The 54170-nt window shown below is 72.9% G+C and carries 61 protein-coding genes (2 of these 61 running past the window's edge); 31 read left to right on the plus strand and 30 right to left on the minus strand.

Annotated elements, in window-relative coordinates; genetic code table 11:
* On the minus strand, positions 1-1082 hold the 5' portion of the coding sequence (locus tag QOL15_RS16210) for an NAD(P)/FAD-dependent oxidoreductase (RefSeq protein ID WP_071245964.1). Its footprint begins 364 nt before the window's first position; only the first 1082 of its 1446 coding nucleotides appear in the window; it begins with the start codon at positions 1080-1082; its stop codon lies off the left edge, out of view.
* Positions 1083-1118: 36 nt separating this feature from the next.
* Positions 1119-1805, minus strand: a complete 687-nt coding sequence (locus QOL15_RS16215) for a hypothetical protein (protein ID WP_071245962.1) — start codon at positions 1803-1805, stop codon at positions 1119-1121.
* Between the two features lie 94 nt (positions 1806-1899).
* Between QOL15_RS16215 and QOL15_RS16220 the strand changes: the two genes are divergently transcribed.
* Positions 1900-2523 (plus strand): TetR/AcrR family transcriptional regulator, encoded by a 624-nt coding sequence (locus tag QOL15_RS16220; RefSeq protein ID WP_065962550.1) that lies wholly within the window; start codon positions 1900-1902, stop codon positions 2521-2523.
* A gap of 216 nt (positions 2524-2739) precedes the next feature.
* On the opposite strand, the gene QOL15_RS16225 is transcribed toward QOL15_RS16220, so the two are convergent.
* From QOL15_RS16225 to QOL15_RS16260, 8 genes are all read right to left on the minus strand, one after another.
* Positions 2740-3813 (minus strand): glycine betaine ABC transporter substrate-binding protein, encoded by a 1074-nt coding sequence (locus QOL15_RS16225; protein ID WP_083393866.1) that lies wholly within the window; start codon positions 3811-3813, stop codon positions 2740-2742.
* A complete protein-coding gene (locus QOL15_RS16230; RefSeq protein WP_065962549.1) occupies positions 3810-4571 on the minus strand; it encodes an ABC transporter permease in 762 nt (253 codons plus the stop codon). Before QOL15_RS16230 ends, QOL15_RS16225 begins: the two co-directional genes overlap by 4 nt.
* The gene (locus QOL15_RS16235; protein ID WP_071245960.1) at positions 4568-5875 is read right to left on the minus strand and encodes an ABC transporter ATP-binding protein; all 1308 of its coding nucleotides are present in this window, start codon (positions 5873-5875) and stop codon (positions 4568-4570) included. The genes QOL15_RS16230 and QOL15_RS16235 overlap by 4 nt, the downstream gene beginning before the upstream one ends.
* Positions 5862-6509, minus strand: a complete 648-nt coding sequence (locus QOL15_RS16240; RefSeq protein WP_065962543.1) for an ABC transporter permease — start codon at positions 6507-6509, stop codon at positions 5862-5864. The genes QOL15_RS16235 and QOL15_RS16240 overlap by 14 nt, the downstream gene beginning before the upstream one ends.
* A 208-nt stretch (positions 6510-6717) precedes the next feature.
* A complete protein-coding gene (locus tag QOL15_RS16245) occupies positions 6718-7410 on the minus strand; it encodes a DinB family protein (RefSeq protein ID WP_139197329.1) in 693 nt (230 codons plus the stop codon).
* Entirely contained in the window at positions 7407-8039 is a 633-nt protein-coding gene (locus tag QOL15_RS16250) for a hypothetical protein (RefSeq protein WP_065962539.1), read from the minus strand. Before QOL15_RS16250 ends, QOL15_RS16245 begins: the two co-directional genes overlap by 4 nt.
* A gap of 89 nt (positions 8040-8128) precedes the next feature.
* Positions 8129-9007 carry an aminoglycoside phosphotransferase family protein gene (locus tag QOL15_RS16255; RefSeq protein ID WP_071245957.1) on the minus strand — a complete coding sequence of 293 codons (879 nt, stop codon included), beginning with the start codon at positions 9005-9007 and terminating at the stop codon, positions 8129-8131.
* Positions 9008-9077: 70 nt separating this feature from the next.
* Entirely contained in the window at positions 9078-9878 is an 801-nt protein-coding gene (locus QOL15_RS16260) for a ScbR family autoregulator-binding transcription factor (RefSeq protein WP_065962536.1), read from the minus strand.
* Between the two features lie 80 nt (positions 9879-9958).
* Between QOL15_RS16260 and QOL15_RS16265 the strand changes: the two genes are divergently transcribed.
* A complete protein-coding gene (locus tag QOL15_RS16265) occupies positions 9959-10402 on the plus strand; it encodes a hypothetical protein (RefSeq protein WP_071245955.1) in 444 nt (147 codons plus the stop codon).
* A gap of 22 nt (positions 10403-10424) precedes the next feature.
* On the opposite strand, the gene QOL15_RS16270 is transcribed toward QOL15_RS16265, so the two are convergent.
* Both QOL15_RS16270 and QOL15_RS16275 read right to left on the minus strand, forming a co-directional pair.
* Positions 10425-11588, minus strand: coding sequence for a PP2C family protein-serine/threonine phosphatase (locus QOL15_RS16270; protein WP_071245953.1), 1164 nt, complete (start codon positions 11586-11588; stop codon positions 10425-10427).
* A gap of 9 nt (positions 11589-11597) precedes the next feature.
* Positions 11598-12362 (minus strand): ThuA domain-containing protein, encoded by a 765-nt coding sequence (locus tag QOL15_RS16275; protein ID WP_175473798.1) that lies wholly within the window; start codon positions 12360-12362, stop codon positions 11598-11600.
* A gap of 146 nt (positions 12363-12508) precedes the next feature.
* On the opposite strand from QOL15_RS16275, the gene QOL15_RS16280 reads away from it, so the two are divergent.
* On the plus strand, positions 12509-12964 hold the full coding sequence (locus QOL15_RS16280) for a DUF3817 domain-containing protein (protein ID WP_071245951.1): 456 nt from the start codon (positions 12509-12511) through the stop codon (positions 12962-12964).
* Between the two features lie 72 nt (positions 12965-13036).
* Here the strand turns inward: QOL15_RS16280 and QOL15_RS16285 are convergent, their stop codons facing one another.
* Together QOL15_RS16285 and QOL15_RS16290 are read right to left on the minus strand one after the other, a co-directional pair.
* The gene (locus QOL15_RS16285; RefSeq protein ID WP_071245949.1) at positions 13037-15247 is read right to left on the minus strand and encodes an NADP-dependent isocitrate dehydrogenase; all 2211 of its coding nucleotides are present in this window, start codon (positions 15245-15247) and stop codon (positions 13037-13039) included.
* Positions 15248-15376: 129 nt separating this feature from the next.
* Positions 15377-15865, minus strand: a complete 489-nt coding sequence (locus tag QOL15_RS16290; RefSeq protein ID WP_071245947.1) for a hypothetical protein — start codon at positions 15863-15865, stop codon at positions 15377-15379.
* Positions 15866-16027: 162 nt separating this feature from the next.
* Between QOL15_RS16290 and QOL15_RS16295 the strand changes: the two genes are divergently transcribed.
* The 5 genes from QOL15_RS16295 to QOL15_RS16315 all read left to right on the plus strand — a co-directional run bounded on the left by QOL15_RS16295 (position 16028) and on the right by QOL15_RS16315 (position 21239).
* Positions 16028-17128, plus strand: coding sequence for a M23 family metallopeptidase (locus QOL15_RS16295; RefSeq protein WP_071245945.1), 1101 nt, complete (start codon positions 16028-16030; stop codon positions 17126-17128).
* Positions 17129-17340: 212 nt separating this feature from the next.
* Positions 17341-18663, plus strand: coding sequence for a hemolysin family protein (locus QOL15_RS16300; RefSeq protein ID WP_071245944.1), 1323 nt, complete (start codon positions 17341-17343; stop codon positions 18661-18663).
* Between the two features lie 155 nt (positions 18664-18818).
* Positions 18819-19721: a helix-turn-helix transcriptional regulator gene (locus QOL15_RS16305; protein WP_065964018.1), complete on the plus strand. Its 903-nt coding sequence runs from the start codon at positions 18819-18821 to the stop codon at positions 19719-19721.
* A 94-nt stretch (positions 19722-19815) separates the two neighbouring features.
* Positions 19816-20574, plus strand: coding sequence for a methyltransferase domain-containing protein (locus tag QOL15_RS16310; RefSeq protein WP_083230355.1), 759 nt, complete (start codon positions 19816-19818; stop codon positions 20572-20574).
* Between the two features lie 182 nt (positions 20575-20756).
* Positions 20757-21239 (plus strand): FBP domain-containing protein, encoded by a 483-nt coding sequence (locus QOL15_RS16315; RefSeq protein ID WP_071245942.1) that lies wholly within the window; start codon positions 20757-20759, stop codon positions 21237-21239.
* A 15-nt stretch (positions 21240-21254) separates the two neighbouring features.
* Here the strand turns inward: QOL15_RS16315 and QOL15_RS16320 are convergent, their stop codons facing one another.
* Positions 21255-22649, minus strand: coding sequence for a nucleobase:cation symporter-2 family protein (locus tag QOL15_RS16320; protein ID WP_254780330.1), 1395 nt, complete (start codon positions 22647-22649; stop codon positions 21255-21257).
* A 264-nt stretch (positions 22650-22913) separates the two neighbouring features.
* On the minus strand, positions 22914-23900 hold the full coding sequence (locus QOL15_RS16325) for an aldo/keto reductase (RefSeq protein ID WP_071245940.1): 987 nt from the start codon (positions 23898-23900) through the stop codon (positions 22914-22916).
* 70 nt (positions 23901-23970) lie between these two features.
* On the opposite strand from QOL15_RS16325, the gene QOL15_RS16330 reads away from it, so the two are divergent.
* Complete coding sequence (locus tag QOL15_RS16330; RefSeq protein WP_071245938.1) at positions 23971-24234, plus strand: hypothetical protein; 264 nt, start codon at positions 23971-23973, stop codon at positions 24232-24234.
* 109 nt (positions 24235-24343) lie between these two features.
* Here QOL15_RS16330 and QOL15_RS16335 read toward each other — a convergent pair whose 3' ends face one another.
* The gene (locus tag QOL15_RS16335) at positions 24344-24802 is read right to left on the minus strand and encodes a MarR family winged helix-turn-helix transcriptional regulator (protein ID WP_071245937.1); all 459 of its coding nucleotides are present in this window, start codon (positions 24800-24802) and stop codon (positions 24344-24346) included.
* Between the two features lie 77 nt (positions 24803-24879).
* Here QOL15_RS16335 and QOL15_RS16340 point away from each other — a divergent pair, with 77 nt between their 5' ends.
* The 7 genes from QOL15_RS16340 to QOL15_RS16370 all read left to right on the plus strand — a co-directional run bounded on the left by QOL15_RS16340 (position 24880) and on the right by QOL15_RS16370 (position 31345).
* A complete protein-coding gene (locus tag QOL15_RS16340; RefSeq protein WP_217640979.1) occupies positions 24880-25266 on the plus strand; it encodes a hypothetical protein in 387 nt (128 codons plus the stop codon).
* Between the two features lie 895 nt (positions 25267-26161).
* Positions 26162-26794: a hypothetical protein gene (locus QOL15_RS16345; protein ID WP_065964031.1), complete on the plus strand. Its 633-nt coding sequence runs from the start codon at positions 26162-26164 to the stop codon at positions 26792-26794.
* A 292-nt stretch (positions 26795-27086) separates the two neighbouring features.
* Entirely contained in the window at positions 27087-27635 is a 549-nt protein-coding gene (locus QOL15_RS16350) for a thioesterase family protein (RefSeq protein ID WP_071248165.1), read from the plus strand.
* A 43-nt stretch (positions 27636-27678) separates the two neighbouring features.
* Positions 27679-28290 carry a YdeI family protein gene (locus QOL15_RS16355; RefSeq protein ID WP_071248159.1) on the plus strand — a complete coding sequence of 204 codons (612 nt, stop codon included), beginning with the start codon at positions 27679-27681 and terminating at the stop codon, positions 28288-28290.
* 10 nt (positions 28291-28300) lie between these two features.
* Positions 28301-29179, plus strand: coding sequence for an aldo/keto reductase (locus tag QOL15_RS16360; protein WP_071248153.1), 879 nt, complete (start codon positions 28301-28303; stop codon positions 29177-29179).
* A 191-nt stretch (positions 29180-29370) separates the two neighbouring features.
* Positions 29371-30129, plus strand: coding sequence for an SGNH/GDSL hydrolase family protein (locus QOL15_RS16365; RefSeq protein ID WP_071248150.1), 759 nt, complete (start codon positions 29371-29373; stop codon positions 30127-30129).
* A gap of 85 nt (positions 30130-30214) precedes the next feature.
* Entirely contained in the window at positions 30215-31345 is a 1131-nt protein-coding gene (locus tag QOL15_RS16370; RefSeq protein ID WP_071248147.1) for a sorbosone dehydrogenase family protein, read from the plus strand.
* 117 nt (positions 31346-31462) lie between these two features.
* On the opposite strand, the gene QOL15_RS16375 is transcribed toward QOL15_RS16370, so the two are convergent.
* Together QOL15_RS16375 and QOL15_RS16380 are read right to left on the minus strand one after the other, a co-directional pair.
* Entirely contained in the window at positions 31463-32434 is a 972-nt protein-coding gene (locus tag QOL15_RS16375) for an NAD(P)-dependent oxidoreductase (RefSeq protein WP_071248137.1), read from the minus strand.
* 171 nt (positions 32435-32605) lie between these two features.
* Positions 32606-33094: a DUF4126 family protein gene (locus QOL15_RS16380; RefSeq protein ID WP_071248133.1), complete on the minus strand. Its 489-nt coding sequence runs from the start codon at positions 33092-33094 to the stop codon at positions 32606-32608.
* 198 nt (positions 33095-33292) lie between these two features.
* Between QOL15_RS16380 and QOL15_RS16385 the strand changes: the two genes are divergently transcribed.
* Positions 33293-33934 (plus strand): SDR family oxidoreductase, encoded by a 642-nt coding sequence (locus QOL15_RS16385; RefSeq protein ID WP_071248131.1) that lies wholly within the window; start codon positions 33293-33295, stop codon positions 33932-33934.
* Between the two features lie 176 nt (positions 33935-34110).
* Positions 34111-34956 (plus strand): DNA-formamidopyrimidine glycosylase family protein, encoded by an 846-nt coding sequence (locus QOL15_RS16390; protein ID WP_071248128.1) that lies wholly within the window; start codon positions 34111-34113, stop codon positions 34954-34956.
* A gap of 58 nt (positions 34957-35014) precedes the next feature.
* On the opposite strand, the gene QOL15_RS16395 is transcribed toward QOL15_RS16390, so the two are convergent.
* From QOL15_RS16395 to QOL15_RS16420, 6 genes are all read right to left on the minus strand, one after another.
* Complete coding sequence (locus tag QOL15_RS16395) at positions 35015-35401, minus strand: DUF1304 domain-containing protein (RefSeq protein ID WP_065960566.1); 387 nt, start codon at positions 35399-35401, stop codon at positions 35015-35017.
* A gap of 80 nt (positions 35402-35481) precedes the next feature.
* Positions 35482-36105 carry a CoA pyrophosphatase gene (locus QOL15_RS16400; protein WP_083394043.1) on the minus strand — a complete coding sequence of 208 codons (624 nt, stop codon included), beginning with the start codon at positions 36103-36105 and terminating at the stop codon, positions 35482-35484.
* A gap of 68 nt (positions 36106-36173) precedes the next feature.
* Positions 36174-36818 carry a copper resistance CopC family protein gene (locus QOL15_RS16405; protein WP_071248123.1) on the minus strand — a complete coding sequence of 215 codons (645 nt, stop codon included), beginning with the start codon at positions 36816-36818 and terminating at the stop codon, positions 36174-36176.
* 262 nt (positions 36819-37080) lie between these two features.
* A complete protein-coding gene (locus tag QOL15_RS16410) occupies positions 37081-38067 on the minus strand; it encodes a LamG domain-containing protein (RefSeq protein ID WP_305404920.1) in 987 nt (328 codons plus the stop codon).
* Entirely contained in the window at positions 38064-38948 is an 885-nt protein-coding gene (locus QOL15_RS16415) for a S26 family signal peptidase (RefSeq protein ID WP_071248121.1), read from the minus strand. The genes QOL15_RS16410 and QOL15_RS16415 overlap by 4 nt, the downstream gene beginning before the upstream one ends.
* Positions 38949-39192: 244 nt before the next feature.
* Positions 39193-39843 (minus strand): hypothetical protein, encoded by a 651-nt coding sequence (locus tag QOL15_RS16420; protein ID WP_071248119.1) that lies wholly within the window; start codon positions 39841-39843, stop codon positions 39193-39195.
* Positions 39844-40013: 170 nt separating this feature from the next.
* On the opposite strand from QOL15_RS16420, the gene QOL15_RS16425 reads away from it, so the two are divergent.
* The 5 genes from QOL15_RS16425 to QOL15_RS16445 all read left to right on the plus strand — a co-directional run bounded on the left by QOL15_RS16425 (position 40014) and on the right by QOL15_RS16445 (position 44390).
* Positions 40014-40475 (plus strand): MarR family winged helix-turn-helix transcriptional regulator, encoded by a 462-nt coding sequence (locus tag QOL15_RS16425; RefSeq protein ID WP_139197522.1) that lies wholly within the window; start codon positions 40014-40016, stop codon positions 40473-40475.
* A gap of 130 nt (positions 40476-40605) precedes the next feature.
* A complete protein-coding gene (locus QOL15_RS16430) occupies positions 40606-41583 on the plus strand; it encodes a helix-turn-helix transcriptional regulator (protein ID WP_071248114.1) in 978 nt (325 codons plus the stop codon).
* Positions 41584-41678: 95 nt separating this feature from the next.
* A complete protein-coding gene (locus QOL15_RS16435; RefSeq protein ID WP_139197521.1) occupies positions 41679-42650 on the plus strand; it encodes a heavy metal-binding domain-containing protein in 972 nt (323 codons plus the stop codon).
* A 79-nt stretch (positions 42651-42729) separates the two neighbouring features.
* Positions 42730-43551, plus strand: coding sequence for a heavy metal-binding domain-containing protein (locus tag QOL15_RS16440; RefSeq protein WP_071248110.1), 822 nt, complete (start codon positions 42730-42732; stop codon positions 43549-43551).
* Positions 43548-44390 carry a hypothetical protein gene (locus tag QOL15_RS16445; protein WP_071248107.1) on the plus strand — a complete coding sequence of 281 codons (843 nt, stop codon included), beginning with the start codon at positions 43548-43550 and terminating at the stop codon, positions 44388-44390. Before QOL15_RS16440 ends, QOL15_RS16445 begins: the two co-directional genes overlap by 4 nt.
* Before the next feature lie 236 nt (positions 44391-44626).
* On the opposite strand, the gene QOL15_RS16450 is transcribed toward QOL15_RS16445, so the two are convergent.
* Positions 44627-45277 (minus strand): Type 1 glutamine amidotransferase-like domain-containing protein, encoded by a 651-nt coding sequence (locus tag QOL15_RS16450; RefSeq protein ID WP_071248104.1) that lies wholly within the window; start codon positions 45275-45277, stop codon positions 44627-44629.
* 172 nt (positions 45278-45449) lie between these two features.
* Here QOL15_RS16450 and QOL15_RS16455 point away from each other — a divergent pair, with 172 nt between their 5' ends.
* The 3 genes from QOL15_RS16455 to QOL15_RS16465 all read left to right on the plus strand — a co-directional run bounded on the left by QOL15_RS16455 (position 45450) and on the right by QOL15_RS16465 (position 47445).
* Positions 45450-46151 (plus strand): YafY family protein, encoded by a 702-nt coding sequence (locus QOL15_RS16455; RefSeq protein WP_065960535.1) that lies wholly within the window; start codon positions 45450-45452, stop codon positions 46149-46151.
* Between the two features lie 101 nt (positions 46152-46252).
* Positions 46253-46645 carry a VOC family protein gene (locus QOL15_RS16460; protein ID WP_071248200.1) on the plus strand — a complete coding sequence of 131 codons (393 nt, stop codon included), beginning with the start codon at positions 46253-46255 and terminating at the stop codon, positions 46643-46645.
* 107 nt (positions 46646-46752) lie between these two features.
* Positions 46753-47445: a PD-(D/E)XK nuclease family protein gene (locus tag QOL15_RS16465; protein WP_071248101.1), complete on the plus strand. Its 693-nt coding sequence runs from the start codon at positions 46753-46755 to the stop codon at positions 47443-47445.
* 280 nt (positions 47446-47725) lie between these two features.
* Here the strand turns inward: QOL15_RS16465 and QOL15_RS16470 are convergent, their stop codons facing one another.
* Complete coding sequence (locus QOL15_RS16470) at positions 47726-48172, minus strand: MarR family winged helix-turn-helix transcriptional regulator (RefSeq protein WP_071248098.1); 447 nt, start codon at positions 48170-48172, stop codon at positions 47726-47728.
* 59 nt (positions 48173-48231) lie between these two features.
* Between QOL15_RS16470 and QOL15_RS16475 the strand changes: the two genes are divergently transcribed.
* On the plus strand, positions 48232-48969 hold the full coding sequence (locus QOL15_RS16475; protein ID WP_071248095.1) for an SDR family NAD(P)-dependent oxidoreductase: 738 nt from the start codon (positions 48232-48234) through the stop codon (positions 48967-48969).
* A gap of 380 nt (positions 48970-49349) precedes the next feature.
* On the opposite strand, the gene QOL15_RS16695 is transcribed toward QOL15_RS16475, so the two are convergent.
* From QOL15_RS16695 to QOL15_RS16485, 3 genes are read right to left on the minus strand one after another with little or no spacing between them, the layout of a single operon-like run.
* Positions 49350-49526, minus strand: coding sequence for a hypothetical protein (locus tag QOL15_RS16695; protein WP_370692416.1), 177 nt, complete (start codon positions 49524-49526; stop codon positions 49350-49352).
* Positions 49523-50659: an FAD-dependent oxidoreductase gene (locus tag QOL15_RS16480; protein ID WP_370692417.1), complete on the minus strand. Its 1137-nt coding sequence runs from the start codon at positions 50657-50659 to the stop codon at positions 49523-49525. Before QOL15_RS16480 ends, QOL15_RS16695 begins: the two co-directional genes overlap by 4 nt.
* 20 nt (positions 50660-50679) lie before the next feature.
* Positions 50680-51096 carry an arsenate reductase ArsC gene (locus QOL15_RS16485; protein ID WP_071248092.1) on the minus strand — a complete coding sequence of 139 codons (417 nt, stop codon included), beginning with the start codon at positions 51094-51096 and terminating at the stop codon, positions 50680-50682.
* Positions 51097-51193: 97 nt separating this feature from the next.
* Between QOL15_RS16485 and QOL15_RS16490 the strand changes: the two genes are divergently transcribed.
* The 4 genes from QOL15_RS16490 to QOL15_RS16505 all read left to right on the plus strand — a co-directional run.
* On the plus strand, positions 51194-51547 hold the full coding sequence (locus tag QOL15_RS16490) for a metalloregulator ArsR/SmtB family transcription factor (protein ID WP_071248089.1): 354 nt from the start codon (positions 51194-51196) through the stop codon (positions 51545-51547).
* A gap of 619 nt (positions 51548-52166) precedes the next feature.
* The gene (locus QOL15_RS16495) at positions 52167-53810 is read left to right on the plus strand and encodes an FAD-dependent oxidoreductase (RefSeq protein WP_071248083.1); all 1644 of its coding nucleotides are present in this window, start codon (positions 52167-52169) and stop codon (positions 53808-53810) included.
* A 42-nt stretch (positions 53811-53852) separates the two neighbouring features.
* The gene (locus QOL15_RS16500; RefSeq protein WP_071248080.1) at positions 53853-54152 is read left to right on the plus strand and encodes a rhodanese-like domain-containing protein; all 300 of its coding nucleotides are present in this window, start codon (positions 53853-53855) and stop codon (positions 54150-54152) included.
* Positions 54149-54170 carry the 5' portion of a metal-sensitive transcriptional regulator gene (locus QOL15_RS16505; RefSeq protein ID WP_071248077.1) on the plus strand. The gene runs 290 nt beyond the window's last position, so 22 of the gene's 312 nt are visible here — the first part of the coding sequence; its start codon is at positions 54149-54151; its stop codon lies beyond the right edge, outside the window. The genes QOL15_RS16500 and QOL15_RS16505 overlap by 4 nt, the downstream gene beginning before the upstream one ends.

The following is a 54170-nucleotide window of genomic DNA, read 5'->3' on the forward strand; positions in this document are numbered from 1 at the left end:
TGCGCGTACGCCCAGAAGACGTGCTTGCCGCGCGGGGCCCGGCTCCGGTCGACCACGGTCGGCTCCGACCCGAGCACGTACGGTCGCTCCGCGTGCCGACCGTGCGCGACGGCGTGCTCGGCCTCGGCAATCTCGGCGCGCGTGCCGCCGATGTGCACCGTGCCGGCCTTCCGGAGCGCCTCGTTCGTCCACGGCACCGGGTCGGACAGCGCGAAGTCGACCTTCGCCGCCGCGTTGCCGAACCGGAAACGGCGGAGGGCACCGCGCTTCGGCGTCGGGATCTGCTTCCCGGCGATCCCGAGCATGCCGGGGACGCTCGTGTCGAAGAGGACCGCCTTGGCGGGGGTGAGGTCGGCGAGCGACCGGACCTCGCGGCCGGTCTCGATCGTGCCGCCGTGCGCGACGAGGTCCGCGGCGAGCGCGTCGACGATCGCCTGGCTGCCGCCGATCGGCACCGGCCACCCCCGGGCGTGCGCGTACGAGCCGAGCGACAGGGCCGCGGCGGCGGTGGACAGGGACGGCAGGTGCTGGATCGAGTGCGCCGCGACACCGGAGACCATCGCGGGGGCGACCTGCTCGCGGAACCGCACGTTCCAGGCCGCGGAGCCCTGCTCGAGCGCGCGCAGGCCGAAGCGCAGCACGGTCAGCGGGTGTCGCGGCACGTGCAGCAGGGCGTCGGTGGCGAAGTCGGCCACCTGGTCGGCGCTGCGGGCGAGCGGCGCCATGAGGTTCCGGAAGGCCGGGCCGTCCACGCCGAGCTCCGCCGCGGTCCGCTCGACGTCCTGGTACGCGATGCCGGCGTCGCCGCGGTCGAGCGGGTGGCCGTACTGCACCTCGGGGAGGCGGAGCTCGATCCGGTCCTCCAGGCGGAACAGCCGGAAGAACTCCGACTGCAGCGCCATCGGGTGCACCGCGGAGCAGACGTCGTGGTGGAACCCGGGCAGCGTGAGCTCGGCGGTGCGCGCTCCCCCGCCGATCGTGTCGTTCCGCTCGACGACCTCGACCGACAAGCCCGCGCGGGCGAGTGTCACCGCCGCCGCGAGTCCGTTCGGTCCGGCTCCGACGACCACCGCATCAACCATGGGTACGAGCCTAGGGACCGGCTGTTCGGTGGACGGTCAGGGCCGCGCCGCGTCCGCGTCCGCCGGGTCCGTGCCGTCCTCGGGCCCGTCGCCCTCGTCCGGCTCGTCGGCGTCCGCCGCCACGGTCTCGGGCGTCCCCGATCCGACCGGGTGCGCCGCGAGCAGCTCGGCGAAGTCCTCGTCGAGCATCTGCTGCAGGCGCTCGTCGCGGCCGACCTCGTAGTCCTCGGTCGGCCGCTGCGCCCAGCCGAGCCGTCCGACGACCGTCGTGCCGATGTCGTCCCACGCACGCGCCCGGGCCTGCAGGACGATGCCGTCGACGAACCCCTGGTCCTCGCGGCGGCGGTCGAGCATGGTGGCGAGCTGCTCGTACGTGGCCTCGCGCGTGCGGAGCTTGAGGTCGTCCCCGCGGCGGTAGTCGTGCTGGTGCCGGGAGCGCCCGGTCTGCTTGCTCGACCGCGACCGGATCTCGCGCATCCGGGCGGCGTCACCGCGCTGTTCCTCGGCGAGCCGGTGCAGTTCCTCACGCACGGACTCGGCGACGACCGCGTGGTCGAAGTACCCCTGGTCGCGCAGCGAGTTCGTGATGACGCGGTTCGCGACGGCCACGACGACCGCGGCCTTGGCGATGAGGAACCCCTCGTCGACCGCGCGCTTCAGCTCGACCTGGCTGACGGGGCGGTCGCGCACGTCGTGCTTGCTGCGTCGTCCGAACAGGGCCATGCTCCGACGATACCGGCGACCACCCCCGGTCCGTCCGGGGGTGCGCGGGCGGGCGTGCCCCGGGGTCACCGGCGGGACGGTTACAGTACGACCCATGTCCGACCCCGCACCGACGATGGGTCTGCGCGACCGCAAGCGCCGCGAGACCCGCCGGCGCATCGCCGACGCCGCGCGCTCCCTGGCCCTCGAGCAGGACCTCGACCGCACCACGATCGAGCAGATCGCGGCGCGGGCCGACGTCTCGCCGCGGACGTTCTTCAACTACTTCGAGAGCAAGGAGGACGCGGTCCTCGGGCACACCGAGCTCGACCTGTCCCCCGCGACCCTCGACGCGCACCTCGCCGAGGTCTCCGGCCGCCCGGTCGTCGAGGCCGTCGTCGACCTGGCGTTCCTGGTGTTCGGCGACTCCTTCGGCGACGAACGCGAGCGCGAGCACCGCAAGGAGGTGATCGTGCGCTTCCCACAGCTGGTCCGGCGGCAGGTCACCCGGATGACGACGGTGGCCGAGGCGATGACCGGCGCGGTCCGCACGATCCTCGCGCGCGACCCGGCCTGGGGCCCGGAGGCGGCGACGCCCGAGGCGGCCGAGATGCTGCTCGGCATGTGCATGACCGGACTGCGGAGCGCCGCCCGGCACGACGGGTCCGAGCCCGCCGAGGTGCGCGAGCGGCTCGTCACGACGATCAGCGACACGGCAGCCCGGCTCGCGTCCGCCTGACGGGCGGGACGCGCGCCCGCGACCCGACGCCGGACCCGCCGAGCGCCGCCCGGCGACCCGGCGCCGGACCCGCCGAGCGCCGCCCGGCGATCCGGCGCCGCACCGGCGGGACACGCGCACCGCGCCCGACGCGACCCCGTGCAGGACGGGAGGCGCGGCACCCACCGGCACCGCGCCTCCCGTCCGTCCCGTCCACGTCGCGACGCGACCCGCGGGTCAGGGCTTCGTGATGAAGCCCTCCCGCACCATCCAGTCGAACGCGACGTCCGCCGGCTCGCGGCCCTCGACGTCCACCTGCCGGTTCAGCTCCTGCAGCACGGCGTCCGTGAGCTTCGGCGAGATCTGGTCGTACACGCCCCGGAGCTGCGGGTACTCGCGCAGCGTCGCCGAGTCGATCACGGGTGCGACGTTGTACGCCGGGAAGAACGCCCGGTCGTCCTGGAGCACGGTCAGCCCGAGCGACTTGATGCGGCCGTCGGTCGTGAACACCTCGCCGAAGTTGCACTTGCCACGGTCGGTCGCGGTGTAGACCGTGCCGGTGTCGAGGATGCTGACGTTGCCGTTCGGCACGGCGTTCTCCCCCGATCCACCGAGCTCCAGCCCGTACTTCTCGAGCATCGGCTTGAAGCCGTCCGCACGGGAGTTGAACTCCGACTCGACGCAGAACGTGCGCTGGTCGACCGGCAGCTTCGTGATGTCCGACAGGGTCTTCACGTTCCCGAGCTCGGCGACGGCCTCGTCGCGGACCGCGAACGCGTACGTGTTGTTCATCGGCGCCGGCTCGAGCCAGGTCAGCCCGTTGCGCGCGTCCTCCTGCTTGACGGCCTGCCACTGCTCGGTCTTGTCCGGGATCCCCTGCTCGTGCGCCATGAAGGTCAGCCAGGCGGTGCCCGTGTACTCCCAGGTGACGTCGGCGTCGTGCGAGGTCATCAGCTCGCGCACCGCGACGGAACCCGGCACGTTCGTCTCGTCGGTGACGTCGAAGCCCGCGGCCTTGGCGGCGAGCACGGCGATCTTGCCGAGGACGAGCTGCTCCGTGAAGTTCTTCGACGTCACGGTGATGGACGCAGCCTCCGGCAGGTCGTCGATCCGGTGGATCGACCCGGGGGCTGCACCCGGCACGAAGGACGCGGCGGGCTGCAGGCCGCAGCCCGTCAGCACGAGGGCGCTCGCGCCCGCCACGGCGGCTGCGGCGAGCACACGGCGGCGGGCGGACGGCCGGGAGGCGCGGCGCACGTCCGGCACGTCGGCTCGCGTCGTGCGCTCCTGCGTACGGCTGTGGTCCGTCATCGGAGTCCCTTCGGTCGTGCGACCGTCTCGACCACGCGGCCGATCCAGTCGATGGTCAGGGCGAGCAGGGCGACGAGGAGCGCGCCCGAGACGAGCACCTTCGGCAGGAACAGGTTCACGCCCGTGGTGATGAGCAGGCCGAGGCCGCCCGCGCCGACGAAGGTCGCCAGGCTCGCGGTCCCGACGAGGAGCACGAGCGCGGTGCGGATGCCGGAGAGCATGACCGGCACGGCGAGCGGGAGCTCCACCTTGAGCAGGACGGCGAACGCGCTCATGCCCATGCCCCGGCCGGCCTCGACGAGGCGCTCGTCGACGCTCTGCACCCCGAGCATGGTGTTCCGGAGCACCGGCAGGATCGCGTACAGCACGAGGGCGACGACCGCCGACCAGCTGTTCAGGCCGAGCCACGCCGCGAGCAGCACGATGAGGCCGACCGCCGGGGCCGCCTGGCCGAAGTTCGCGACCGCGATGACGGCGGTGCTCGCGCGGCGCAGGGGCCCGCGGGTGAGCAGGACCCCGAGCGGGATGCCGATCACGAGCACGAGCACGGTGGCCTGCAGGGTGAGGACGAGGTGCTGCCCGGTCAGGTCGAGGATGCCGCTCGGGTTCAGGGTCGAGCGCTCGGTGGCGGACAGGTCGGCGGTGGCGAGCCAGACGACGAACCCGGCGAGGACGACCAGGATCGCGATCGGCTGCACGAGGAGCCCCTTCCAGGGCGTCCGCTCACCGGTGGCCGGGCCGGCGACGGCGGTGCTCACCGGTCCCCCTCGCGGGACGCGTCGCCGTCACGGGCCTGCTGCTCGTCGTTCCGCTCCTCGACGACGGCGGGCGACGACGGCAGCGTCTCGATCGGGTTCGTGTTCGTGCCGACCGGGGCGTACGCCTGGTCGGAGGCGGCGGCCGCGCGGGACCGGGTGATGGCGTCCATCACGGTCTCGACGGTGATGACGCCGCGGAAGGACTCGCCGCGACCGGTCACCAGTGCGGCGCCGGCGCTCGAGACGAGCATGGTGTCGAGCGCGTCGTTGAGCGTCGCGGCCTCGCCGACCACGGGCAGCTCGGGCTCGATGCCCTCGGGCACGCGGGTCAGGCGCTCGAGCTGGCGACGGGTCGGCCACCCGATCGGCCGCTGCCGCCGGTCGACGACCACGGCGTGCTGGTGTCCACCGGCCTCGTCCATGCGCTGCAGGACGGCCCGGGTCTCCTCGCCGGGCGAGCAGGTGACGGCCGGGGCGAGCTCGACGTCGCGCACCCGGTTCAGGGTGAGCTGCTTCAGGCCGGCACCGGAGCCGATGAAGTTCTCGACGAACTCGTTCGCCGGCTCGGCCAGGATGCGCTCCGGGGTGTCGTACTGCACGATGTGCGCGCCCTCGGTGAAGATCACGATCCAGTCGCCGAGCTTCACGGCCTCGTCGAAGTCGTGCGTGACGATGACGATCGTCTTGTGCAGCTCCTCCTGGATGCGCAGGAGCTCGTCCTGCAGGCGCTGCCGGGTGATCGGGTCGACGGCGCCGAACGGCTCGTCCATGAGCAGGACGGGCGGGTCCGCCGCGAGCGCCCGGGCGACGCCGACGCGCTGCTGCTGCCCGCCGGACAGCTCGCGGGGGAACCGGTCGCGGTAGGTGTCGGGGTCGAGCGAGACGAGGTCGAGCAGCTCGTCGACACGGGCGGCGATCTTCTCCTTCGACCAGCCGAGCATCTTCGGCACGATCGCGATGTTCGCGGCGACCGTCATGTGCGGGAAGAGCCCCCCGGCCTGGATGACGTAGCCCATGCGGCGGCGCAGCTCGTCGCCGTCGATGCCCGTGACGTCCTCGTCGCCGACGACGATCCGGCCCTCGGTGGGCTCGATCAGGCGGTTGATCATCTTCAGCGTCGTCGTCTTGCCACAGCCGGACGGCCCGACGAGCATGACGACCTTGCCGGCCGGGATCTCGAGCGTGATGCCGTCGACCGCGGGCTTCTGCTGCCCGGGGTACCGCTTGGTGACCTCGTCGAGCAGGATGCTGCGGCCGGTGACGTCACCGGCGGGGGCGGTGGTGGCGGAGTCAGTGCTGGACACGGATACCTCTCGGGGTGGTCAGACGGCCGAGGCCGATGAGGAGCAGGTCGAGGACGAGGGCGAGCAGCACGACGCCGACGACGCCCACGACCACGGCGTTCAGGGCGTTCGCGCCGCCGAGGCGGGACAGGCCGGAGAAGATGAAGCCACCGAGGCCGGGACCGAGCGCGTACGCGGCGATCGCGGCGATGCCCATCACCATCTGCGCCGAGACGCGGACACCGCTGAGGATGATCGGCCACGCCATCGGCAGCTCGACCTGCAGCAGGGTGCGGATGCGGCTCATCCCGATCCCCCGCGCGGACTCGACGACCGTCGGCGGGATCTCGGCGAGCCCGACCACCGCGTTGCGCAGGATGGGCAGCGCGGCGAAGAACACGACCGTCACGACGGACGGCAGCACGCCGAAGCCGAGCGGCACGATGAGCAGACCGATCACCGCGAACGACGGCAGGGTGAGGCCGATCGCGGACACCGCGTTGGCGACGGAGCTCAGCCGCGGACTGCGGTAGACGAGCGTGGCGAGCACCACGGCGATGACCGCGGCGAGCACCGTGCACTGGACCACCAGTGAGAAGTGCTGCCACGACGCGAACCAGATCTGGTCCCACCGCTCGACGACGTACTGGAACACGTGGGGGTTCCTCCCTGGTCGGCCGAACGCCCCACAGGACGGGGCTCGAACCCGACCGACCGTACGGCGGGCACCCCGCGCTTGTACAACGGCGACGGACGGTCCCGCGCGGATCCTGCGTGTTCGACCACAGGGAAATCCCTGATCAGCGAATGGTGAGCGGTCACTTCCTGGGAGAACGGTAACGATGCCGACCGACGGTCGGGTATCAGGCGCGGTCCGGCAGTCCCGCACGCTCGGCGATGTCGACCAGGTGCTCCCGCCACGCCGCCCACTCCGCCGGACTCTTGGCGGCGAGGTTGCCGTCCCCGTCGCCCGCCAGGCCGTCGAGCATCTCGCGCACGATGTCCGCGTGCCCCGCGTGCCGGGCGGTCTCGTACGCCATGTGCACGAGGATCCGGTGCAGCGTCACCTCGCGGTGCCCCTCCGGCCACCACGGGACGACCCCGCGGGCGTCGAGGTCGAGCGCCTCGATGGTCGCGTCGGCGTGCGCGGCACTGCGGTGGTGGAACGCGACGACGTCGGCCGTCGACTCGTCGAGCGAGGCGTACATGTCGGCGCCGTCCCACGACTCGAGCCAGGCGGGCGGGTCCGGCAGCGGGCGGTCGAAGACCATGCCGAGGTACCCGGCCTGCACGCCGGCGACGTGCTTGACGAGCCCGAGGACGTTCGTGCCCGTCGGGGTGAGCGGCCACCGGGCCTGCCGCTCCGCGAGCCCGTCGAGCTTCGCGAGCAGCGCCGCCCGGTGCTTGCGCAGGTACCGGTGCAGCGTGTCCTTCACCATCGCGGCGTCGGTGGTCGGCGAGGACCCCTCGTCGGACAGCGTGGACAGCCCGCTCGACACGATCGCGTCGGCGGGCGGTGCCGGGGTCACGGCGGGGACCGGGTCGGTGTTCGTCACGTCGCCGATGCTGCCACCCGGCGGGCGGTCACGCGCGCCGACTCGTGCACGGCGACCCGCTCGGCCGTGAGCAGGAGGGAGGCGACCTGCTCCTGCGTCCGGTCCGGTCCGTCGTTCCACCGGGTCAGGTCGCGCACACGGGCGGTGCGGACGTCGGGCGCCGGCGTCCACAGCACGGGCCGGCCCTCGTCGGCGGCGAGCGCGTGCCACACCAGGTCGAGGGCGCGCTGCACGGGTTGGGTGTGCACGGCCTGCGGACCGCCGGCGGCCGAGACCACCGCGCCGACGAGGCACGCGCCGACGAGCGGGCGCCCCTGCGCCTCGGTCGCGGCGGCGCTCGACGCGGTGCGCTGCCGACCGTGCTCGTCGAGGTAGGTGAACCAGGCGTGCTGCACCCAGCCGCGCTCGACGACCCCGCGGGCGTCGGTGAGGAGCCGCTGCAGCTCGCCGAGCTCCTGCACGTGGGCGGCCAGGCGGCGGTCGCGGGCGGCGGCGCGGTGTGCGGCCCACCGGTCGAGGAGTCCGCGCAGCCCCGACGGTCCCGGGGCGGGCGGTGCGGTGTCGCGGCGGACTGCGGCGGGGGAGGCGTCGGTGTCGACGTCGTGCGGGACGCGGAACTCGAGGGTCATCAGGCCCCTCCGATCTCCAGTGCACGGTCAGGTGCGAGGAAGCGTACGCCCGGGACCGACGGCCGTCCAGGGGTGTGCGCGGACCGGTCTCAGTCGTCGAGCACGGCGTCGAGCGCCCGGACCGCGACGTCCCGGTGGCCCGGCTCGTCGCTCGTCGCGAGCGCCGAGGCGATCGCGACCGCCCAGCCGCGGGCGCGCGTCCAGGTCGCGTCGTCGGCCGCGACCCGCGTCGCGAAGGCGGTCCGCGCCTCCCGGTCGAGGGTGAGCCACCGGGTGGCGAGGTCGACGGCCGGGTCCCCCGCGGTCACGTCGCCGAAGTCGACGACCGCCGACAGGCGGACCGCTCCGTCGGGGCGGTCGTCGACGAGCACGTTGGACGGGTGCAGGTCGCCGTGCACCCAGACGGGAGGCCCGGTGTGCGCGGGCGCGTCGATCGCGGTCCGCCAGAGCGCGGCCGCCTCCACGGCACGGGGCACGTCCGTCGTCGTCAGTCGCGTCGTCACCGCCGCGTCCCGCTCGGCGAGCGGCACGGCGCGGAAGGGGTTGCGTGGTGCGTCCGCCGCAGCGGGCACGTGCAGGCACGTCAGGAAGGCGGCGAGGTCCTCGGCGACCGGTCGGCCCTGCGGCACCGCGTCCGCCGGTCGACCGGCCAGCCACGGCACGATGCTCCACGACCACGGGTACCCGTGTGCCGGGCGCCCGGTGCGGACCGGGGCGGGCACGGGTGCGACCGCGGCCACGCGGGCGGCGATGCCGGGCAGCCAGCGCTGTTCGTGCGCGACGAGCTCGGCCGCGGCGGACCGGCGGGGGAGTCGGACGGCCAGGTCGGTACCCACCCGGACGATCACGTTGTCCCAGCCGTTCGCGACGACGCGCAGCGGCAGGTCGGCGAGGTCGGGGTGCTGGTCGCGGAGCAGCGCGGCCACGAGGTCGACGTCGACCTCGTGCTCGGCGGCGGGCGTGGGCATCCGGTCAGGGTAGTCGGACCGCACGGCTGAGCGCCGTCACAGGCCCGCGAACGGGGGCGGGGCGGAAAACCTACTCCTTGGTATCCTCTGTGCGAGGCGACGTGGGTGTCCCTGGGGGGACCCGCGTCGCCACGACCGCGGGCCCGTTCCCCGCCGCCCGGTCGCGCGGGTCGTCCGACGCGGTGTCACCGGCATCCGGATCCGCCCCGGCGTCCGTGGCGGTGTCGGCGTCGATGATCGCGACGAGCCGGGGGATCTCCGGGCGCATCCGCTCCGTGACGATCGCCGCGAGCAGCACCGTCCACAGTTCGCGCAGCCGTTCGTACAGGTCGGCGCGGTCGTGCAGCCGGTCGGACGTCATCTGCACCCCGGCGAACGCCGGACCGACCACGCGGCCGACCATCACCGGGTCCCAGGCGGGGTCGACCTCGCCCGCGTCGATCGCCTGCCGCACGACCGACGCGGTGTGCTGCACCCAGTCGGCGTCCGGGTCGCGCCGGACCACGGCCGCGGCGTGCTCGTCGGTCGCGAGCCGGATGCCCGCGCTCACCACGACCTCGTGCACCATCTGCGTCGCGACGCCCTGCGACATCCACATGAGCGACTCGAGCGGCGACAGGCACCGCTCCCGCACGGCGGCGGCGTAGCGGCGGGAGACCTCGTTCTGTGCGGCGACGACCGCGGCGGCCATGTCGGCCTTCGACCGGAAGTGGAAGTAGACGGCGCCCTTCGTCAGCCCGGCGCGTTCGGCCACGCCGTCGACCGACGTGCCGAGGTAGCCGCGTTCGTCGAACTCGTGGGCCGCAGCCTCGACCAGGGCCGCCCGCGTCGCCACCGCCCGCTGCTGCCGGCCCCTGCCCTCCTGCGCCATGCCGACGATCGTAGCCAGGTGCACCCTGCGCGAGGGTGGCCCCCAGGGGACCCCCCGACGGCCTGTCGTACCGTGACCGCATGGACGGATGGCGGAGCCCGCGCACCTGGGCGCTGACGGGACGGTGGCTGCTGCTGCCGATCGCGGTGCTCGACTGGGTGGCCCTCGCCCCGCAGCCGGTCGTCGTGGTGGCGTTCCTGCTCGCCGTCGTCGGGTTCGCCGGGATGGCCGCGGCGCTCGTCGTCCGGATGCTGCACCGGTCCCGCGGCGCGATGGCGGCCGTCGGGGTCGCCCTGCTGCTCGGTGGCCTCGTCGTCCTCGGGCTCGACCCGTTCCCCGGGACGGTGCCGACCCTCGACGCCTGGTGGCCCGATGCCGTCACGCAGCCGCAGGTCGTCGGCAGCGCGTACTGGAAGACCGCCGGACTCGGGATCGAGCTCGCCGGGTTCGTCCTGCTCGCGACGCTCCTCGTCGCCGCGCTCACCGGGCACCCGGAGCGCCGCCGGCGCGAAACCGTCCGCTAGCCCCGACCGGGCCCGCGCGGGGTCAGCGGCGGGTGAGCACCACCACGGCGATGCTCCGGTCCGCGGTGTCGTCGGACGCGACCGTGCGGAGCCGCTCGAGCAGGTCGTCGGGGTGCGCCGCCGCGAGCGCCGCCAAGCCGTCCTCGCCGGCGATCCCGCCGAGCGCCAGCGCGCCCGGCGTCGCCAGCACCACGCGGTCGCCCGGCGCCAGGGTCGTCGTTCCCGTGGTGCGGGGGTGTCCGGCGGGCTGCAGACCGATCGGCAGGTCGGCCGAGCGCAGCGGGACCACCTCGCCCGTGCCGTCGCCGTCCGCGCGGAGCAGCAGTGCCGTGCCCGGGCCCGCGCCCGTCCACGCGAGGTGACCCGACGACGGGTCGAGCCGCAGGTGCAGGAGCGACCCGACGGCGTCCGCAGCGGTCAGGTCGGGGCCGAGCTGCGCCTCCAGACCGGCGACCGCGTCGTCGAACGCGACGTCCGTCCTGGCGACCACCGCGGACCGCAGCGATGCGGCGAGCAGGGCGGAGGCGCGCCCCGCGGCGACCGTGCCGACCGTCGCGTGGACCGACCCGTCCGCGGCGACGCGCCAGTCGACGACGTCACCACCGCGCTCGCGCGGCAGGACCAGGCCCTCGACGGCGGCGCCCGGCACCGCGACGGCGACGGGGACGAGCCCCGCGAGGACACGCTGCACGCGACCCCGCTCGATCGAGTGCCCGAGCTCCCGCTCCGCCCAGCGCGCGAGGTCACGGAGCAGGGCGACGTCCTCGTCGGCGAAGACCCGCGGCTGCGCGTCCATCACGCACAGCGTCCCGACCCGGATGCCGTCGCCCGTGCTGAGCGGCGCGCCCGCGTAGAACCGGATGCCGTGCTCCGCGACCGCCGCGGTGTGCGCGAAGCGCGGGTCGAGCGTCGTGTCGGGGATGACCATCGGCTCCGGGGTGAGCACCGTCGTCGCGCAGAACTGCTCGCTCGCGGGCACGCTCGTCCCCTGCTGCCACCCGAACGTCGACTGCGTCGTGACCAGGTCGTGGTGCACGAGGTTGAGGAAGGTCAGCGGGACGCCGAACGCCTCGTGGGTCATCCGGGTGATGCGGTCGAACCGCTCCTCGGGACCGGCACCGAGCACGTCGAGTGCCTCGATGACCGCGGTGCGACGCGCGGCGCCGTCGTCGTTGGGGGTGTCCACCCCACCGTTCTACCGGGAGTCACCCCCGAGGAACCAGTCCCGCGGGTGGGGGTCGGCGGTCAGCGTGCGCCGTTCGGAGGTCGGTGCGGCCCAGGCGGCGGCGTTCGCGAGCACCCGTCGGACGTCGGGGTGGTGGTACACCGGGTACTCCTGGTCGCCGGGCGAGAAGTAGAACACCCGGCCGAGGCCCCGGCGGTAGGCGACACCCGACCGGAAGACCTCGCCGCCCGCGAAGGTGGACAGGAAGACCTCCTCGTCGGGGCGCGGGATGTCGAAGTACTCGCCGTACATCTCCTGCCGGTCGATCACGATCGGGTGCGGGACGCCCGCGGCGATCGGGTGCTCCGGGGCGATCGTCCAGACGAGCTCGCGCTCCCCGTCGTTCCGCCACTTCAGCGAGCACGTCGTGCCCATCAGACGGGTGAACGGCTTCGAGTAGTGCCCGGAGTGCAGGACGACCAGGCCCATGCCGGCGTGCACGGCACGCACGACGCGGTCGACGACCTCGTCCGCGACCTGGTCGTGCGCCACGTGTCCCCACCAGAACAGGACGTCGGTGCCGACCAGGCGCTCCTCGGACAGCCCGTGCTCCGGGTCCTGCAGGGTCGCCGTGCCGACCGTGGCGTCGGGGTGCAGCTCGCGCAGGGCGTCGGCGACGACGGTGTGGATGCCGTCGGGGTAGTGGCCGAGCACGGTCGCGTCGCCGCGGCTCTCGTGCACGTTCTCGTTCCAGACGACGATGTCCAGTGGGCGGTTCGGGGTCGGCGCTGACATGGGGTCGACGCTACCCGCTGGCACGGTCGAATCGATACGAGCGAGCGCCGTGTCGGGAGGAGCCGTCCCGTCGCGGGCAACCGCCGTGTCGCCCGCCGCTCGGCGTTCCGGCTGTTCTCCAGGAGCGGTCCGCGACCATGTCGTGCATGACCCCTCGCTCCCTGTTCCGCGCCGCAGCGGTGGCCGAACTCGTGACCTGGACGCTGCTGATCGCCGGGATGGTGCTGAAGTACGGGCTGCACGCGGGGGACTTGGGCGTCCGGATCGGCGGCGGGGTGCACGGGTTCGTCTTCCTCGCCTACCTCGTCGTCACCACGGTCGTCGCGGTGAACCAGCGCTGGTCGGTCGGGGCGCTCGTGCTCGGCTGGGCGAGCGCGGTCGTGCCGTACGCCACCGTGCCGTTCGAGGTCGCCGTCGCGCGCCGCGGGATGCTCGAGGGTCCGTGGCGCCGCGAGGCCGACGAGCGCTCGGGCGCGTGGGACCGGCTGCTCTTCGTCGTGGTCCGTCGGCCCGGGCTGGCGGTCGCCGTCGGCGTGGTCGCGGTGGCGCTCGTGTTCACCGCCCTGCTCGTGGTCGGCCCGCCGGTCCCGTCGAGGAGCTGACGGACCCGCCTGGACGGACGGGAGGCGCGGTGCCGGCCGGCACCGCGCCTCCCGTCGTGTGGGCGGTCGCGCCTAGAGCGTCGCGAGCGCCGCGTTCAGGGTCGCGGACGGACGCAAGACCGCGTTCGTCTTCTCGCTGTCCGGACGGTAGTACCCGCCGATGTCGACCGGCTTCCCCTGCACGGCGACCAGCTCGTCGACGATCGTCTGCTCCTGCTCGTCGAGCTGCGTGGCCAGGCTCCGGAACGCCGCTGCGAGCTCGGTGTCCTCGGTCTGCGTCGCGAGCTCGTCGGCCCAGAACTTCGCCAGGTAGAAGTGGCTGCCGCGGTTGTCGATCGAGCCGAGCTTGCGGCCCGGGGACTTGTCCTCGTCGAGGAACCGGCCGGTGGCGCGGTCGAGCGTGTCCGCGAGGACCTTGGCGCGCGCGTTGCCCGTGACGCCCGCGAGGTGCTCGAACGAGACCGCCAGCGCCAGGAACTCGCCGAGCGAGTCCCAGCGCAGGTAGTCCTGCTCGACGAGCTGCTGCACGTGCTTCGGGGCGGACCCGCCGGCGCCGGTCTCGAACAGCCCGCCACCGCCGAGGAGCGGGACGACCGAGAGCATCTTCGCCGAGGTGCCGAGCTCCATGATCGGGAACAGGTCGGTGAGGTAGTCGCGGAGGACGTTGCCCGTGACCGAGATGGTGTCCTCGCCGCGGCGGATGCGCTCGAGCGAGAAGCGCATGGCGTCCTCGGGCGACATGACCTCGATCTGCAGGCCGTCGGTGTCGTGCTCGCCCAGGTACGTGCGGACGAGGCCGATGAGGTTCGCGTCGTGGGCGCGGGTCTCGTCGAGCCAGAACACCGCGGGCGTGCCGGTGGCGCGGGCGCGCGAGACGGCGAGCTTCACCCAGTCGCGGATCGCGACGTCCTTGGTCTGGCAGGCGCGCCAGATGTCGCCCTGCTCGACCTCGTGCTCGATGACGGTCTCGCCACCGCTCGTGACGACGCGGACGCGACCGGCGCCCGGGACCTCGAAGGTCTTGTCGTGCGAGCCGTACTCCTCGGCCTTCAGCGCCATGAGCCCGACGTTGGGCACCGAGCCCATGGTCGCCGGGTCGAAGGCGCCGTGTGCGCGGCAGTCCTCGATGACGGCCTGGTAGATGCCGGCGTAGCTCGAGTCCGGGATGACCGCGAGGGTGTCGTGCTCCTCGCCGTCCGGACCCCACATGTGGCCGGAGGTGCGGATCATGGCGGGCATGGACGCGTCGACGATGACGTCGCTCGGGACGTGCAGGTTCGTGGTGCCCTTGTCGGAGTCGACCATCGCGAGCTCGGGGCCGGCGTCGATGCCGTCCGCGAACGCCTGCTTGATCTCGGCACCGTTCGGCACCGCGTCGAGCCCGGCGAGGACCGAGCCGAGGCCGTCGTTCGGGTTGAGTCCGGCGGCGGCGAGGTCGGCACCGAAGCGCTCGAACACCGACGGGAAGAACGCGCGGATGACGTGGCCGAAGATGATCGGGTCGGAGACCTTCATCATCGTGGCCTTGAGGTGCACCGAGAACAGGACGCCCTGCTCCTTCGCGGCGGCGATCTGGTCGCGGAGGAACGCCTCGAGCGCACGGACGTGCAGGACCGTGCCGTCGACGACCTCGCCCGCGAGGACCGGGATCGACTGCTTGAGCACGGTGGTCTCGCCGTCGGCGCCCACGAACTCGATCGTCAGGGTGTCGTCGGCGGGTGCGATCCAGGACTGCTCGTTCGACCGGAAGTCGTCCGTGCCCATGGTCACGACGTTCGTCTTCGAGTCGGCGCTCCACGCACCCATGCGGTGCGGGTGCTTCCGGGCGTAGTTCTTCACCGACAGCGGCGCGCGGCGGTCCGAGTTGCCCTCGCGGAGCACCGGGTTCACGGCGCTGCCCTTGACGCGGTCGTAGCGGGCGCGGACGTCGCGCTCCTCGTCCGTGGTGGGCTCGTCGGGGTAGGCGGGCAGGTCGTACCCCTGCGCCTGGAGCTCGGCGATCGCGGCCTTGAGCTGCGGGATCGAGGCCGAGATGTTCGGCAGCTTGATGATGTTCGCCTCGGGGGACTTCGCGAGCTCCCCGAGCTCGGCGAGGGCGTCGTCCAGGCGCTGCTCGGCACTGAGCCGCTCCGGGAACAGGGCGATGATGCGGCCCGACAGCGAGATGTCGCGCGTCTCGACGTCGACGCCGGCCGTGCGGGCGAAGGCCTCGACGACGGGCAGGAACGAGTGGGTCGCGAGGAACGGTGCTTCGTCCGTGAGGGTGTAGATGATCTTGGCCATGCTGGCGGGTACTCCCTTGTTCAGCCGTCGGTCCGCCCCACGCTACTCGGGGCTCGGGATGTCTCGACGTCAAGATACCCGGCCGCAGGCGGCGGGGCCAGCGGGCGCCGGTCGGTGACGCGCCGCCCGCTACAGGGTGATCCGGAAGACGCGGACGCCCGAGGCGCGCAGCCCGGCGAGGCCGAGCCGGGAGCGGAGGTCGCGGAACGGCCGTCGGAAGCCGGACGTGGCCGATGCGGCACCGATCTGGTGCAGGACCTCGGACGTCAGGGTCCGTTCGACCTTAGGCGCGAGCCGGGTGACGCCGGAGACCGTGACCACGACCCGGACGGCGTTCGGCGCGAGCAGCGGTTCGATGCGCTCGGCGGCCTCCTGCGCACGGTGGAACGTCGGACCGTCGCCGCGACGGCGGATGGCGATGACGGCGAGTTCGGCGTCCGGTCGGTCGTCCGGGTCGGGCAGGTCGTCGAGGTGGACGACGCGCATCCGACCGGCGTCGACACCGGCGCGCACGGCCGCCGCGCGGAGCACGGGCAGCAGGTCCTGGGTGCCCGTGAGGACGACCTCGGCGGTGGCGAGGTCGACGGGTTCGTGCCGTTCCCGCGGCGTTCGGGCCATGGTGCAGGTCCTTCCGGTCGCTGGTCTCGGACACTACCGACCCGGCGCCCAGGCGGCACGCAGACGGCACTCCGGGTCAGGAGCCTCCCAGCTGGTCGGTAACGGTGAGATCACGACGAGGCCTGTACAAAGCGTCAGACTCGTGCAGAATGGTCGACGGCCATGACGACGACACACGACCACCACCAGCAGCAGCCGGGGACCCCGGTCGTGCACCTGTCCCGTCGCGCTGCCCTCGAGGCCGAGCGCGCCGCAGCCCGGAAGCCCGCACGCCGGACCCGCCCGACGGCTCCCGCGGCCCAGGCACCCGCCCCCGCAGCCCCAGAGCCCGCCCCCGCAGCCCAGGCGCCCGCAGCCCAGGCGCCCGCTGTCCAGGCCCCGGTCGCGTCGACCGCCGCGACCACCGCAGCACCGTCGACCCCTCCCGCACGCGCCGGCCGTCGCGCCACCCGCGCCCGTGCGGCGACCGAGCACGTCGACACCCGCATCACGAAGGTCGTCCGCCGCCGCGCCGCCGGGGCGACGTCCGTGCCGGCCGCGCGCCGCGCCTCCCGTCCGTCCCGCGGGCACCGCGCCAGCCGCGTCACGCTGACGAGCGCGCTGGCCGCGCTCGCGATGTTCGCCGCCTCGGCGATGCCCGCCCACGCGGCCGCCGGGACGTCGCTCGCGACCTCCACCATCGCGCCCGTCGTGCGCACCCAGGACTACGCCGTCACGCAGGCGATCGCGGCGAGCGCCTCGGACCGTGACGGCTTCACGATCGGTGGCGGCACGGTGAACCCCGGGAACGGCACCGCAGGGGCCGCCGGGTCCGCGGTGTCGTACGGCGGTGACGTCCGCTCGCCGTTCCCCGGTCCGGTGCGGATGAGCTCGGGCTTCGGGTACCGGTCCGCCCCGTGCGGCGCGTGCTCGTCACTGCACCAGGGCCTCGACTTCAACCCCGGGATGGGCGCGCCGATCGGTGCCGTCGCCGCGGGCAAGGTCCGCGTCTCCGGGACGTACTTCTCGTACGGCACCGCCGTGGTCATCGACCACGTGATCGACGGCCGCAAGGTCGCGACGCTCTACGGCCACATGATCCCCGGGTCCTCGCCGCTCAAGGTCGGCGACCGGGTCGAGGCCGGGCAGTTCATCGGCAAGGTCGGCTCGTCCGGGGTCTCCACGGGGGCGCACCTGCACCTCGAGGTGCTCCTGGACGGCGTGACCCCGATCGACCCCGAGGCCTGGCTCGAGGCCCGCATCGGTCGCTCGCTGACCCCCTGAGCCGAGGCCCGCACTGGTCCGCTCGCCGACCACCTGAGCCGAGCCGCCACGGCCGACCGGACGCCGCTCGCACCCGGGCCGCGCGCCCCGCGACGCACAGCACTTGCCGAGCAGGAGTGCGGCCGTCGTCCAGCGATCCTGTGCAGGATCACAGCCATGGACGATCACCACAGACCGCCCGCCCGTCGTCGATCCGCTGAGGCGTCCCGCTGATGGGCACCGACACCTGGATCGCCTTCGGGCTCGTCATCCTCTTCGTGCTCGTCGGCGGGGTGTTCGCCGCCGCCGAGATCGCCCTCGTCTCGCTCCGTGAGTCGCAGCTCCAGCAGCTCGAACGCCGGGGCTCCCGCGGTGCCCGCGTCGCCGCACTCGGTCGCGACCCGAACCGCTTCCTGTCCGCCGTGCAGATCGGCGTGACCGTCGCCGGGTTCTTCTCGGCCGCGTACGGCGCCTCGTCGCTCGCCCCGGACGTCGCCCCGCTGCTGGTCGGGACCGGGCTCGACCGGGGCGCCGCGGAGGCCGTCGCCCTCGTGCTGATGACCCTCGTGATCGCGTACCTGTCGCTCGTGTTCGGCGAGCTCGTGCCCAAGCGCCTCGCCCTGCAGCGCGCCGAGGGCTTCTCGATGGCGGTCGCACCGACCCTCGACCGCTTCGCGACCGCCATGCGCCCGGTGATCTGGGTGCTCTCCCGCTCCACCGACGCCGTCGTGCGGCTGTTCGGTGGCGACCCGCACGCCCGCAGCGAGTCGATGAGCACCGAGGAGCTCCGCGGCCTGGTCGACGACCACGACGCGATCGACGCGCAGGGCCGCCGCATCGCCCGGAGCGCCCTCGACGCCGGTGACCGCACCCTGCGGGAGTCGATGCGCCCCTGGTACGACGTCTCGACCATCGACGCCGTGTCGACGATCGCGGACGCCACCGACCACGCCATCACCGCCGGCCACTCGCGGTACCTCGTCACCGAGGGGTCCCGCGACGGCGTGGCCGGGTTCGTCCACCTGCGCGACCTGCTCCGCCCGGCCGACCCCGGCGCGCCCGTGTCCACCCTGGTCCGCCCCGTCCTCGCCCTGCCCGAGACGAAGTCGCTGTCCGGTGCGCTCACCGACATGCGCGTCGGCGGGCACCAGATCGCGCTGGTCGTCGACGAGTACGGCGGCAGCGCGGGCATGGTGACGCTCGAGGCCCTGCTCGAGGACCTCGTCGGCCGGATCCGCGACGAGTGGGACCCCGAGCACGACGGCACCACGGCGACCGCGGGCGAGGTCGACGGCGCGGTCGTGCTCGAGGACCTCGCCGCGGACGGTGGCCCGGTCCTGCCCGACGGCGACTACGAGACCGTCGGCGGGCTCGTCCAGGTGCACCTCGACCGGGTGCCGCGCGTCGGCGACGTCGTCGAGGTCGGCGACCACCGCCTCGAGGTGACCCGGATGGACGGGCACCGCGTGGCGCGGCTGCGCGTCACGGCGCGCACCGGCGACGCCGCCGCGCACGCGGACGGCGAGCCGGTCCCGGGGCCGGCCGCGGTCCGGTAGTCGGGACGGGACGGACGGGAGGCGCGGTGCGGGCCCGCACCGCGCCTCCCGTCCGTCCCCGACCGCGTCCGGACCCACGGCGACCGCGACGGGCGGGCGTCCCGGGCACTGCCCGTACCTGTCTCGGGACGGCGAGCGCGACGTAGGCTCGATGCATGGGCATCGACGTGCGCAACGAGATCCGGGACTTCCTGTCCTCCCGACGAGCACGGCTCACCCCCGACCAGGTCGGCATGCCGTCGTTCGGCGGCGGGGTGCGACGGGTGCCGGGGCTGCGGCGGCACGAGGTCGCCATGCTCGCCGGCGTCAGCGTGGACTACTACACGCGGCTCGAACGGGGATCGCTCAAGGGCGTCTCCGACAGCGTGCTCGAGGGCCTCGCGGGGGCCCTGCAGCTCGACGAGGACGAGCGGGTGCACCTGTGGGACCTCGCCCGGCTCGCGAACTCCGGCGTCAAGGTGATGCACCGGAACGTGCCGACCCGCGTGCGTCCCGGCGTGCAGCGGCTGCTCGACGCGATCACCGGCGCGCCGGCGTGGGTGCGGAACGAACGCGGTGACGTCGTCGCCACGAACGACCTCGGTCGCGCGCTGTACGCGCCGATGTTCGCCGGCCCCGGACGCCCGGTGAACACCGCGCGCTTCACGTTCCTCGACCCGGCGGCCCGCGAGTTCTTCCCGGACTGGGCGACGACGGCACGCGACGCCGTCTCGGTGCTCCGTGCCGCGGCGGTCGCGAACCCGTGCGAACCCGGTCTCGTGACGCTCGTGGGGGAACTCTCGACGCGCAGCGAGGAGTTCCGCACGTGGTGGGCCGCGCACGACGTCCGGGTGCACCGACGGGGCAAGAAGCGGATCGCACACCCGATCGTCGGGGAGCTCGAGCTCGACTTCGAGGCGCTCGACCTCGTCGCGGACCCGGGCCTGACGATGTTCTCGTACTCGGCCGAGCCGGGCAGCGAGTCGGAACGGTCCCTGGCACTGCTCGGCTCCTGGGCGGCCACGGAACGGTCCGAGCAGGTCGCTGCGCTCCGCCAGGAAGCCGCGGCCGGGGACTGACCGGACGGCGGGCACGGAGCAGCAGCGCGGGTCCGCACCGACGGGCCCGCACGCCAGCCGTGCGTCCGCCGACCGGCGTTCGTAGGCTGGGCGCGTGACGGACGCGACGGAACCGGTGCAGGGCCCGCACCCGGGCCACCCGGAGGACGGCGGCCCGCGGGTCGTCGTCGACCGGGCGCGCTACCGCCGGACCGAGCCGACCTTCGCCCGCGCGGTGGCCCGTGCCCTCGGCGACGCCCGGGACGTGCTCGACCTCGGCGCCGGTCAGGTGCCGTACCTGCCCTCGGGCCGTGCCGTCACGGACGCCGGCGACCCGAGCTCCGGGCTGCCGTACGCCGACGACGCGTTCGACGCCGCGGTCGCCGCCTTCGTGCTCGCCGGGTGGACGGACCCCGCGCGCGGCCTCGCCGAGGTGCGACGGGTGACCCGGGGGCCGGTGGTCCTGCTCGTCCGGGACCCGGAGCGCGTCGCCGGACACTGGCTCGCCGAGTACGCGCCCGAGGTGGTGGCCGCCGACGCCCGACGGTGGCCGACGCTCGACCAGGTGGCCGCAGCACTCGGCGGCGAGGTCGAGACCACCCGGCTCCCGGTCCCGTTCACCTGTGTCGACGGCTTCTGGGAGGCGTACACCGGCCGCCCGGAACGGCTCCTCGACCCGGGCGTCCGCGCTGCCGACCCCGCGTGGTCACGCGTCGACGACCTCGCCGCGCGACGGGCGGTGGCCGCCCTGCGCACGGCGCTCGAGAGCGGGGCGTGGGACGACCGGCACGGCGTGCTCCGCCGCCAGCCCGCACACGACGGGTCGGTCGTGCTCGTCCGTGCGGACCGGTCCCGCCCGACACGCCCGGCTTGACACGCCGTCGTAGGGTGGGACGCATGCAGCAGCAGGAGGTGGTCGGCGCGCAGAGCGCCGGCATCAGGGCGTGACGCCCCCGGCTGTGCCCACGGGCACGGCCGCCGTCGTCGAACCCTGACCACCACCCCGCCCGTGCGGCGCGACACCCGCGCCCGGGCCCATCCGGAAGAGACCGCACCGTGCTGCCCATCAGCGAGAAGACCATCCGCGCGTCGTTCGTCAACGCCTCCCGCCGGGAGACGAGCGACCTGACGCTCCCCACCGACCTCGACCGCATCGTCTGGGACGACCTCGACTTCCTCGGCTGGCGGGACCCGAGGATCGGCCGCCGCGCCTACGTCGTCGTGCCCACGCTCGACGGCGACCTGGTCGGCGTGCTGTTCCGCCAGGCCGATGCCTCGCCCCGCTCCCGCGCGCAGTGCTCGTGGTGCCAGGACGTGAAACTGCCGAACGACGTCGTGTTCTGGAGCGCCAAGCGGTCCGGGAGGTCGGGGCGGAACGGGAACACCGTCGGCACGCTCGTCTGCCAGGACTTCCAGTGCTCGCACAACGTCCGGAAGCTGCCGCCGCCCGCCTACGAGGGCTACGACGTCGAGGCAGCGCGACTCCGGCGGATCGAGGACCTGCAGCTGCGCGCGGCGTCCTTCGTCGCCGAGGTCTGAGCGGGCGGCCGGGTCCTACCGCGGCGGCAGTGCGATCGGCGCCGTCGACCGCACCCCGTCGTACGAGCCCACCGCCGGGTCGTCGCCGTACCGCTCGCGCACGCTCCGCGACCCCAGGAGCAGGTTGAGCAGGATCGCGGCGACGGCCCCCGCCGAGATGCCCGAGTCGAACACGAGCGTGAACCACGTCGGGAACGCCCCGTAGATCGCCGGTGCGACGGTCGGCAGGAGCGCGATCCCGAGCGGCAACGCCACGACGAGGACGTTCCGGTTGTCGAACCGCACCTTCGACAGCGTCCGGATCCCGCTCGCCGCGACCATGCCGAACAGCGCCACCCCGGCCCCGCCGAGGACCGCGTGCGGGATCGCCTCGACGACCGCGGCGACCTTCGGGACGAGGCCGAGCACGACGAGGATCCCGCCCGCCGCGGTCGCCACGTACCGGGAGCGCACGCCGGTCAGCGCGACGAGTCCGACGTTCTGCGCGAACGCCGTGTACGGGAACGTGTTGAACACCCCGCCGACGACCGTGCCGAGGCCGTCCGCCCGCAGCCCGTCGGCGAGCGTGCGCTTCGACACCGGGCGACCGACGACCTCGCCCACGGCCACCATGTCGCCCGTGGTCTCGGTCATGATCACGAGGCCGACGACGAGCATCGACACGATCGACGCGAGGTCGAAGGTCGGCAGGCCGAAGTGGAACGGCGTCACGACCGCGAACCAGGCCGCGTCGCCGATGCCCGAGCCGTCGACCATGCCCGGCACGAACAGCGCCACGACGGTCCCGAGCAGCAGCCCGGCCAGCACCGAGACCCGGGCGAGTCCCCGCGGCGCGAACCGTTCGACCAGCACGATCGCGAGCAGCACCCCGGCCGCGAACGCGACGTCGAGCGGACGGGCGGCGCCGTCCTTGCCGCGCTCGGTGATCCACCCCGCGGCGACGCTCATGAGCGACAGGCCGATGATGAGGATCACGGTCCCGGTGACGATCGGTGGGAACAACCGGACCAGCTGCGAGAACCACGGTGCGACGAGGACCATGAAGACCCCGCACGCGATCGTCGCGCCGTAGACCGCCGTGATGCCGTGCTCGGTCCCGATCGCGATCATCGGGCCGACCGCGGCGAAGGTCACGCCCTGCACGAGCGGCAGCCGCACGCCGAAGCGCCAGAAGCCGACGGACTGCACGATCGTGGCGAGCCCGGCGACGAACAGGTCGGCGCTGATGAGGAACGCGAGGTCGGCCCGGTCGAAGCCGAGGGCACCGCCCACGATGAGCGGCACGGCGATCGCGCCGGCGTACATGGCGAGCACGTGCTGCAGCCCGAGGGGCACCAGTCGTGCGAGTCGCGGGACGGCGTCGACGCCGTCCTCGACCGGTGTGCGGCGCGTGGTGGTCGTCTCGGTCACGGGTGCCCCCTCGGTGTCGTCCTGGATCCCTCCGTCGTCCTGGATCCCTCCTGGGACGCTACGGAGCCGGTGTTTCCGCGCCGTGACGACGGTGGGTCGCCCGCGTCACGCGCCACCCGCCTGCAACGAGCGTTCCGATGTGCGGTTGCGACGGACGGGCGGTCACGACCGACGGGTGGGGACGACGGACGGGAGGCCCGTGGCGGTGTCGCCACGGGCCTCCCGTCCGTCATGTGGTCGCGTCGGCGACCGCAGCGTGCCTGGTCAGCGACCGATGGTCGACATGTCCGGGTACCGGTCGCCGGTCGGCACCGGGAGCGAGGACAGGCGCTCGAGCTGCGCCGGCGACAGGGTGACGTCGGCGGCGCCGACGTTCTCCTCGAGGCGGACGACCCGCTTCGTGCCCGGGATCGGCACGACGTCGTCGCCCTGCGCGAGCAACCAGGCGAGCGCGACCTGCGCCGGGGTGGCCCCGACCTCGTCCGCCACGGCCTTGACCTCGTCGACGATCCGGAGGTTCTGGTCGAACGCCTCCTGCTGGAAGCGCGGGTTCGCGCGGCGGAAGTCGTCCTCGTCCAGGTCGGACGGCTTGGTGATCGCGCCGGTCAGGAAGCCGCGGCCGAGCGGCGAGTACGGCACGAGACCGATCCCGAGCTCGCGGACCGTGTCGAGGACGTCGCCCTCGAGCTCCCGGGTCCACAGCGAGTACTCGGTCTGGAGCGCGGTGATCGGGTGCACGGCGTGGGCGCGGCGGATCGTCTCCGGGCCGGCCTCGGACAGCCCGATGTGCCGGATCTTGCCCTCCTGCACGAAGCCGGCGAGCTGGCCGACGACGTCCTCGATCGGGATCGCCGGGTCGACGCGGTGCTGGTAGTACAGGTCGACGTGGTCGGTGCCGAGCCGGCGGAGGGAGCCCTCGAGCGCCTCGCGCACGGACTCCGGTGCACTGGAGAGGCCGCGCTGCTGCGTCGGGGTCTCCTCGCCGGCCTCGTGGCGGTAGAGGCCGAACTTGGTGGCGATGACGACCTGGTCGCGGCGGTCGCCCAGCGCGCGGCGGAGGAGTTCCTCGTTCGTGTAGGGGCCGTACGCCTCGGCGGTGTCGAAGAGCGTGACGCCGAGGTCGATCGCGCGGTGGATCGTGCGGATCGACTCGTCGTCGTCGGAACCTGCGCCCGTGTAGAAGGCGCTCATCCCCATGGTGCCGAGGCCGACGGGGCCGACCTCGAGGTCTGCGAGCTTGCGTGTCTGCATGGGTGCAGGTCTACTCCTGCTCGCGGGTTCCCCGGGAGGTACCGGTACGGCTACGCTGCGAGGACGGACAGTGTCCGCAGAACGCGAGGGGGAGGTCGTCGTGGTCGTCGTGTGGATCGTGATCGGGGTGGCGGTGGCGATCGCCGCGTTGCTCGTCGTGCTCGAGGTGCAGAACATGCGCCGCCGCCGGACGATGGCGGACATGGAGCCCGTCGACCCGCGCATCGGGGAGCGGGCGGTGCAGGACGCGGAGAGCCAGCACGCGGTGGTCGAGGGTGCGGCGAAGTCGGCGCACCCGGGGATCTCGGGCGCCGGGGGCGGTCCGCTGGGCTGAGCGCGGGCTCGGTGTCCGGCGCCGGGTGCTGCCGGCCCGTGCCGGGTGCGGTGCGGTGGGGCGCGGTGCGGTGCGGTGCGCGGGATCTCCCCGCGGGCGGACGCGTCGGCTACTCGGTCGAGTACTCCGTCGAGGCGAGCGGCGTGGCGGTGAAGCGGGAAAGCAGTCGCGCCAGCGCCTCCCGATCGGCCTCGGTCCAGGTGCTCGTGTGGTCGGCGATCACCGCCTCCAGACGGCGTCGCGCCTCCGCGATGGCGTCGGTGCCGCTCGGCGTGAGCGTGAGGAGCGCCTGACGACGGTCGTCCGGGCCGGGGACCTGCACGACGAGGTCCGCTCGGACGAGTTCCGCGGCGCGGCGGCTCACGACGGAGCGGTCGAGCCCGAGGTCGGGCGCCAGGGCCGCCGCCGAGCGCGGCTCGCCCGCACGCGCCAGTGCGCTCAGCACCGGGTAGTTCGCCTCGGTCAGCCCGGGCGCAACACCGAGCGTCACGCTGCCGTAGAGGCCACTGCGGAACCCGCGGGTGAGCACCACGCCCAGGGCGTTCGCGATCGTTGCTGCCGGTTCCATGCACCGATCATACGTGTGCAACTCGCACAGATCCTGCTACCGTCACTCTGTGCAAGTTGCACAGAATGAGGATCGACATGACGGACATCGCCACGGCACTGACGGAGCTGCTCAACGACCGGGACAGCTCGGTCGACGACGCGATCACACGGCACTTCGCCGACGACTACCGACAGCGGACCGACGGCGTCTGGAGTGACCGCGCACAGTTCGCCGACCACATCGCCCACCTCCGCGGGATCGTCGCGCACGCGGAGGTCCGGGTGCTCGACGAGTTCGTCCGGGGCACCGCGTACGCGGACCGGCACGAGGTCCACGTGGAGAAGGCGGACGGGACGACCGTCGTGCAGGAGGTGTACCTGTTCGGCACCCTCGCGAGCGACGGACGCTTCGCGGAGGTGCACGAGGTGACCCACCTGCTCCGGGGGAGCGAGGCGGACCGCGGCATGGGGACGGCCTCGTGAGCTCGGGCGTCCCCAATGCAGGAGCCCGAGGGACCAGTCACGTACGACCCGACCGGCCACAGTCATCCAACCGGACGCCTCAGAGTCCGCGCTTCACCGGTGAGCATCAGGACACCATCGTGACTCTGCGTCATCAGAGAAACACCCGCGCAAAGTGATCAAGAAAACAATCGCGGAAATCGCGCTCGCTCCATCGGTGCCACACATCAAAGCCGGATACCATCTGACTTCCGTTTTGGAAGAAGGCACAGAATGCCACGCCCGCACCACGGAGTCAGGGTCTCCCAGCGCCGATCGGCCCGAAGTAACAGCGCGAACTCCACGTTGACTGATGAAGCGGCGCAGCGCAAGACGGCACAAAGGGGGACAGGATCCCAATCGCGGCCTCACGACACGAATCCCTGACTCTCCAAGAAGGGATCGCCCGCCCGCCTGACGCGTCGGTAAGGCGATGAGCGCTGACCTATAGCCAGACGGACAGCCTCGCATGGCCACCCGACTCTCGACAGTCAACCGCCGGTCGGAGGCGGTAGGACATTGATTTCATGCAATAGTGGGGCGTCAATTCCGCAATGGCCAGGGCCATACCGGCGGGATCGATGCCATCAGGGGACGCGACAAATCGTGGATGTTCGTCTACGCTCGCAGCATGTTTGGGAACTTGAACATCGTTGTAACGGTCGTTGTCCTCGTCGTGGTCGTGGCGCTCATCTCATGGGGGGTGCAAGCGCTTGTCGCTCGTCGACGTCGTTCGCTTGATTCGCACGTGAACGAATAACACGTCCATGGCTGAAACGGATTATTCCTCAGGAGGGGTTTCATGCCACAAATTGCTCAATTCAAGAGTCTGGTCTGCGCGGCGGTAGCCGGGGGTGCACTGCTGGGCTCCGTGCTCATGGGCGTCGCACCCGCGAGTGCCTCCGAGGCGAAGCTCCTGACGGCGTCACAGGAGGCGACCGTCAGGGCGACCATGGACGGTGCGAACGTCAGCGCTGACGTGCAGGATCGCCTCATCGCAAAGCTCAACGCTGGCCAGCCGCTGGACTCGCAGACTGATGCGACGCCTGTCAGCACGAGGAGCGAGAGCCTCCGCGAGGGAGGCACCCGGTCGGTCGAGGTGTTCGCCGACGGTTCGCAACGATGGGTTGAGTCCGATGCCGTGGCACCCGCGTCGACCGGAAGGCCGGGCGGTGTCACGACGTTGGGGCTCAACCCGTCGAAGACGGGGTGCAAGTCCTCCGGCGGCTGGAACACCAACTGCAAGATCGGGATCTCTGACTTCGTCAGCAATGCCGGCTTCTACCTCGACTACACGACCAACAAGATCCGCGACGTCCGCGGAGCGTACTGCAACAACTCGGTCGGCGACGCCTCGTGCTCGGCCAAGCTGCGTCGTGCAACTGCATCGTCGGCGGGCCCGGCATGGGCGGAGCTGACCTTCAAGGCTGGCATCGGCCCGATCGGCAACGTCGCCTCCGGCGCATTCGGACTGCGCGTCAGCGGGAGCAGCGCATCCGTCTACGGATGATCACGCTTCACTGAGCGAACGGTCCCGGCCCTCACGGCCGAGACCGTTTCTTCGTACACCTTCCGTTGGCGCGGCCGGATTCGGGCGGGGTGCCGCACCTCATGGGCATCCCTTCGGACGAGGACGCCGTCTCCATCCAGTCCCGAACGACAGGACGTGCAGCGCGGAGCGGGACGCCCCGCGCGGTCCGTTGGAGGTCGCGCCCACCCCCTGTTGCACACCGCACCGCAGCGGTCGTGCGGTTCCTCCAACACGATCGCCCGACCCGGGACGCGCCTGGTGTGATCGATGCGTGAACCTGTACTTCCGGCTGCTCCTGCTGACCCTGCGCATCCGGCTCGCCGCCGCCCGCCCCGGACGCCGTCCGTCGCTGTGGGACGAGACCCGCACGTCGTTCCGCGTCGCGCCGACCGACCTCGACCCGCTGCGGCACGTGAACAACGGCAAGTACCTGTCCCTGCTCGACCTCGGCCGGTACGACCTGCTCGCCCGGTCCGGCTTCTGGGAGGAGGCCTCCGCGCGCGGGTGGTACGCCGTGGTGGCGGCGCAGACGATCACGTACAAGCGGTCGTTGACGCTCGGGCAGCGGTTCAGCCTGCTGACGCGGATCCTCGGGGTCGACGAGCGCGCGGTGTACATGGAGCAGACCTTCGTCCGCGGTGGGGAGGTCGTGGCGCGGGCGGTCGTGCAGGCGCGCTTCCTGCGCCGCACCGGCGGGACCGTGAGCCCCGCCGAGCTCGTCGAGGCCGGCGGGGGGACGGACCGCGACCTGACCCTGCCGGCGTGGGTGCACGAGTGGGCCGACGCCGTGCGGATCAGCAGCGGCGACGCGGCACGGTAGCGGGACGGGCGACGACCAGACCGGCCCGCCCTACGATGACCGCATGGACGACGACCTCGTGCTCCCGGACGCCGCAGCGTGGCGCGCCTGGCTCGACACGCACGAGGAGACGCCCGACGGCGTCTGGCTCGTCCTCGCGAAGAAGGGCACGACGACCCCGACCACGCTGACGTACGACCAGGCGCTCGACGAGGCGCTGTGCTCCGGCTGGATCGACGGGCAGAAGCGCGGGCGGGACACGGCGACCTTCCGGCAGCGGTTCACCCCGCGGCGCCGGGCGTCGCTGTGGTCGCAGCGGAACATCGGGCTCGTCGCGGCCCTGACCGAGGCCGGCCGGATGCGCCCGCGGGGCATCGCCGAGGTCGACCGGGCGAAGGCCGACGGCCGGTGGGAGCGCGCCTACGCCGGTGCCGCGACGGCGACCGTGCCGGACGACCTGCGGGCAGCGCTCGACGCCGAACCCGCGGCCTCCGCGCTGTTCGACGAGCTGGACGCCACGAACCGGTACGCCGTGCTGCACCGGGTCACGACCGCCCCGAGCCCCACCGCCCGGGCGAACCGGATCGCGAAGCTCGTGGGCGGCCTGGCCCGCGGCGAGACCCCGTTCCCGCGACGGGGGACGACGGCTCAGGATCAGGTCACACCGACGGCGTAGACCGGGAGGCATGACCAGTACCGACACCACGAACCGTCCTGCCGCCGCCTCGGGCACGTTCCGGATCGGTGGCGACCTCGAGGTCCACCGTCTGGGCTACGGCACCATGCAGCTCACCGGACCGGGCGTCTGGGGCCCGCCGAAGGACCACGACGAGGCGATCCGCGTGCTCAAGCGTGCCGTCGAGCTCGGCGTCGACTTCTTCGACACCGCCGACTCCTACGGCCCCTACGTCGCCGAGGACCTGCTCCGCGAGGCCCTGCACCCGTACGGCGACGACGTCGTCATCGCGACCAAGGCCGGCCTGACCCGCACCGGCCCGAACGAGTGGCCGCCGGTCGGCCGTCCGGAGTACCTGCGCCAGGAGGCCGAGATGAGCCTTCGCCGCCTCGGCCTCGAGCGCATCGACCTGTTCCAGCTGCACCGCATCGACCCGAAGGTCCCGCTCGAGGACCAGGTCGGCGAGCTGAAGAAGCTGCAGGACGAGGGCAAGATCCGGCACATCGGCCTGTCCGAGGTCACGGTCGACGAGGTCAAGGCCGCCCAGGAGGTCGCCACGATCGTCTCCGTGCAGAACCTGTACAACCTGCAGAAGCGCGACGCCGAGGAGCTCCTCGACTGGTCGGAGCAGCAGGGCATCGGCTTCATCCCGTGGTTCCCGCTCGCGACCGGCGGGCTGACCGGCGAGGACTCGCCCCTGACCGAGATCGCGCAGCGCAAGGGCGCGACCCCGGCCCAGCTCGCGCTCGCCTGGTTGCTCGAGCGCTCGCCCGTCATGCTGCCGATCCCGGGGACGTCGAGCGTCGACCACCTCGAGGACAACCTGCAGGGCGCGACGATCGAGCTCACCGACGAGGAGTTCGCGGAGCTCTCGAAGCTGCACGCGTAGGTCGCGTCCGACGCGACCACGGGACGGACGGGAGGCGCGGTGCCGGCTGGCACCGCGCCTCCCGTCCGTCCGCGGTCGCCCCCGGCGACCGGGCGAACCTGTGAACGGCGGCGAAGACCCTCAGGAGCGGTGTTGCATTCCCCAGCACTGGGGACTGGTTCCGCGGGCGGATCCGGGGGATACCTGTACTCGTGTCCCGCCCCCGCCGTCTCGCCCTCGTCGCGAGCATCGCCACCGCCGCCTGCCTCGTCACGGCCGGCATCGTCCTCGCCACCGCCCCGCACGTCGCCACCGCCGAGGACACCCCCGTCGTCGCGGCGGTCGGTGCGCACGTGCAGCAGCGCGAGGCCGACCTGGTGCGGCCGGCCGACCAGGTCGTGAGCGGGGCCGTCGACACCCCGGTGGCCGCGGGCGCCGTCCCCTTCGCCTACGCGGGGGACTCGATCACCGCCCGTCCCGACTCGTGGCTGCACCAGCTCGCCACCGACGACCACCTGCACGCCGTCGGCGGCTACGCCCACAGCGGGTACCGCGCCGACCAGGTCCTGCAGGAGATCGCACCCGTGCCCGACGCCCGCGTGCTCGTCGTCGAGGTCGGCACGAACGACGTGAACCAGGCCGTCCCGACGGCCCGGACGATCGCCGACGTGGACGGCATCGTCCGCAAGGTCGGGGCCGCGCGCGTGCTCGTCGTCGCCGGCCCGCCCTCGGACTGGACGTGGAGCCGCTACGGTGCCGACCGCCGCACGGGGCAGCTCGCGCTGACCACGGCGCTCCGGTCGACCGCCACGGCGCACGGGTGGTCGTTCGTCGACCCGTTCACCGGGCTCCGGGCCGCCGACGGTGCGTACCGCCCGGGGGACTCGCGGGACGGCATCCACCCGACCGCCGAGGCGAACCGCAGCGTCGCGGCGGCGATGGCCGCGGCGATCCAGCGCACCGCGGCCTGACCCGGTCCACGGCTCGGGCACCGGAGATCCCCAGGACGCTCCCGACCGCGGCGTGTGGACTCGGGGACGAACCGGGAGGATCACCGTGGACACCACCCGCACGACCCGCAGCCCCCGCACCACTCGCTGGACCGCGCTCGGGCTCGCGGCCGCCGCAGCCCTCGTCCTGAGCGCGTGCTCGGACGACGGCACGGGTGATCCCGACGTCGGGTCCGGCGGCGCCCCGGCCCGCACGGGTTCCGCGACCGCGGCGGCGACCACCGACGTCGTCACGGGGCTCGAGGCACCGTGGTCGGTCGTCCCCGTCGGTGACCGGGGCGACGCGTTCATCAGCGAGCGCGACTCCGCGCGGGTGCTCGAGCTCCGACCGGGCGGCTCGACGCGCGAGGTCGGCACGGTCCCGGGCGTCCGGCACGGCGGCGAGGGCGGACTGCTCGGTCTCGCGCTGCACGACGGCGACCTGTTCGTCTACTCGACGGCCGACGACGGCAACCGGGTCCAGCGCTTCACCCTGACCGGCGGCACCGGGACGTACCGGCTCGGGGACGCCACGACCGTGCTCGACGGGCTGCCGCGGAACACCTTCCACGACGGCGGGCGGATCGCCTTCGGCCCGGACGGCATGCTCTACGTGAGCGTCGGGGACGCGGGGAACCGGCCGGCCGCACAGGACCGGGCGTCGCTCGCGGGCAAGATCCTCCGCGTGACCCCGGACGGCGCGGTCCCGGAGGACAACCCGTTCCCGGGCTCGCCGGTCTGGTCGCTCGGACACCGGAACGTGCAGGGCATGGGCTGGGCGGCGGACGGCACGATGTTCGCCGCGGAGTTCGGGCAGGACGCCTGGGACGAGCTCAACGTCATCGAACCGGGGCAGGACCACGGCTGGCCCGAGGTCGAGGGCGTCGGCGGCGAGGCACGCGGCTTCGTCGACCCCGTGCAGCAGTGGTCGACGGACGACGCCTCGCCGAGCGGGCTGACGGTGATCGGGGACACGGTCTACGTCGCGAACCTCAAGGGCGCGTCCGTCCGTGCCGTTCCGGTGTCCGACCCCGGGACCTCGACCGTGTTCTTCGCGGGGGAGTTCGGTCGCATCCGCACGGTGCTGGCCGGCCCCGACGACACGCTCTGGTTCGTCACGAACAACACCGACGGCCGCGGGGACCCGCGCGAGGGCGACGACCGCATCGTCTCGGTGCCCCTGACCGACCTCCGGTGAGCAGCAGACGTCGGGTGCCGGCCGCGCACCCGACGTCGTCTGCTCCATCGAGGAGCGCGCGACGGGGACGGAGCGCGCGACGGGGACGGGGCGCACCACGGCACGCCGGCGCCGGTGTCAGGCGACGAACGGTCCGGCCACCTCGAGTCCGCCGTGCTCGACCTGCCAGCGCAGGGCGTCGCGCACCGTCTCCGACGCGGTCCAGCCCGGGGCGTAGCCGAGCACCCGCTCGGCCTCGGCGGTGCTGAACACCTGGCTGCGGGACAGGTGCTCCCAGCTCGCGTCCGCGTGCTCGGGAGCCGTGGTCTCGCGGAACCGGTCCCACGTGACGGACTCGAGCCGCGCCTCCCGGCCGAACCACGACGCGACCAGGTGCGCGTACCCGCGGACCGTGAGCGCGGTCGGAGCCGTGGCGAAGAACGACCGGCCGGCGGCCGCGGAGCGCTGCTCGACGGCCAGCTGGAACAGCTGGGCGACGTCGTCGGCGTGCACGTGCGCCATCGCCTCGGCGCCGAGGCCGGGCACCTCGACGGGCTCGCCACCGGACAACCGCGTGACGACCGCGGGGTCGAGGTTGCCGAGCGGACCGATCGGCATCCAGCCCGGACCGCTGATGTGCCCGGGGTGGACCGAGGTCGCGACGACACCCCCTGTGGCGGTTTCCTTCGCGAGCATCCGGGCGATCGCGTCCTTCTGCACGCCGTAGTCCCCGAAGGGCGGAGTCATCGTCGCCTCGGTGATCGGCAGCACGTGCGAGACGCCCGCGCGCCAGATCGAGCCGCAGTGCACCAGGTGCGTCGCGCTGCCGCGGAGGGCGCGGACGAGCTGCTCGGCGCTCTCGACCGTGAAGCACACGAGGTCGACGACCGCGTCGGCGGCGAGCGCCGCGACCCGGCCGCCGAACGTGCCGTCGCGGTCCTCCTGCTCCCGGTCGGCGGTGACGCGCTCGACGCGCTCCCACTCCGGGGCGTCGGCGTAGGGGGTGCTCGTGCCGCGCGAGACGGCCACGACGTCGTGGCCGGCGCGGACGAGACGGGGGACGAGGAAGGTGCCGATGTGGCCGGTGGCTCCGATGACGACGATGCGCATGGCGACCACGCTAGGCGGGTGCTCCCGTGCGCGGCAGGCCCTGGCAGGACCGCGGTCCGGTCCGCGCGGCGGTGGCCGTGCGGTGACGTCCGTGCGGTGGGCGCACCACGGGACGGACGGGAGGCGCGGGTCGTCGCCGCCCCGCGCCTCCCGTCCGACGTGTGGTGCCGGTCAGGCCCCGGTGACGGTCTTCACGGACGCCGCGATGACGACGGCGTCCTCGGCGAGGGCGCCGACCGGGTCGGGCAGGCCGGTGCCGCTCAGCACCTTGCGGGCGGCCCAACCGACGAAGCTGCCGACGACCGCGCCGACGCCGCCGAGGATCGCACCCTCGAGCCGGAGGTCGCGACGACCCGTCGTACCGAGCGCCGCACCGGCGAACGCACCGGCTCCGATGCGTCCGACCAGGCCCATCGGCGAGATGCGGTTCGGTGCCTTCGGGGACTTGTCGCCGATGAGCTCACCGATCGCCGACGCGACGAGCAGGCCGCGGCCGAGCGGGGTGCTGAAGGCCTTCCACTGCTGCCAGGAGCCCGTGAGCGACTTGTTGTCGTGGTTCAGCGCGAGGACGGCGAGCGGGGTGCTGCTCCGACCGCCGCTCAGGACGCCGAGCGCCAGGGTGCGGACCAGGGTGTGCTGCTCGTGCTGCTGCTTGCTCATCGGTTCTCCGTCGTGTCGTCCCGTGGTGTCGCCTCCGCACGGTACTCGGCAGCGTCTGACGGTCGGCGGGAGCCTCCGGGTGGCGGGCGGCGACCGGTCGGGCGGGAGGCGCGGTGCCGGGCCGCCCCGCGCCTCCCGTCCGGCGGTGGGAACGACCGTCACCGCGCCCTCCGAGCCGTCCCGCGTACCGTCCGCAGCATGAGCAACGTCATCGTCTTCGGCGGCCACGGCAAGGTCGCACTCCTCGCCACGCGCCTCCTCACCGACCGCGGGCACACCGTCACCTCCGTCATCCGGAACGCCGACCAGTCGGACGAGGTGCGCGCGCACGGTGGCGAGCCCCGGATCGCGGACGTGCAGGAGCAGTCCCTCACCGACTTCGCGGACCTGGTCCGCGGGCAGGACGCCGTCCTCTGGTCGGCCGGTGCCGGTGGCGGGTCCGTCGACCGCACGTGGGCGATCGACCGGGACGCCGCCGTGCTCTCGATCCAGGGTGCCGCGCGCGCGGGCGTGGACCGGTACGTGATGGTCTCGTGGTCCGGCTCCGAGCTCGACCACGGCATCCCCCAGGACGACGACTTCTTCGCGTACGCGCAGTCGAAGATGATCGCCGACGCGGTCCTGCGCGACTCGGACCTGCAGTGGACCGTGGTGGCACCGAGCACCCTGACCGACGACGAGCCGACCGGGTCGGTCGACTGGGACGGGTCGTCGTCGCAGGTGCCGCGCGGTGACGTCGCGCACGTGGTCGCCGACGTCCTGGAGGACCCCTACACCGCCGGTCGCACGATCCGCTTCAACGGCGGCTCGACCCCGGTCGCGGACTTCCTCCGCGGCTGACCCGGGTCCGGGGTCCGGGGCCCGGCCCCGGGCCCCGGGTACCGCCCCCGGCCCCCGGTTCCGCGGGATGGAGCAGCAGACGTCGGGTGCGCGCCCTCTACCCGACGTCTGCTGCTCCATCGGGCCGCGCGGGCCCCGGGCGGACGGGTGTCGGTGGCGCGACCTAGCGTCGGACCATGCCCGAGGGTGACTCCGTCCACCGCCTGGCCGCTCGGCTCCGTGCGACCGACGGTGCCCTCGTGGTCCGGGGCGAGCTCCGCGGCGGGCCGAGCGCGGGGACGTCCGTCGCCGGACGACGGATCACCGGGCACGCCACGCACGGCAAGCACCTGCTCACCCGGCTCGACGACGGCACCACCCTGCACACCCACATGCGGATGACGGGCTCGTGGACGGTCACCGGTCCGGGTCGCCGGATCCCGACGACCGTCGCACGGGACGCCCGGGTACGGATGGCCCTGGACGACGGGCGCACCGTGTGGGGCATCGCCCTGCCGGTGGTCGACCTCGTCCCGACGCGCGACGAACACCGGGTGGTCGGACACCTCGGTCCGGACCTGCTGGACGACGACTTCGACCGTGCCGAGGCGGTCCGGCGGATGACGGCCGACCCGGACGCGCCCGTCCGTCGGGTGCTGCTCGACCAGCGGCTCGTCGCCGGGCTCGGCAACCTCTGGGCGAACGAGCTCGGGTACGTCCGCGGTCTGCACCCCGACCGGCCGATCGGGACCGTCGACGTGCCGACGCTGCTCGACACCGCGCAGCGCATGCTCCGGCACTCGGCGACGGTGCCCGACGCGTACCAGGTCACCACCGAGCGGCTCCGGCGCGGGGAGCAGCACTGGGTGGTCGGCCGCGCCGGTCGACCGTGCCTGCGCTGCGGGTCGCGCGTCCGGGCCCGCGACGACGTCGAGGTCCCGGGGTCGCCGGCGCGACGCGTGTGGTGGTGCCCGCGGTGTCAGCCGGCAGCGGATCCGAAGGCCGCGGGCTGGGCGGCAGCTGCGCGGTCACCCGCCGGCTGACCGTCGGCCACCCGGCCACCCGCGGGCTGACGGGGCACGGAGCGGACGGCCGGCGGACTCAGACGAGCCCGGCGATGCCCAGCGCCACGAGCGACAGCAGCGGCAGCGCGCCCTGGGTGGTCGCGGCCCGGCGCTTCGTCGCGTCGCTCGTGAACAGCACCAGCGCGGCGGCGAGCATGCTCGCGGTCCCGGCGACGACGAGCGTCGTCCCGACCGCGGTCCCACCGGCGGCGGCCACGACGATGCCCACGACCACGAGCACGGCCAGGAACAGGTTGTAGAAGCCCTGGTTGAACGCGAGCCCCTTCGTCACGACGGCGTCCTCCTCGGTCGTGCCGAAGGTGGAGCGGGCGCGAGGGGTCGTCCAGAGGACGGACTCGAGCACGAAGATGTACACGTGCAGGAGCGCGGCGAGGGCTGCGAACACCAGGGCGACGACGGTCATGGCACGACCCTACGACGCGCCGGACGCCCGTGCCGCGACCGGCAGGCGTGGCACGCTCCCGCGGGTGCCGTGGGACGGGATCAGCGGCGCGTCGTCCCCGGCAGCGGCAGCTCCCACCCGTGGTCCCACGGCTCGGTCCAGTCGAGCCGGTCGAACAGCGCGTCGAGCAGCATCGCGGTGAAGCCCCACAGCGTGTGCTCGCCACGGTCGGAGCGGACCGTGAACGCCGGACCCCGCCACTCCTGGCCGCCGCGCCGCAGGACCGTGACCCCGCGGTGTGCGGGGTCGAGCAGGTCGGCGACCGGCGTGCGGAAGACCGCGGCCGACTCCCGCTCGTCGACGACCCGGACGGGCGTCGGCTCCCGCCACCAGCCGAGCACCGGGCGCACCAGGTGGTTCGAGTGGGCGAGCGGGACGGCGGGCAGGGTGCCGAGGACCTCGACACCGGTCGGGTCGAGCCCGGTCTCCTCCCGGGCCTCGCGGAGGGCGGCGGCGGGCGCGTCCGCGTCACCCGGGTCGACGCGACCGCCCGGGAACGCGACCTCGCCGGGGTGCGACCGGAGCGTCGACGCACGCGCGAGCAGGAGCACGTCGAGGTCCCGGTGCACCGCGTCGGCGCGCGCGGGACGGCTGCTCGGGACCCGGTCGAGCACGCCGAACAGCATGAGGACGGCGGCGGCGCGGGGGTCCTCGGTGCCGGGCATCGCGGGCACGAGCGGCCCGGAGCCGACCACCGCGGCGAGCGCGGCCCGTGCGTCCTCGGCGGTCGTGCTCACCCCTGGTCCGTCCCGGTGACGTCCGCGGAGGCGCTCCCGGCACCGTCCGCCGTGGGTCGGCGACGCTGCACGAGGCGGGTGACGAGCACCGCGGCGAGCGCGACGACGACGATCCCACCGAGGACCCACGGGGTGCTGCCGCCGTGCTGGTGCCCGGCGGTCGCGGCAACCGCGGTCGAGGTCGCTGCGGTCGGGGTCGGCTCGGCAGCGGGTGCCGCGGCGGACGCGGATGCGGACGGAGCGCCGGTGGGCAAGGGGGTGGTGGCCCCGGTGGACGTGAAGCGGTACTCGCCGGAGATCGGGTGCCCGTCGACGGAGACGCTCCGCCACTGCACCCGGTAGGTCCCGGGCGTCGCCAGGTCGACCGGCTTCGCGATGGTCGTCCCCGACACGCGGACCTCGCCCGAGGTGTGCTCGGCCCCGGCGGCGTCGGTCACGCTGATGACGATGCCGGTCTGCAGGCCGGACAACGGCTCCTCGGACAGCGTGAGCGTGACCACGTCGAGGTCGCCCGACACGGCTGCGTCCGCCGCGGGGTCCGACGACACGAGGACGTCGTGCGCCGACGCAGGACCGGCGAGGAGCACCACCGGCGCGAGCGCTGCGACGACGACGGTGGCGAGGAGGGCTCGGAGACGCACGGGGGCCTTTCGTGGGGTGGCCCGGTCGGTCGCCGGGGCGGCTGGTGCCGACCGGCCCGAGCGTACCCGCGCAGGTCGGGACGCCCGCCCTGCCGCGACCGGCGCGACGCACGCCGCGCTGGACGGGTGGGTCGCGGACCGGGACGCGACCCGGCACCGGACGGGAGGCGCGGGTCGGGCCCGCACCGCGCCTCCCGTCCGCGACGCGTCGACCACACCGCAGACCGGCACCGCCGTCGCGTCGGCGCCGGTCCGGCGCGCGTCAGCGCCCCGCGGTGGCGTGCGCGGCGACCTGCTGCGCGGTGAGCTCCGTCGAGTACACGGCGGCGTACCGCATCGAGCCGGTGAAGGCGAAGTTGGCGGGCGCCCCGGGCCACCCGCTGATCGTGTCGTACCCGATGCGGAAGTAACCCGTGTAGTTCTCGGCGACCTTGTAGGACGTGTTCGACGCGACCACGACCCCGTCGAGGTAGAGCCGCATCCCGTTCGTGGGCGACATCGTCGCGACCACGTGGTGCCACACGCCGTCGGTGACCGCCTTCGGCGAGGTGACCACCTGGGTGGCGCCGTTGTAGGCGCCGAACACGAGCTGGCCGGACGTGTTGACGTAGACCTGCCGGTCGTGCTGCCCCGACTGCATCACCTGGTTGCTGCCGAAGCCGATGAGCAGGCCGCCCGCCACGGTGGTGCGGAACCAGACCTCCTCGCTGAAGGTGGTCGGGTTGGCGTACGACCTCGGGGTCGAAACGAAGTTCGGCGCCGTCGTGGAGCCGTTCAGCGCGTACGAGCCGCCGGCGTCGCGCGGGCAGGCGTTCGGGTTCGGCGTCGTCGAGGTCATGCCGTTCTGGTACGTGCCGGCGGCACCCTTGCCGGACGAGTCCGCCGCGGTCCGCGTCCCCGAGGTCTCGTCGAGGTCGTACGCGAACAGCGCGTTCGCGGCGTCCCCGGCCACCGCGGCCGTGCACGTGAAGTACGGCGCCGTGGCGGCGGTGTTCGTGGAGTCCGTGACGGTGGCGCTGAACGCCGAGCGGGTCGGCGCGAAGTGGTTCACGAGCAGGACCGCGGCGAGCGCGGCGACGAGCAGGACCGCGACCACGCGGGGGTCCCGCAGGCGGCGGAACGGGACCGCAGCGAGCAGGCGGCGGAACGGGACCGCGCCGAGCAGGCGACGGCTGGCGGCCGACCGGGTCGGGGTGGAACGACGACGGCCGTGGACCGGCTGCGCGGTGCTGAGCTGTCCGCGGTTCACGAGGCACGCACCGGTTCGACGCGGCCGACGGCCAGGCAGGCGACCAGCGGGACGAGGCAGACGAGCACGAGGGCGACCCAACCGATCGGGTCGAGGTCGATGTTCGACGTCAGCTGGTACTGCCCGTTGTGGGTGAGCTCGTGGATGACGACGCGGCCGACCTCGCCGTCGACGAGGTGCACGGTGTTGCCGCCGTGGGCGTCGATGCGCACGGGGAACACGCCGGAGGACACCACGGTCGCCTCGACACCGTGCGGGGTGGAGGTGTTCGTGATGGTGGTCACGTTGACGAACGGCTTGAACAGGAACGCCGCGTACGCGCTCGTCAGGGCGGTGCCCGCGATCCGCAGGCAGCTGCGGGTGACGCGGTCGGTGAACGCGCTCGTCAGGGTGAGGACGATGAGCGTGCCGATGAGCAGGACCGGGGCGGCGCGGAACAGCCAGCCGATGTACGGCACGAGCAGGACCGGGGTGCCGATGACGTCGGCCTGGGTGAGCGTCCACGGGTCGGTCGCGCCGTTGATGTCACCGCGGGTGTGGAGTCCGCCGTCGGCGTCCTCCGCGATGATGCGGTGCGTGTAGACGACGCCCGGGTTGGCGGTGGTCTCGAAGGAGACGACGTCGCCGACGTGCAGGGTCGTGACGTCGACCGGCAGGTCGAGCACGAGCGTGCCGACCGGTGCGGCCTCGCCCATCGAGGGGGTCTCGACGACGAACCAGCGACCACCGGCGGAGAGGAACAGGACCGCGGCGCCGAGCAGGACGGCGGCGACGGCGGCGACCAGCCAGGCGAGGAGGACCTCGGAGCGGCTGGTCACGCGTCCGCGCAGGTGCAGCCGGTCGAGCGTGCCGGTCAGCGGGAGCGCTGCGATCTGGCTCATGTGGTGCTCCGGTCGGTGGTGGGCCTGCGGTGGGACGGTCGTGCGGTGGGACGGTGCTGCGTGGTGCTGTGCTGCTGTGCTGCGTGGTGCTGTGTGCGGCAGCGCCCGGCCGGAGGGGGGCGGTCGGGCGCTGCCGGTGGTGGCTCCGGCCGTCTCGTGGGGGGACGGACGGCCGGTGCCGGTCCTGGGTGGGGTGGTGGGCCCCGTCGTCCGGTCCGGGACGGTGTCACCGGACCGGCCGGGATCAGGCGGTGAAGGTCCAGGTCATCGGGACCGAGGCGGCGAGGCCCTGGTAGGTGTTGCCGGCCGAGGAGTCGAGCGTGACCGCGAAGTTGAACGGGACGGACGCGCCGGCGGCGGGGGCCTGCGGCATCGTGAAGGCGGTGGCGGCCGCGCCCTTGAAGCTGGCGAGGGTGCCGCTGAAGACGGTGGTCGAGCCCGAGGTGATGACGATGTTCATCTTGGCGCAGAGGTCCGTCGCGGTGCCGTTCTGGGCGCCGTTGGCCGACTGGGTGCAGGTGGCGCCGGGGGTCAGCGTGAAGGTCGCGGCGTTCGCGGTACCGGTGTTCTTGATCGAGATCGCGGTGTTGACGGTGTTGCCCGGCGTCATCGTCGTGCTGCCACCGAACTTGTTGATGGTCGAACAGGTCGCGGCGTTCGTGGAGACCGAGCCGCCGTCGGTGCTGAGGCACGTGACGTTGGCGCCGGCGTTCTGCTCCTGCATGACGAGCGTGCCCGAGGCGGCGGTGTTGCTGCTGTTCGTGATGCTGGCCGCGAACCCGGAGAGGGTGCCGGTGAGCGAGAGCGACAGCAGGACGGCCGCGAAGATGCCCGCGACCAGGGCCACGGGGGCGAAACGGATCCGCTTCAGGGCGGCGGTGCGGAGCTTGGACACGGTGTACCTCGTCGTTCGGTGGGTGTTCTCGGTGTGTGGACGAGCAAGGGGTTCGGGCCGACTTGCTTCACTAATCAAGATAGTCAACCGTTGACCAACTTGACAACTCGTACACTGTCCCCAGAGCGGGGGACGCCCGGGTACCCCGCCCGACGGAAGCAGGACGCACCGTGACACCCACTGCCGACGACGACCTGATGGCCGCGTTCGCCGCGGTCGTCCGCGCGAACACGAGCCTGGTCGGCCAGCTCAGCGCGCGGGCGGGCATCCACGAGAACGCGCTCCGCGCCCTCGTGCTCATCAGCGACACCGGGTACAGCACCCCGACCGAGGTCGCCGGCTACCTCGGCTTGACCTCGGGCGCCGTGACGAACATGATCGACCGGATGAGCGCCGCCGACCTGCTCGAGCGCGCCCCGAACCCGAGCGACCGACGGGGCTCCCTGCTGCGGCTGCTGCCCGGCGGCGAGGCCGTGGTCGCCGACTACCGCGCGCGCTACGGCGCGATGCTGCGCGCCGTGGACGGCGCGCACGGCGGCGAGCTCCACCAGGTCCTGAACGCGCTGGCCGACGGCCTGTACGACCAGGCGGCCGACACGATGACGCACCCCGCGCAGACGGGGACCGCCTGACGGACGGGAGGCCCGTGGAGCGCCCGCCACGCGCCTCCCGTCCGCCCCGCGGCAACGCCGCGAGCGCCCGTGGCGCGGTGTCGTGGCGGCCACGCTCCCGGAACCGCGCGCGACCTGCCATCATGCCGTCATGGCACCGGAGTCCCCGGAGGCGGACAGCCCCTCCTTCCGACGCTTCCACGTCGAGGCGATCAGTGAGGACCGCGGCGCCGAACTCGACCGGATCTACGGCACCGGGGGCGGCATCGACAGTGCCCTCGAGACGTTCCGGTACGTCGGCGCCGGCGACGCCGACGTGTCGATGCGCGGCGCCGAGGTCGAGGGGACCCGCAGCGGGCGGATGGAACCCCGCGCCGACCACATCGTGTTCTGGGTCGCCGACGGCACCGCCTCGCTCGAGGACACCCGCGACGGCACCGTGCTCGAGGTCACGCCGGGGCACCCGCTCCTGCTCTCGGCATCCGTGGCGTACACGTTCACGGCGGACATCCGGAAGCTCACGATGGTCCACCTGTCCGACCGCGTGCTCCGCGCCGAGCTCGCCCGACGGCAGCGGTACGTCCGCGGCCCGCTGCTCTTCGACCAGCAGCCCGACATCGAGGTCGCGCTCGGCCCGCTCCGCGCGATCATCCGCTCGCGCGCCGGCCAGGTCATGGACGGGCGGCTCGACGAGGCGCAGCGTGCAGCCCTGAACCAGCAGATCGCCGCGGCCGTGATCGACGCCTTCCCCCTCGTCGAGGGCGCCGAACCCGAGCCCTCCACCGCCGCCGCCCGCGCCGCCGCCTGGATCCGGGACAACGCCGGGTCGCCGCTCGAGCTCCGCGACATCGCGAACGCCGTCGGACTCAGCGAACGCGGGCTGCAGAGCGCCATGCGTCGCACCTACGGGGAGTCGCCGATGGAGCGTCTGCGGGCCGAACGGCTCGAGGGGGCGCGGCGGGAGCTCGTCGCGGGCGGGGCGGGCACGACCGTCGCCGAGACCGCCCGCCGGTGGCACCTCACCCACCTCGGGCGCTTCGCCGGGGCGTACGCCGAGCGGTTCGGCGAGCCGCCGAGCGTCACGTTGCGGCGGGCTCGGGCGGGGGCGCGCGAGCGCGTCGAGCGCTGAGGATCCCGACAGCCATCCGCCGACCCCGGCACCCCGGTGCCAGGCTGAGACCACGTGCGGCACCCGTCCGCACACCGCATCTCCCGGGGGTGGTCATGACGAGGTGGTCCGACGGACTCCCGGCCGCCGCACACGCACGCGCTGCCCGGCAACGGGAGAGCGGCGTCGCCGGTTCGCTGCTCTCCGCCGCGGGTGCCGCCGCCGTCCGGTCGGTGGCCCTGCAACCCGTCGGCGAGGTGTTCGGCTCGGTGGTCGTGCAGCTGGGCTGGACCGGGGGCGGCTGCGGCATCTGGGCGCTCCCCGGCGCGGGCGTGTCGGGGTTCGGACCCGGCGGCGGGTACGCCCCGTGGACCTCACCCGTGGTGACGACCGGGGGCAGGGGTGGCCGGAACGCCGGCTTCGGCTCCTACGTTCAGGCGTTCTCACGCGCCTGGCACGGGGCTCGCGACCGGATGGTCGCCGAGGCGACGATGCTCGCGGCCGACGGCGTCGTCGACGTCCGGATCGGTCGGGAGCGTCTCGACGGCCGGGTCTGGGAGTTCACCGCCCTCGGCACCGCGGTCCGCACCCTGGACCCGTCGGTCAGCCCGCCCGCACGCGCCGCCGGCCCCTGGACGGCCGGGTTCTCCGCCGAGCACACCGCCTCGCTCCTCCAGTCCGGGTACGTGCCGCGCGGCACGGCGCTCGGGCTGTCGGTGTCGACGAAGCACGAGGACCCGCTCCTGAAGCAGCAGCGTTCGGTGTGGACCGGCAACACCGAGGTCGACGGGCTGACCCAGCTGCTGCAGGTCGCCCGCGCCGACGCCCGGCTCCAGCTCTCCCGCCGTGTCGGCACCCTCGGGGCGACCGACCTCGTGGTGACGGCGGCGTCCGTGCACGAGTTCGAGAACTCCTGCGGTGACGAGGTCGACCTGCACGCCGAGGCGGTGTTCGTCGGGACCGGGATCGCTCCGGGTCCGATGCACGCGTTCCGCGGCCGGTCCGCGACCGCCACCGCCCGCCGGGACGTGACGACCGTCATCCCGCTGCGCGATCCCGGTCCCGGACGCCCGGTGCGGCACCGCTGACCCGCCGTCGCACGGACCGGACCGACCCCGCTCCCGGCCACCGACCCGAACCGACCCACGAACCCGAGAGGCACGACCCATGAGCACCCCCGACCTCGGCAGCGTCCCGCTCCCCGCCGACGCCACGGCCCGGCTCGCCGACGGCGCGGGACGACTGTTCACGTCGGACCTGTCGGTGAACGAGTTCCTGCTCGTGCGGCAGGCCGGCTTCCGCCCCGTCGGGCTCGTGCTCGGGTCGAGCGTGTACCACGTGGGCATCCAGACGGCCCGCTGGAGCCGGAACATGGAGCTCGACAAGCTCAGTGAGGCGATGTACCACGCCCGTGAACTCGCGATGACGCGCATGGAGGCCGAGGCCGACCGCCTGGGCGCCGACGGCATCGTCGGCGTGCGGCTCGAGATCGAGTTCAAGGAGTACGGCAACGACCTCGCCGAGTTCACCGCCGTCGGCACCGCCGTCGTCGCCGACGCCGCACCGCCCACGGGCACGTGGCGCAACACCAAGGGCCTGCCGTTCACCTCGGACCTGTCCGGGCAGGACTTCTGGACGCTGATCCAGGCCGGGTACGCGCCGCTCGGGCTCACGATGGGCACCTGCGTCTACCACATCGCCCACCGCGGCATGATGGCGTCGATGACGACCTTCGGGATGAACACCGAGATCCCGCAGTACACCGAGGCCCTCTACGACGCTCGGGAGCTCGCGATGGGCCGGATGCAGACCGAGGCCGAGCAACTGGACGCCGAGGGCATCGTCGGTGTGCAGCTCCTGTCGCTGCCGCACCGGTGGGGCGGCCACACGACGGAGTTCTTCGCGATCGGGACCGCCGTGCGCTCCCTCCGCCCCGACCACGTCATCGCGACCCCGACCCTCGTCCTCCCGCTCACGGACGACCGGTGACCGCTCCCTCGGCACACGTCGGCCTCGACGCCGGCACCGACCCGCAGGAGCTGCTCGACGGCCTCGCCAACGCCGCCGCGGCCGCCCTCCCCGCATCGGTCGTCGACCGCGTGCTCGACGTCGAGCGTGCGCGCACCCTGGCCGACCGCCTGGCCGGACGGCCGGGCGCCGTCCGCAGCGTCCGACTCGCGGGCGCGAGCGAGACGCTCACGGTCCGCCGCGACGGTGGGGGACTCGCCACCGAGGCAGCCCGGGTCTCCGGCGGCGTGACCATAGCACGGGAGCGGCCGGCGCTCGGTGCGTGGCTGCAGCGCTTCGTCGGTGAGGTCGCGGCCGTCGCCGCCGACGCGGCGGGTGACACGGCGGCGGCCGCCGCGGCGCTCGGGAGGCTCGGCATCCGCACCGTCGACGCGTTCCGTGTCACGGACGGTGACGTGCACCGCGGTCTGGTCGCGCTGACCGCGGAAGCTGCCACGCGCCTCCCGGCCGGCGAGGCGGCCACCGTCGGCCGCATCGCGGAGCTGCTCGTCGACGCGCTGGCGCGCCTCGACGGCGCCACCGGTGAACCGGTGGTCGTCGTCACGCGCACCGCCACGACCTACCTGCCGGACACGCTCCGTTCCTACTGCGCGCTCCCCGCGGACTGGGCTGCGACCCACCGGCTGTCCGACGGCTCCACACCGCTCGGAGCGCTGCGACGGCAGCTCGACGCCCTCGAGACCGCAGCACGGGGGATGCGCGACGCGGCCGTGGAGCGTGACGCCGCGGCGGTCGTCGTGAACGGACGGTTCCTGGACGACCGGTTCCGCGCGGTGGACCCGGGACTCGAGCTGCGCTGAGCCGGGCGCTCCGCCCGGCTCCGTGACCGGTGCCGGAGCGGAGCGACCGTCAGCCCGCGGCGGCTCGGCGACGGGCCGGTTCGCGCGCAGCGGGGGACAGGGACACTGCCGAGATCGTCCCTGTCTGGAGGAACGCCCCGGGTCGTCGGCGGGCCCGTGACGATCGTCGTTCCTGCGTCGTCACCTCCGTGGCCGCCGCCGATCCCGGACCACTCCGCGGACGGCCCGACGACGGACTACGAGGAGGCGGGCCGGTCGGGGAGCGAGGCGACCACTGTCCGGTCGCCCCCGTCGACCCGCAGCGCCTGGTCGTCGCGCAGCAGCACCAAGCGGTGCCCGGCGCCGTAACGGTCCACCGTCTCCTGGATCACCTCGGGCGGGTACGGCGGCAGCTGCCCGTCGGCGTGCGGGATGACCGTCTGGTCGATCAGGCCGAGTCCGGCGAAGTCGGCGAGCCCTGGTCCGTCGGCCGGGTCGTCCATGAGGGATGCCGGAGTGACGTCCGGTCCGGCGATGATCGAACCAGCGCTCGCCCCGACGTACGGCAGGCCAGCGCGCACGTGCTCGGCGAGGACCGTGTCGTTGCCCGTCGTCCGCAGGGCCTCGAGCAGCGCGAACGTGCTGCCGCTCGCCACGTAGACCGCGTCGAGGGCCGAGAGCTGCTCGCCGAGCCGGAGGGGCGTCGAGGTCCGGACCGTGACGTCGACGACCTCGTGACCGAGTCGGAGGACCGCGTCACGTTCCGCGAGCACGAACGGCGCGTCCGGGAACGCCGACTGCGCGTCGGTGACGTAGCCGATCCGGAGACGGTTCCGGGAGGCACGGGTCACCTCCGCGAGGAACGGCGCGAGGGCTCCGGTGTGCCGGGAGAGCAGGAGGATCTTCACGCACGCACGCACGCTAGGCGATGCCGCCGACAGGACGCGGGCGACAGCGCCGCCTCGACCACCGACGTCCGGTGTTCGAGGTTCGGCCGTCCACGGCCGGTGACGTTGCGCAGGTGCAAGCAGTGGGAGCGGCGCCGAACGTCGAGGTGGCCCGGTGCCGGATGATGGACGGGTGAACCGGACCGATCGTCTCTACGGTCTCGTGGAGGAGCTCCGGGCCGTGTCGCCGCGGCCGCGGAGCGCCCGTCGCCTCGCGGAGCGCTTCGAGGTGTCCGTGCGGACCATCGAACGGGACCTCGCCGCGTTGCAGCAGTCGGGCATGCCGATCTGGGCGGAGCCCGGCCGGACCGGTGGGTACGTCATCGACGCGTCGGCGACGCTGGGTCCGGCGGGGTTCACGCCGGACGAGGCCCTCGCGGTGCTCATCGGACTCGGCGCACTCCAGCGCAGCCCGTTCCGGCAGTCCGCCCGGACCGCCGCGAAGAAGGTGCTCGCGGTCATGCCCGAGCGCGCCGCCGCACGCGCCAGTGCCTCCGCGTCCCGGGTGCACTTCCTCGAGAGCGACGACGACGGGGGCGCGCCCGTGCCGCTCGCGTTCGCGGAGGCCCTGCGTGCCGACCGCGTCGTCCGGCTGCGGTACCAGGACGCCAGCGGAGCGGAGTCCACCCGCGACGTCGAACCGCTGGGCTCGATCGAGAAGGACGGGCAGTGGTACCTGATCGCCTGGTGCCGGCTGCGACAGGGTGTGCGGGCGTTCCGGGCAGACCGCATGCTCGCCGTCACGGTCACCGACGAACGCCCGCCGGTGCGCGCGCTCCGCGCCGAGGACCTCGCGATCCAGTACGGGCGGCTCCGGTCAGCGGTCGGGGACTGACCGGCGGTCGCCGTCCTGCACGGAACACCGACAGGACGGTGTCGCGACCTCCGGTGATGCTGGTGCTCCACCCCACCGACGTCACCACCGCAGGAGCTTCCATGTCGTTCTCGTCCATCCGCATCGTCACCGACGACCTCGACGGTCTCGTCGCGTTCTACGAGCGGGTCACCGGCCAGCGCGCCGAGCGACCCGCCCCCGTCTTCGCCCGGTTCAGTGGACCCGGCGCGACCCTCGCGATCGCGAGCACCGCGACCGTCGCGATGCTCGGCGGTGCGCTCACCCCGGCGACCAACCGATCGGTCTTCATCGAGTTCGAGGTCGCCGACGTCGACGGCCGTTTCGCCGCACTCGAGCTCGACGGCGACGACGTCGTCCTCGAACCGAGCACGATGCCGTGGGGTAACCGCTCCGCGCTGGTCCGGGATCCCGACGGCAACGTCGTCAACCTCTTCAGCGCGCCGCCCGCGGAGGAGTCGCGAGCCCACGGATGACACACCGGCCCTCCGACTGGACAGCCGCAGACAGATCCGCGAGGGTACGGACCGCGGCGTCCGCGGTTGTGTCGCTGGACGCGCGATCTGGAGCAAGATGTCCTTCCATGGGGGACAACACGATCTTCATGCTCCGGGGTCAACTCGTTCACCGAGCCGTGTTGTGGCCGTTCACCAGGCCACTCGTCGGGGACCAGCTCCGCGCTGTGAAAGATCCGGAGTTCGTGAAACGGCGAGCGGTCGTCGCGTCGACTGTGCTCGCCCGTGCGCTCGAGAACCTGCTCGATGGAGGTTCCGATCTCGAGAAGGACACCGCTCTCGGCCTCGTCAACCTCGAAGGCCCGAGAGATGTCACGACCTTCGAACCAGAATGGCAACGCCTGTCCACGGCCGATCGCCGCGAGGTTCTCATCGATCTCGACCGGTACGTCATCAACGCTGCGAACGGCATCGCTGCATTCATCCGGGAAGTCGGCCTCACCGGAGGGCTGACGACCTGCGTCTGGTCGGAAGTGCCGCTCTTCATGGCGGATGGATTCTTCAACCCCGTCGAGGGTGTGCCGACTCGCCTTCGCGTGGACCTCGTCGTGTGGCGGCAGAGAGGCGTCATCGACGTCCTCGACCTGAAGGTCGGGAACGCCAACCCGCCGGACTGGGTGCTGGAGAAGGACCGGAAGCAACTCGCGCTCTACGTCGAAGCCGTCAAGCGCCGAGCCCCCGGAACGACCCGCGTCCGCGCGAAGTTGCTCTACGTCGGCAGGGGCCACGGTGCAAGCCGATTCGAAGCACTCACGCCGTAGTTGCTGCTGTGGTTCCTGGGCCTCCTGACCGCATCACGAACGAGTAACGAACTCCATGTTCGCTCGAAGCTCGAGCCGACAGTAGGTACGGCCCCGCTGGAACGACCCTCAGCCAGACCGGCTGGGGGTCGTTCTTGCGTGCGGCGGAGTGATGGTCCGCGCGCCGCCTCTCCGGCCACGTCCGCTTCCGCGCCGACAACGGACGGTGAGGCGGGACCTTCTCGCCTTCTTCACCTGTGCCGCACTCCGCCCGACCGACGCCCGGGCGACTCGACAGCGGTCACCCGCCTGTGCCGGGATCGACCGCGAGTGCCTCCAGGGTCCGGAGGAGCGTGGCGTCGTCGACGCCCTGGACTCGGTGCAGGAGGTGCTTCCGGACGGCCTCCGCGTGGATCGGCCGCGCCGCGCGGACCAACGCCGCTCCGGCGTCGGTGACCCGGACGAGCACACCTCCGTCGACCGCCTCGCGACCGACGTGTCCGCGGTTCTCCATCCGCGTGAGTTGGTGGGACAGACGCGTGCGGTCCCACCTGAGCAGCGCACCGAGCTCGTTCTGGCGGAGCTCGCCGTTCCCGAGCTCGACCAGACGGGTCAGGATCCCGAACTCCTGATCGGACAGACCCGAACCGGCCTTGATGTCCTCGGCAACCCGCTGCCGGACCGTTTCTGCCGCGACCTTCCAGGCGTGCCAGAGGCGTTGTTCCTGCTCGGTCAGCGGGGCGGTCATGTACCCAACCTACCGTGGGCGGTGTTGACGCATCAACATGAGAAGCGCAAGCTGTTGACATGACAACACAGAACAGCACGCAGAGGGTCGCCCTCGTCACCGGCGGGAACAAGGGCATCGGCATCGCGATCGTCCGTGGCCTCGCACAGGAGGGCTTCACGGTCCTCCTCGGAGCCCGGAGCGCCGCTGTCGGACGAGCCGCAGCCGACACGGTCGACGGCGACGTGCGCCCCGTCGTGCTCGACGTCACCGACCAGGGCGAGATCGACGCAGTCGCAGCCGAGGTCGCGACCGAGTTCGGCCACCTCGACGTCCTGGTGAACAACGCAGGGGTCAACACGATGACGTTCCGGCCGATGGCAGAGCTCCCCGAGCCGACCGACGAGACCGTCGAGGACTTCCAGAACGTCTACGCGGTCAACGTCTTCGGTGTCGTCCGCATGATCACCGCGTTCCTCCCGCTTCTCACCCGGGCCGATGCCCCTCGGATCGTGAACGTGACGAGCAAGCGCGGTTCGATCGGCGAGGAGGGCGCCTGGGTCGGGCAGCCCTCGATGGTGTACTCGAGCTCGAAGACCGCGCTCAACGCCATCACGGTGCACTACGCGCGCGAGTTCGCGGACACCGCATTGAAGATCAACGGCGCTGCCCCCGGTCACGTCGCGACGGACTTCAACGCCTTCCGCGGGACCCGCACCCCCGACGAGGGCGCCGCCGTCGCCGTGCGCCTCGCCACGCTGCCCGCTGACGGCCCCACCGGCGCGGTGTTCGAGGACGACACGCAGCTCGCCTGGTGACCGCACGAAGCCGAGTCAGGAGCAAGGTCGGGCAGCACGGCCCCGAGAGCCTCCGACATCGGTGCTGTGGTTCAGCAACACGTCGTCGCGTTGCCCCCCGACAAGTGCCGATCTGCAATGCACGTTGTCGCAAACGCCGTCTGTCACAGGTACGACCATGGACGACCAGGTCGAGTGCATCGGCAACGCTCGGGAACAGACAGACTCGGCCGTCCGGTAGCCGATCGGCTGCCGGACGGGGAGTGGGGGCGTGGCGGGACCCTGATCCGGGCTCGCCATCCCTCATCGTGCACGGGTGCTGCGTGAGCGGTTGTCGTCCGACTTCGAAGGTCAGCCCGACGATGTCATCGGTCGCGCTGTACCCGCCGCCGATGAGTTGGTCATGAGCAGCAGGAGGATGGTCCGCCGACGCTGGTGGAGCAGACGCCGTTCTCGGGGAGCACGAGTTGCACGTCGCGGGCTGCCTGGTGGTCGCCGGCGAGTTCCGCCGCGATGGAGCGGACCTGCTCGTAGCCGGTGAGGAGCAGGAACGTCGGAGCGCGCCCGTAGGACTTCATCCCGGCGATGAAGAAGTTCGGCTCCGGGCGCGCCAGCTCCGCGACACCGTGCGGGGGCACGGAGCCGCAGGAGTGCAGATTCGGGTCTCGATCAGCGGCGCGAGCGCCCGCGGTGCTTCGACGATGTCGTCCAGGCCGAGGCGGATCTCGCGGAGCATGTCGAGGTTCGGCCGGAAACCGGTCGCGTTCACGATCACGTCGACCGCCACCGCGAACGCCTCACCTGCGCGACGGCCCGTGACGGTGACCAGGTCACCCTCAGCGCTGACGTCGTCGATCTCGAACGACGCGAGCCGTTCGATACGGCCGGACTCGACGAGGCCGTGCACGTTCGAGCCGAGCTGCCCCCGAGCGGCGAGCCCGTCAGCAGCGTCGGCCCCGAGCCTGGCGGTGCCGGCGTTCCGGATCGCCCACAGCAGCGTCGTGCCGGGCTCGTCCTTCGCCAGGGCGGCGAGCTTGATGAGCGTGTTCGCGGCCGAGTGGCCGGCACCGACGACGAGGACCCGCTTCCCGGCGAACCGGTCACGGTCAACGCCGAGCACGTCGGGGAGAGCGTGCATGGCCCGGTCGCCGAGGTCCGCAGCGGGTGCGAGCCCTGCAGCGGTCAGCGGATTCGGGGACGTGTACGTGCCCGACGTGTCGACGACCGCGCGAGCGGTGACGTCCTCGACACCGTCTGCGGTGTGCAGGCGGAGGAGGAACGGCGTGTCCGCGCGGCCGGTGGAGCGGGTGCGGTCCATCCCCTGCCGGGACACCGCGTCGACGCGGACCCCGTACCGGAGCACCGCGGCCAGCTCGGGCGTCTGTGCGAGGGGTTCGAGGTACTGGGCGACGAGGTCGTGCCCGGTCGGCAGCGATGATCGGCGGGGCTCGGTCCAGCCGGTGGGCTCGAGGAGCCGGCGGGCGGCGTCGTCGATGACGTACCGCCACGGGGAGAACAGCCGCGTGTGCCCCCACGCGCGGACCGACGTGCCGACCTGGTCGCCAGCTTCGTAGACGACGACGGGGAGGCCCTGCTCGTGCAGGTGCGCGGTCGCAGCGAGGCCGACGGGGCCGGCGCCGATGACCGTCACCGGAAGGCCGGTCAACCGGTCCGCGTCAGCACGGGGTGGGACGGTGAGGGTGACGGTCATGGTGGTGGTCCTTCCGGTGGTCAGGCGGATGCTTCGGTGGGGAGCAGCTCGGCCAGGAGCGCCTGCACGCGGCGCTTGATCTCGTCGCGGATCGGACGGACGTCGTCGATGCCCTTCCCGGCGGGGTCGGTGAGGTCCCAGTCCTCGTACCGCTTCCCGGGGAAGATCGGGCACGCGTCACCGCAGCCCATCGTGATGACCGCGTCCGACGCGCGGACGTCCTCGGTGAGCAGGAGTTGCGGGGTGTTGCCGGTGATGTCGATGCCTTCTTCGGCCATCGCTGCGACCGCGGTCGGGTTGATCTGGTCGCCGGGCTCGGACCCTCCGGAGAGCACTCGGATGCGGTCGCCGCCGAGGGCCTTGGCGTAGCCAGCGGCGATCTGCGAGCGGCCAGCGTTGTGGACGCAGACGAACAAGACGGTGGGCTGATCGGTCATCGGGAGCGCTCCTCGGGTCAAGGTGTGGCCAGCATGCACCGGCACATTGACGCTCGTCAATATTGACCATCAACGATGTTCCGGCGATGATCGGAGCATGGCCACTGTCGAGCCGCTCCCCATCGAGGACGTCACCGCGTGCTGCGCGCCGCTCGCGAGCGCGCCGCTCGACGCAGCTGGTGCAGATGCGCTGGCTCGGACGTTGAAGGCGATCGCTGACCCGGCTCGGCTGCGGATCATCTCGATCGTCGCCGCGCACGGCGGCGCCGAGACGTGCGCTTGCGACCTGCAAGAACCGCTCGGGCTCTCGCAGCCGACGGTGTCGCACCACACGAAGGTCCTCGTCGACGCCGGCGTCCTCAACCGGGAGAAGCGGGGTACGTGGGCGTACTTCTCGCTCGTCCCGGGCGCGCTGGAGGCCCTCGCCGGACTCCTGTCCGAACGATTCTGACGAGCACGGAGACGACAGCGTCCTGTCACCTATCGCATTCAGCGTCGACTCTGTCCGCGACGAGGTCGCTCGCGTGCTCGAGCTCATGGATCGGGCGTATCGCGAGCCGCTGGAGCAGGACGACGTCGCGGCTGCTGCCGGTCTGAGCACGCAGCGACTCCAGGAGCTGCTTCAAGCCTCGCTGGCGGAAGGGTTCGCAGTTCCCGTCCGTGACCATCGCCCGGGTCCGTCACCGGCCAGCTCCCACGCACGGCCAGGCCTCGATGGCTACTTCGAACCGCGGGCGATGGAGTACCGGCCGGGCACGCACCCTGAAGGAGAGCGCTCCCGAGCCGTCCTCAGTCCTCGGCGCCGACACTGACGCGAGGGAATCGTTTCACCGTCCGAAGAGTCGAGCGATGAAGCCACCCGTGGGCGGCTGTCGTTCGTGGCCCTCGCAACGGTCCCGTCGCGGCACACCGCGCATCACCTGGTCGACGTGCTGTCCGCACCCAGCCCACGTCGCCTTCCCACACGTCCTGCACGTCACCTGTCGGCACATGATCACTCCGTTCGCCGTTCGCGCGGTCGCACGCGCGGCCACTTGCACGAGTATACCCCCCGGGGTATTTTGATTGACATGAGGACGATCATCATCGGTGGTGTCGCGGCCGGTATGAGCACTGCGACGAGGCTTCGCCGCCTCGACGAGGCACGGCGGATCACGGTGTTCGAGCGCGGCGCGCACGTGTCGTTCGCGAACTGCGGCCTGCCGTACCACGTCGGTGGGGTGATCCCGGAGCGGTCGTCGCTGCTGCTCCAGACACCGCAGTCGTTGGCGAGCCGGTTCGCCCTCGACGTCCACGTGCACCACGAGGTGACCGCGATCGACCCGATCGCACGGACGGTCACGGTCCGCGACCTCGACACCGGGCGCGTCCGGGTCGAGACGTACGACGAGCTGGTGCTCGCAACCGGCGCCACGGCCGCTCCGGGGCCTTGTGCGGAGCACGTGCCGACGCACACGCTGCGGAGTGTCGAGGACGTCGATGATGTCCTCACGGTCCTCGACCAGGCGGGGGCTGAACTCCGGGTGGTCGTCGTCGGCGCCGGGTTCATCGGGCTCGAAGCCGTCGAGAACCTCCGTGCACGTGGTGCGCAGGTCACCCTGGTCTCCCGCGGCCGACAGGTGCTGTCGCCGCTCGACCCGGAGATGGCCGCACCGGTCCTGCGCACCCTCCGCCGGGCCGGCGTCGACGTACGGCTCGGGGTGACGATCACCGGGGCAGAGTCGGGGCGCGTGCACCTCAGCGACGGCAGCAGCATCGACACGGTGCTCGTCGTCGAGGCCAGTGGTGTCCGCCCGGACCGCTCGCTCGCCGACGCCGCGGGCATCGCCGTCGGTCCGACCGGCGGGATCGCGGTCGACAGACGCCACCGCACCTCGCAGCCGCACGTCTGGGCGGTCGGCGACGGTGTCGAGAAGCGGGACCAGCTCGACGGCGCTCCCACCCTGGTGACGATGGCTGGACTCGCGAATCGGCACGGCCGCGCCGTCGCGGACGACATCGCCGGCACCGAACCCGAGGACGCCGTCCCCGCCCTCGGCACCGCGATCCTGGGCCTGCTCGGGACGACGGTGGCACTCGTGGGCTGGAGCGAACGCCGACTCGTCGCGGCGGGACGACCCCACCGTGTCGTGCACACGCACCCCGCGTCGCACGCCACCTACTACCCGGGCGCAGAGTCCATGGCGATGAAGCTCCTCGTCGACCCGGCGACCGATCGGATCCTCGGCGCGCAGATCGTCGGTGGCGAAGGGGTCGACAAGCGGATCGACGTGATCGCGGTGGCGATGGCTGCAGGGCTGACCGCATCGGCGCTGTCCCAGCTCGAGCTGGCGTACGCACCCCAGTACGGATCCGCGAAGGACCCGGTCAACATGCTCGGCTACGTCGCGGAGAACACCGCCACCGGTGCCACCCGCACCGTGCAGTGGCACGGACTCGCCGCCGCACTGGACGACGGTGCGGTGCTGGTCGACGTCCGCAGCCCCGCCGAGCACGCCGCCGGCGCGATCCCCGGCGCGGTGAACGTCCCGCTCGACGAGCTCCGGACCCGGCACGGGGAACTCCCCGACGGGCCTGTCGTCGTGCACTGCCAAGTCGGCCAGCGCGGCCACACCGCCGCCCGACTCCTGACGCAGCTCGGGTACGACGTCCGCAACCTCGACGGCGGCTACGCGACCTGGACCGCGGGAACCGCCGCCGCCGCGGCCGCCTGACCCGCCACGCCCATGACCACCACACACCAGACTGGAGAGACCATGCAGCAGATCACCGCCGACCAACTCGCCGCGACACCCGGCGCGCACATCATCGACGTCCGGGAACCGGACGAGTACCGCGCCGGCCACGTGCCCGACGCCACGAACATCCCCCTCGCGCAGCTCGGCGACCGCCTCCGCGAGATCCCGACCGGTGCGCCGGTCCACGTCATCTGCCAGTCCGGTGGCCGCAGCGCCCGCGCCACCGAGGCGCTGAACGCAGCCGGGTTCGACGCGGTCGACGTCACCGGCGGCACGTCCGCGTGGCAGGCGGCGGGGCACCCGGTGGACGCGGCATGAGCAGCACGGACCGGTCCC

The sequence above is a fragment of the Curtobacterium sp. MCBA15_012 genome (genome assembly GCF_001864935.2).
Classification (GTDB): Bacteria; Actinomycetota; Actinomycetes; order Actinomycetales; family Microbacteriaceae; genus Curtobacterium.

What these genes read in the sequence shown, in the direction of transcription:
- QOL15_RS16215 (WP_071245962.1), bottom strand. Translation starts at nt 1,805, where the DNA reads ATGGCCCTGTTCGGACGACGCAGCAAGCACGACGTGCGCGACCGCCCC.
- QOL15_RS16220 (WP_065962550.1), top strand. Translation starts at nt 1,900, where the DNA reads ATGTCCGACCCCGCACCGACGATGGGTCTGCGCGACCGCAAGCGCCGC.
- QOL15_RS16225 (WP_083393866.1), bottom strand. Translation starts at nt 3,813, where the DNA reads ATGACGGACCACAGCCGTACGCAGGAGCGCACGACGCGAGCCGACGTG.
- QOL15_RS16250 (WP_065962539.1), bottom strand. Translation starts at nt 8,039, where the DNA reads ATGACCCTCGAGTTCCGCGTCCCGCACGACGTCGACACCGACGCCTCC.
- QOL15_RS16255 (WP_071245957.1), bottom strand. Translation starts at nt 9,007, where the DNA reads ATGCCCACGCCCGCCGCCGAGCACGAGGTCGACGTCGACCTCGTGGCC.
- QOL15_RS16260 (WP_065962536.1), bottom strand. Translation starts at nt 9,878, where the DNA reads ATGGCGCAGGAGGGCAGGGGCCGGCAGCAGCGGGCGGTGGCGACGCGG.
- QOL15_RS16265 (WP_071245955.1), top strand. Translation starts at nt 9,959, where the DNA reads ATGGACGGATGGCGGAGCCCGCGCACCTGGGCGCTGACGGGACGGTGG.
- QOL15_RS16275 (WP_175473798.1), bottom strand. Translation starts at nt 12,362, where the DNA reads ATGTCAGCGCCGACCCCGAACCGCCCACTGGACATCGTCGTCTGGAAC.
- QOL15_RS16280 (WP_071245951.1), top strand. Translation starts at nt 12,509, where the DNA reads ATGACCCCTCGCTCCCTGTTCCGCGCCGCAGCGGTGGCCGAACTCGTG.
- QOL15_RS16285 (WP_071245949.1), bottom strand. Translation starts at nt 15,247, where the DNA reads ATGGCCAAGATCATCTACACCCTCACGGACGAAGCACCGTTCCTCGCG.
- QOL15_RS16290 (WP_071245947.1), bottom strand. Translation starts at nt 15,865, where the DNA reads ATGGCCCGAACGCCGCGGGAACGGCACGAACCCGTCGACCTCGCCACC.
- QOL15_RS16295 (WP_071245945.1), top strand. Translation starts at nt 16,028, where the DNA reads ATGACGACGACACACGACCACCACCAGCAGCAGCCGGGGACCCCGGTC.
- QOL15_RS16300 (WP_071245944.1), top strand. Translation starts at nt 17,341, where the DNA reads ATGGGCACCGACACCTGGATCGCCTTCGGGCTCGTCATCCTCTTCGTG.
- QOL15_RS16305 (WP_065964018.1), top strand. Translation starts at nt 18,819, where the DNA reads ATGGGCATCGACGTGCGCAACGAGATCCGGGACTTCCTGTCCTCCCGA.
- QOL15_RS16325 (WP_071245940.1), bottom strand. Translation starts at nt 23,900, where the DNA reads ATGCAGACACGCAAGCTCGCAGACCTCGAGGTCGGCCCCGTCGGCCTC.
- QOL15_RS16335 (WP_071245937.1), bottom strand. Translation starts at nt 24,802, where the DNA reads ATGGAACCGGCAGCAACGATCGCGAACGCCCTGGGCGTGGTGCTCACC.
- QOL15_RS16340 (WP_217640979.1), top strand. Translation starts at nt 24,880, where the DNA reads ATGACGGACATCGCCACGGCACTGACGGAGCTGCTCAACGACCGGGAC.
- QOL15_RS16345 (WP_065964031.1), top strand. Translation starts at nt 26,162, where the DNA reads ATGGGCGTCGCACCCGCGAGTGCCTCCGAGGCGAAGCTCCTGACGGCG.
- QOL15_RS16355 (WP_071248159.1), top strand. Translation starts at nt 27,679, where the DNA reads ATGGACGACGACCTCGTGCTCCCGGACGCCGCAGCGTGGCGCGCCTGG.
- QOL15_RS16360 (WP_071248153.1), top strand. Translation starts at nt 28,301, where the DNA reads ATGACCAGTACCGACACCACGAACCGTCCTGCCGCCGCCTCGGGCACG.
- QOL15_RS16375 (WP_071248137.1), bottom strand. Translation starts at nt 32,434, where the DNA reads ATGCGCATCGTCGTCATCGGAGCCACCGGCCACATCGGCACCTTCCTC.
- QOL15_RS16380 (WP_071248133.1), bottom strand. Translation starts at nt 33,094, where the DNA reads ATGAGCAAGCAGCAGCACGAGCAGCACACCCTGGTCCGCACCCTGGCG.
- QOL15_RS16385 (WP_071248131.1), top strand. Translation starts at nt 33,293, where the DNA reads ATGAGCAACGTCATCGTCTTCGGCGGCCACGGCAAGGTCGCACTCCTC.
- QOL15_RS16390 (WP_071248128.1), top strand. Translation starts at nt 34,111, where the DNA reads ATGCCCGAGGGTGACTCCGTCCACCGCCTGGCCGCTCGGCTCCGTGCG.
- QOL15_RS16395 (WP_065960566.1), bottom strand. Translation starts at nt 35,401, where the DNA reads ATGACCGTCGTCGCCCTGGTGTTCGCAGCCCTCGCCGCGCTCCTGCAC.
- QOL15_RS16400 (WP_083394043.1), bottom strand. Translation starts at nt 36,105, where the DNA reads ATGCCCGGCACCGAGGACCCCCGCGCCGCCGCCGTCCTCATGCTGTTC.
- QOL15_RS16415 (WP_071248121.1), bottom strand. Translation starts at nt 38,948, where the DNA reads ATGAGCCAGATCGCAGCGCTCCCGCTGACCGGCACGCTCGACCGGCTG.
- QOL15_RS16430 (WP_071248114.1), top strand. Translation starts at nt 40,606, where the DNA reads ATGGCACCGGAGTCCCCGGAGGCGGACAGCCCCTCCTTCCGACGCTTC.
- QOL15_RS16435 (WP_139197521.1), top strand. Translation starts at nt 41,679, where the DNA reads ATGACGAGGTGGTCCGACGGACTCCCGGCCGCCGCACACGCACGCGCT.
- QOL15_RS16440 (WP_071248110.1), top strand. Translation starts at nt 42,730, where the DNA reads ATGAGCACCCCCGACCTCGGCAGCGTCCCGCTCCCCGCCGACGCCACG.
- QOL15_RS16460 (WP_071248200.1), top strand. Translation starts at nt 46,253, where the DNA reads ATGTCGTTCTCGTCCATCCGCATCGTCACCGACGACCTCGACGGTCTC.
- QOL15_RS16465 (WP_071248101.1), top strand. Translation starts at nt 46,753, where the DNA reads ATGGGGGACAACACGATCTTCATGCTCCGGGGTCAACTCGTTCACCGA.
- QOL15_RS16470 (WP_071248098.1), bottom strand. Translation starts at nt 48,172, where the DNA reads ATGACCGCCCCGCTGACCGAGCAGGAACAACGCCTCTGGCACGCCTGG.
- QOL15_RS16475 (WP_071248095.1), top strand. Translation starts at nt 48,232, where the DNA reads ATGACAACACAGAACAGCACGCAGAGGGTCGCCCTCGTCACCGGCGGG.
- QOL15_RS16695 (WP_370692416.1), bottom strand. Translation starts at nt 49,526, where the DNA reads ATGAAGTCCTACGGGCGCGCTCCGACGTTCCTGCTCCTCACCGGCTAC.
- QOL15_RS16480 (WP_370692417.1), bottom strand. Translation starts at nt 50,659, where the DNA reads ATGACCGTCACCCTCACCGTCCCACCCCGTGCTGACGCGGACCGGTTG.
- QOL15_RS16485 (WP_071248092.1), bottom strand. Translation starts at nt 51,096, where the DNA reads ATGACCGATCAGCCCACCGTCTTGTTCGTCTGCGTCCACAACGCTGGC.
- QOL15_RS16490 (WP_071248089.1), top strand. Translation starts at nt 51,194, where the DNA reads ATGGCCACTGTCGAGCCGCTCCCCATCGAGGACGTCACCGCGTGCTGC.
- QOL15_RS16495 (WP_071248083.1), top strand. Translation starts at nt 52,167, where the DNA reads ATGAGGACGATCATCATCGGTGGTGTCGCGGCCGGTATGAGCACTGCG.
- QOL15_RS16500 (WP_071248080.1), top strand. Translation starts at nt 53,853, where the DNA reads ATGCAGCAGATCACCGCCGACCAACTCGCCGCGACACCCGGCGCGCAC.